The following is a 57,671-nucleotide window of genomic DNA, read 5'->3' as shown; positions in this document are numbered from 1 at the left end:
TTCTATATACATAGACGAACCCTAGCAAAAAAGGTTATAACATAATTAGAATATTTTATCGAGGGGGTACCAATGAATAACTTATTTTCTCAAGTGTGGCAGATACTATCCCATAGGGCTTTTCTGTGGCTACTATTAACTGTCAATATTTTAGGAACAATTGGCGGATATATCTGGTATGGTGGACAATTATCTATAACAAGACCTCTTTTTTATATATTTGTTCCAGATAGTCCAACCGCTACTTTATTTTTTTCGATAGCTGTAATTGGATGGCTTTTAGGAAAAAATTGGCGCGTTATAGAAGCACTTGCACTTATTACTTTAGTGAAATATGGATTATGGGCTGTCGTTATGAACTTATTAGCAATCATAGAAATAGGTTCTATTGGTTTTCTTGGTTGGATGCTTGTTGTTTCTCATTTGGCAATGGCTATACAAGGAATTTTATATATACCTATGTACGATATTAAACTAACTCAAGTTAGTATTGCAGCAATCTGGACACTACATAATGATGTTATAGATTATGTTTTTGGCCAAATGCCAATCTATAGTATGCTTTCTGCCTATATGTCTGAAATTGGCTATTTTACATTTTGGTTGTCTATTGCTTGCATAGCATTAGCTTATTATGTTTCACGAAAAAGGATATCATTTGCGGCTAAAAAAGTTTCCCTTTAAAATGAGAGTAAGTAAGTAATAGGAGGATGGTTTAATTGTCAATAGCGATGTATATCGTGTATTTTGCTGTACTATTGTTATTACCGCTTTATGCTCAACGAAAGGTAATGAAAACCTATAAGCGGTATGCAGAGGTAAGATCTACTTCTGGTATGACAGGGGCGGAGGTAGCTAGAACAATTTTAGATAGTAATGGGTTAAGTAATGTAAGAGTTGTAGAAACTCCTGGTGTATTATCTGATCATTATGATCCTAGGAGTAAAACAGTTGCCTTATCATCTCAAAACTATCACAATGCTTCAGTTGCTGGTACTTCTGTAGCAGCTCATGAATGCGGACACGCTATTCAACATAAAGAAGCTTATGCATTCTTAACGCTTCGTTCAAAATTAGTGCCTGCAGCGAATATTTCTTCTAATTTATCTTGGATTTTCATCATGATTGGTATGCTTAGTTCATCAATGCGCTCATTAATGCTTATAGGTATAATCCTATTAGCAATCGGTGTGTTGTTCCAAATAGTGACTTTACCAGTCGAATTTGATGCATCTAAACGTGCTCTCAATCAGGTTGTTAGCCTAGGGATTATTAGAAACGAAGAAGAATCACATGCCAGAAAAGTATTAAGTGCAGCTGCATTAACATATGTTGCAGCAGCGGCAACAGCTGTTATGGAATTAGCACGTTTGTTGTTAATATACACCGGCTTGAATAATAATGAAGATTAGTAGTTAATTTAAAAAGCAGCGTGATTGGATAACCAATCACGCTGCTTTTTCTAATAATCTGATAAAAATATTATTTTATTCAATGGGTCTTTTTTGATCGTCTAAAGTAAACCCTTCACCACTGACATCATGAACTTCAGAAACAGATATGAATGCATGTGGGTCTATTGATAGTACAATACTTTTTAATCTAAACATCTCATTTTTTGCAACGACACAATAAATGACTTCTCGATCTTCTTTTGTATAATATCCATAGCCTTTTAAAAAAGTAACACCACGATCCATTTGCTTCGCTATTCGCTCTGCAATTTCGTGATTATGATTAGAGATGATAATTGCTCCTTTTGCGGCATAAGCCCCTTCTTGTACAAAGTCAATTACTTTGGCTGTTACAAAAACACAAACTAATGTATACATAACAGAACGAGCATCTAAATAAGTTGCCCAAGATAAAATAATGACAACTGCATCGAAGATAAACATCGTTTTTCCCATTGGCCAACCGAAGAATTTATTTACAAGTCGAGCGATAATATCTACTCCACCCGTTGTTCCACCAACGCGAAAGATAATTCCAAGTCCAACTCCAAGGAAGATACCCGCAAATAATGAAACAAGGAACATGTCGTCATGCAAATCGATAGGAAATTGATAAATTTGAAAAACTTTTAAGAAGACAGATACAGAAACGGTTCCGATAATTGTATAAGCAAAAGTTTTTTTTCCGAGTATTCGCCATCCAATGATAAACATTGGTATATTTAATACTAAGTTCATAATAGCAGGGTCTAGTTTGAATACATTGTATAGGATTAATGTAATACCGTTGAATCCACCTTCACCAAGATGATTTTGTATATTAAAATGTACAAAACCAAAACTGAAAATAGCTGCCCCTAGTATAATGAATAAAGTATTTTTTATTTTAATATTTGGCATTTAGTTTCACCTCAATTTTTAGTTGTAGAGTATAATAACGTTAATGTGTAGAAAAATATTCTAGTTTGAAGTTATCAATAATTTTTGTGCTAATTGGGAATGTTTCGTGTTTAGTTAGATATGTTCCGTTTAAATAGCTTCACAAGACTATATTATCATGCATTTTTGGTATTTTGACAACAACGTTGATAGTTATTTAGGATAGGAATAGGAGTAAACAGTAATTTAAACTTAAAAATAGGTTAATTTAATGACTAAAAACTATTCATTTAAACGTAACGTTTAATCAGACATTGTTCAATATGAAAGGATGAGATATAATGACGATTCGAGTTGTAATTGCTGGACCAAGAGGGAAAATGGGACAAGAAGCGGTACATACGGTTATGAATGATGATAATATGGAATTAGTAGCAGTACTAGACCATAAAGAATTAGCCCCGAACTTAGCACAATATGAAATGTTTCCAGATGAATACGATGTACCGGTATACACAGAGTTACATACGTTGTTTGATGTTATCCAAGCAGATGTTTTTGTCGATTTAACAACCCCTAAAGTAGGGTATGAACATACAAAAACAGCGCTATTTGCTGGGGTACGACCTGTAATTGGAACAACTGGTTTTTCAGATGCTCAATTAGAAGAACTTGTGTCTCTATCTAAAACTTCTGAGGTTGGTTGTATAATTGCTCCTAATTTTGCGATTGGTGCTGTTTTAATGATGAAGTTTGCTCAAATGGCGGCAAATTATTTTTCAGATGTTGAAATTATTGAAATGCACCATAATCGAAAATTAGATGCACCATCTGGTACCGGGGTGAAAACAGCCCAATTAATTGCCCAAAGTCGTGTGAAACATAAACAAGGCCATCCAGAAGAACACGAAAATATTGCAGGTGCGAGAGGCGCTGATATAGAAGGAATGCGTATTCACAGTGTTCGATTACCAGGTCTTGTAGCACATCAACAAGTTCTCTTCGGAGGAACAGGGGAGTTATTAACTATCCGTCATGATTCATTTGATCGTAAATCTTTTATGACAGGTGTGAAATTATCGATTGAAAAAGTTATGGGATTAAAAGAATTAGTCTATGGACTTGAAAATATTTTATAGTAGAGGGGCAGAATGCTATGAAGATTGCTTTAATTGCACATGATAAGAAAAAAAGTGATATGGTGCAATTTGTAACTGCATATCGCGATATCTTGGCACAACATGAATTATATGCAACAGGAACAACAGGGCAAAGAGTTATAGATGCTACAGGGTTAAGTGTACATCGCTTCCGCTCTGGTCCATTAGGTGGAGATCAACAAATAGGCGCAATGATTGCAAATAACGACATGGATATGGTAGTTTTCTTCCGTGATCCATTAACAGCACAACCACATGAACCAGATGTGTCAGCATTAATCCGTTTAAGTGATGTATACCAAATTCCATTGGCAACAAATATGGGAACTGCAGAAGTTTTGCTAAAAGGATTAGAAAAAGGTTTTATCGATTGGCGATTAATACAAGAAAGAAGAAAATAGAAAGGTAGTGGTCGGATGAAAAAACTTAAAATCGGTATCACATGCTATCCGACCGTTGGAGGCTCTGGTGTAATGGCTACAGAGCTTGGTAAAATGATGGCAGAAAGAGGGCATGAAGTACACTTTATTACCTCTAGTATGCCATTTAGACTAAATAAAATTTATCCAACAATTTTTTATCATGAAGTCCAAGTAAACAATTATTCCGTTTTTCAATATCCGCCATATGATATTGCTTTAGCAAGTAAAATGGCAGATGTTATTCAAAGTGAAGATTTAGATTTACTGCATGTCCATTATGCTATTCCACATGCTGTTTGTGCAGCATTAGCACGTGATATGTCAGGCAAGGATGTAGGTATAGTAACTACCCTACATGGTACAGATATAACGGTTTTAGGATATGATTCATCTTTAACAAGTGCTATTCGATATGGCATTGAGAAATCAGATATTGTAACTGCTGTGTCAAACTCTTTAAAACAGCAAACTTATGATTTGATTGAAACCGATAAACCAATTGAAACCATTTATAATTTTGTGGATGAACGCGAGTATTATCCAAAAGATGGAACTTTGTTGAAGGAAGAATTCGGTATACAAGAATATGAAAAAGTTTTAATACATGTTTCGAATTTTAGAAAAGTAAAACATGTACCGGATGTCATTCGAACATTTATAAAAGTAAGAGAAAAAATACCGGCTAAATTATTGTTGGTCGGTGATGGACCTGAGAAAAACCAAATTATGCAAGAAGTAAAAAAATGTCCATTTGCATCAGATATTTTATTTTTAGGAAAACAAGAAAATTTATCTGAGCTATATGCAATGAGTGATTTGAAGTTATTGATGTCTGAAAAAGAAGCGTTTGGTCTAGTGTTATTGGAAGCAATGGCATGTGGGGTACCAGGGATTGGAACGAATATTGGAGGAATACCTGAAGTTATACAGCATGGGGAAAATGGCTATATTGTAGAACTTGGTGATTGTGAAAAGGCAGCAGAATATGCAATAGGTCTATTATTGGATGAAGAAAAGCTTCGACAATTTAGAGAGACTGCAATTTTTACAGCGAATAATCAATTCCATTCTTCTAATATTGTGGAACAGTATGAAGCGCTCTATGAAAAGGTGGCACGAAAACATGATTGAACAAACCGCTTGGAAAGCAGCTTTTGACGTAATTGCATCACTTGAAGAGCATGGCTATGAGGCAGTTATTGTAGGTGGTGCAGTACGTGATTCTTTAAGAGGTCATCAGGCAAACGATGTAGATGTTGCGACGAATGCCGTTCCTGAAGAAGTGAAAACTGTTTTTAAGCGTACTGCTGATGTAGGAATCGCCCATGGAACAGTTCTAGTTATCCATCCACTTAGTCCTGTAGAAGTGACCACATATCGTACAGAAGGTACCTATCAAGACCATCGTCGACCAGATCAAGTCAACTTTGTGTCTTCTTTAGCGGAAGATTTAAAAAGACGTGATTTCACGATTAATGCAATGGCAATGACCGGACATCAAGAAATTATCGACTTATTTGGTGGTAAAGAGGATATTCAAAATGGTGTTATAAGAGCTGTTGGTGAACCAGTGGAACGGTTTAAAGAAGACGCATTAAGAATGCTTCGTGCCATTCGTTTTAGTTCTCAATTAGGATTTAAAATCGAGAAAGCAACATTCCAAGCAATATCAAAGCAAGCTCAGGATATCCATTTTATCGCAATTGAAAGGATAAAAGCAGAATTTGATAAAATCTTTACAAGTGAACATCCAGAAAAGGCCATCCAAAATATTCAACAATCTGGTTTAGCTAAATTTTTGCCTGGCGATTTTGATCAACAATCAGCTATATGGGAAAAGTTTAGAGCAAGTAAAGAGTCTTGGAAAGGATGGGCACTTTTTTGTCTTCTACAGCCCTCACAGGATATAGAAGTTTTGCGAGCATATAAATGCTCCAACTATGAAAAAAAACAGGTGGAAAATATTCTTATAGCTTATCAATTGTTAACTTCAACGGGATGGACAAAAAAAGATTACTTTACATTTGATATAGAAGTATTAACAATTGCTTATGAATTTTCAAGGGTTTTAGGAAAAATAGTTTTTGAACCAAAATCTAAATTAGAAATCGAACATATAAAATCAAATCTAGCAATACAGCATAAATCGGATTTAGTCATCACAGGACATGATTTGCTTAAATGGAGTAGTAAAAAAAGTGGACCATGGTTAAAGGAAACACTTGACCAAATCCTTATAGAAATTTTAGAAAATCGTTTACTGAATGAGAGACAACAGATAAAGGAATGGTATCTAAATGAGCTTACCCATTAAATATGAGCTTATCAAACGTTTAAGTGCTGCAAATGGTGATCCAATTTCAGGACAACAATTAGCAGATGACCTAAACATCTCAAGAACAGCAATCTGGAAGCATATGAAACAATTAGAGGAAGAAGGCTATAAATTTGAGTCTATCCGAAAAAAAGGATATATGATGCTATCGGCACCTGATACATTAGATCCGGCTAAAATTACAGCAGCACTTGAGACAGAACAATTCGGAAAGAAAATTATCTATGAAAAAACCCTATCTTCCACTCAAACTACAGCCCATCAACAGGCTCAAGATGGAGCACCTAATGGAACAGTGGTCATTTGTGAGGAACAAACAGAAGGCAGAGGTCGTTTAACGCGTCCTTGGAAATCACAAAGTGGTAAAGGAATTGCAATGAGTATTATTTTGCGTCCGAATGTTCCACCGTATGAAGCTCCACAATTTACATTAGTTGGTGCAGTTGCAGTCACATGTGCTATTCGGGATGTAGCTGGAATTCGTCCGGATATTAAGTGGCCTAACGATTTATTGATTAATGGTTTGAAATGTACGGGGATTTTAACAGAAATGCAAGCCGATCCAGATAGAGTTAATGCAATAATTATGGGGATTGGTATTAATGTAAACCACGATTCTCAAGATTTTGATGTAGATATTGCAAATATTGCAACGTCATTAAAAATAACTATTGGTAAGCAGATTGATCGTGCGGAACTTGTTGCGAAGATACTTTATTATTTAGAAAAATTTAGCAACCAGTATATTGCAGAAGGATTTACAAATATTAAAGCATTGTGGGAAGAATATTCCTGCACAATCGGTAGTCGCATCAAAGCAACAACTTTACGTGATGTTTTTGTTGGAAAAGCCATTGGTATAACCAATGAAGGTATTCTAAAGTTGCAACTTGATGATGGAACAATAAAAGAAATTTATTCAGCAGATATCGAACTTGAAAAATAAATATTGGCAATCGTTTTAATAATTGTTATAGTGGAATCACAGGACAGTATCTTTATAGAACTGTACCTTAGATTTGAGTTTCACTATAACAAAAAAATCTGCCTTGATCTTTGAAGACAGGGACGGAAGAAAACGATTCAATGTGATTACACTACCCTTCTGTCCATTTTTAGACAGAGGGGTTTTTGTTTTCTTCCCCAAAAAGGAGGAGAGAGTGTATGAAAAGTACAACTGAATTTCTAAAGATGAAAGAACGAAAAGAGAAAATCGTCATGTTAACTGCTTATGATTACCCTTCAGCTATGCTCGCTGAAAGCGCTGACATTGACATGATTTTAGTTGGAGATTCACTAGGAATGGTCGTTCTAGGCTATGATTCAACAGTAAATGTAACTTTAGATGATATGATTCATCATGGTAAAGCAACAAGAAGAGGCGCAAAAGATACGTTTATCGTAGTAGATATGCCATTTGGCAGTTATCATGGCGATGTAGGCGATACATTAAAAAATGCAGTCAAGCTATTTCAACAAACAGGCGCAAATGCTTTGAAATTAGAAGGTGCTGGCAATCTAGTGAATTCTATTAAGACACTAATATCAGCCGGTATTCCAATAGTTGGACATCTAGGGTTGCAGCCACAATCAGCTGCTGTGTTAGGGGGATATAAAGTACAAGGGAAAACAACTGAAGCAGCAGAAAAACTGATTCAAGATGCGCTTGAACTTCAAGAAGCAGGTGTCTGTGCTATCGTACTAGAATGTGTACCACACCAATTAGCAGGAATTGTAACTGAAAGATTAGACATTCCTGTTATTGGTATTGGAGCAGGTAAAGAGGTTGATGGACAGGTATTAGTATTCCATGACACATTATCATATGGTGGTCATCACGTTCCAAAATTTGTGAAAAAATTCGCAGATGTAGGTTTCGAAATAAGACATGGTGTCACTGCTTATAAAGATGCTGTTAAAAAAGGGGAATTTCCAGCACCTGAACATCAATTTTCAATGTCAGCAGAAGCTCTAGGTCATCTATATGGAGGAATTAAAAGATGAAAGTTGTCACAACCATCCTTGAATTACAACAAGAATTAGAAAAGCATAGAGAAACAAAGAAAAAAATTGCATTAGTTCCAACTATGGGCTTTTTACATGATGGTCATTTAACTTTAGCGAAAGCAGCAAGAGAAGAAAATGATCTAGTTGTAATGAGTGATTTTGTCAATCCTACACAATTTGGACCAAATGAAGACTATGATAGTTATCCAAGAGATTTAGAGCATGATATGAAATTGGCTACAGAAGCTGGTGTAGATTATTTGTTTGCTCCGACAGTAGAAGAAATGTATCCAACAGATGGAGGAATTCGATTTGAAGCAGGTCCTGCATCTAAAATTCTTTGTGGGGCAACAAGACCCATCCATTTTAATGGGGTTTTACAAGTTGTTTCAAAACTATTCCATATTGTTCAACCAACAAATGCTTATTTTGGGCAAAAGGATGCTCAACAATTAGCACTTATTAAAATGATGGTGAGAGATTATAATTTTCCAGTTACGATTTGCAGTGTGCCAATTGTTCGGGAAGAAGATGGCCTTGCGAAAAGCTCAAGAAATGTTTTTTTAACAGAGGAAGAAAGAGAACAGGCACCGAATATACAAAAAGCTTTGCAACAGGCAAAAGCAGAATTTGTAAAATCACACGATAAAGAAAAAGCAATACAAATAGCTGAAAAGATGATTGAAAGTGAAACATCAGGGAAAATTGACTATTTAGAATTACGTAGTTATCCGGATTTACAAGAAGTACATCCTGATACATGTCACTTTTTACTTGCGACAGCAGTTAATTTTTCAAACGTTAGATTAATAGACAATATTCTTTTTTCGATTGAGGAGACTAAATAATGTTAAAAATGATGATGACTTCGAAAATTCACCGTGCAACAGTTACTCAAGCCGATTTAAACTATGTGGGTAGTATTACAATAGATGCTGATTTACTTGATACGGTTGGAATTCTCCCAAACGAAAAAGTTCAAATTGTAAACAATAATAACGGAGCTCGCTTTGAAACTTATACAATTGCTGGTGAACGAGGTTCTGGAGTGATTTGTTTAAATGGCGCAGCGGCTAGGTTAGTTCAGCCAGGAGATATTGTTATAATCATAGGCTACAGTTATTTGACGCTGGAAGAGGCACAAAAAAATGAACCTAAAGTTGCCATACTAGATGAAAATAATAAAGTAAAACAATTAATTCACTATGAACCAGAAGCAACCGTTATGAATTAATTGTATAACTAGCTAGCAAGGGCTGTTTAATTAGTGTGAAAATCACTAACTAAACAGCCTTTTTGATGTTCATATCCTTAAAGATTATATTTTTGTAAAATAAAGAAAAATCATATTATTTACATTAATTGAAAATCCTTCAGAATATATTTTCCATTTATAATATTTTTCAATATAGATATTGCCGGTTCCTAAAATAAATAAAAACACATGGTATCAATTCAGCTATTCTCTTTGAAATATGATAAAATCATCAATATAACATGAACGGAAAGTTGTGAAGAATACATGGAAAGTCAAACTTATGCCATTGTCGATTTAGAAACAACTGGTCATTCCTCACAACAAGGAGACCGAATCATTCAAATCGCTATTGTATTAATGAAGGATTGGAAAGTTGTATCAACTTATTCATCGTTTGTAAATCCAGGTAAGGATATTCCTTTTTTTATACAAGATCTAACACATATATCAGATCAAGATGTTGAAAAAGCACCCACTTTTGAAGAACAAGCTGAAGAGATTTTTGAAATTTTGCAAGACACCATTTTTGTTGCACACAATACAGATTTTGACTTGCCATTCTTACAAGCGGAGTTTAAAAGAGCAGGCTTACCAAAATGGCTAGGAAAACATATGGATACTGTAGAATTATCAAAAATTCTTTTTCCAACAGCGTATAGCTTTAAGTTACAAGATATTACGATGGAGTTAGGAATTAGTTTAATACATGCTCACCGTGCTGATGATGATGCATTGGCTACCGCCTATTTACTAAAGAGTTGTTGGGAAAGGTTATTAACGTTGCCGCTAATAACTATTGAACAACTTCATTTGAGATCTTTTCGACTAAAATCGGATTTATCTCAACTTTTTTTAGATGCTATCCATAGGAAAAGAAGATTAACTCATGATTCAGATAAGCATAATTATTACCGTGATGTTGCGATAAAACAGCCTGTGGAAATTGTTAAATCTTATGATAAACAGCTGTATTATCCATCTTCTTTTAAGGAAAAGGAAAAACTTTTTGAGGAAGCATTTGATTCTTTTGAGGTACGTCCTGACCAATTTAAAATGATGGACATCGTTTGGCAAGCGCTTGTTACAAAACGAGAAATATTGACTGAAGCTTCAACAGGAATAGGTAAGACTCTTGCATACCTTATTCCAGCAATTATTTATGCTAAAAGGAATGCCTGTACGGTCGGTATTAGTTCATATACATCGCATCTGTTGGATCAACTCTTGCTAGAAGAATTACCTAAGGCGGAAACAATTTTAAATACTACTGTTTCTACAGCAATTGTTAAAGGAATGGAGCATTATATCGATATTGATCGTTTTTGTGATCTCTTACGAGTAGAAGATGACTCATATGATGAGAATTTCACGAAGATGCAAATTCTTGTCTGGTTACAAGGTACCGAAACAGGCGATTTAGGAGAAATCACCTTGTCTGGTGGAGGAAAATACCTTATAGACAAAATACGTCGAACTCATTCAACTGCTGAAACACATCAAAAGGGCGCCTATGACTTTTATATCCAAGCACTTTCAAATTGTAAAAAAGCTGATTTAGTCATTACAAACCATTCGATGATATTAGCAGATTTAGCAAGAGAAGAACCTGTTCTAAAAGATTTAGAAGGAATCATATTGGATGAGGGACATCAATTTTTGCAAGCAGCTACATTAAGAGATGAAAAAATTTTCTCCTATACACAGTGGAAGTATGACTTTGGTCAGCTTGGATCAACTGAAACAAAATCGTTGGAACATCCTTTTTACTTAGAGTTGTTACAAGAAGATAAAATACCACGTCGAAAATTGCAAAAGTTAGAATTCTTATTTAGTGAGATTGTTACGCTTTTTGATCAAGAAATCCATCGTCTAATACGAAAACTACCATTGCAAAAGACAAAAAATCGCCAGCATAAAAATAGTTACTTGTTATCAAGTATTCAATTAGAGCAACCTTTTGGAGAGCAATTTAGTCGTAAACTTATGGAATGGATTCATCTCGCTGAAACCATAACATCTATCTATTTACGTTACCCTGACGATTTATCGATAAAACAACAGGCAAATATTGCAGATTGGGAGTTTCAACTGAAAGAACTAAAAGTAAGAGCTGCAGAATGGGATGCTGTTTTTTTAAGTCATCTAGAAGAAGATACTGCTTGGATTGAAATTGATACAAGAAGTCTACCAGGAAGTCTGTATCTATTTAAAAGACCAATAAGAGTTGAAGATGAGATTACAAACGTATTGCAACGATTCCGTGGTCACTCTGGAATTGTTTGGACGTCTGGGACATTGACAGTTCCAAATGATGAACGGTTTATCGCACAACAATTGGGCCTTTCAGACGATATTCCTTTATATCAATTGCAGGCACCAAAATCTTATTATGATGGGGCAAGTGTCTACATTGTTGAAGATATGCCTGATATAAAAACAGTAACTCAATCAGCCTATATCGAAGCAGTAGCAGATGCAATTGTGCAAACAGTATTAGCTACACATGGAAGATGTTTTGTTTTATTTACTGCTCAAGATATGCTTAGAAAAACAGTGGAGCTAATCCAAGAGACGGGCATTCTTGATGACTATATGTTATTTGCACAAGGAATGTCTTCTGGAAGTCGGATGAGACTTTTAAAAATGTTCCAGCGTTTTGAACACTCTGTCCTTTTTGGAACGAATAGTTTCTGGGAAGGTGTTGACGTTCCAGGGGATGCACTTTCTGCAGTTATTGTAGTGCGTCTACCATTCTCTTCTCCAGAAGAACCATTTTTTAAGGCAAAAGCTGAGAAATTGTCAAGTAAAGGCTTGAATTCGTTCTATAGATTATCTTTACCAGAAGCGATACTAAGATTTAAACAAGGATTCGGAAGGCTTATTCGTTCATCACATGACAAGGGTGTGTTCATCGTCCTTGATCGACGTATTGAAACGAAATCATACGGAGAAGAATTTATTAAATCATTACCAGATATTCCAATCAAAAAAGTGTCGCTAGAACATATGGTCTATGAATTAGAAGATTGGTATAATAATTAAGGTAAAGTCAGTACGTTAATGAGCTGTCATTAAATAAGGAATAAATGAAACATAAGGTGATGTCATGAAAAACTGGATTAAGTTCTTCTCAATTTTTTTACTAATTCTAGCGTTATCGCTAGTTATCATAGTTGGATGGAAATCAAATGCTCCTTTTCATAGTGTAGAAAAAACTGCTAAAGCGGCAGTTTTACATAACCAACAACTAACTACAGTCACTGATACCTATGTCTACCATGGTAAAAAATCATATGTGACTGTAATAGGAAAAGATGATAAAGGAAAGAAAAAGGCTATTTTTGTTTCTCAAAATAATAGTAAAGAAAAGCCAATAGAAGTCTATCTAAAAGATGGAATTTCAAAAAAAGAAGCTATATCGGAAGCGACTAAAAAAGGTGATGTAAAAGAGATTCTACACACAAAATTAGGTGTGGAAAAACCAGGAATCGTATGGGAAATAACTTATCTAAACAAACAAGATAAGCTTAACTATGTATATATCATGTTCGAAAATGGACAATGGTGGAAGAGAATATTGAATTTATAATAATAACAATACTACCAGATCCTTAAATCTAACATGAAAAAGATCATTTCAAAAGAAATTTACGTGAAACTCGTATATAATAAAGATAAGTAATTCTGCATTGTATTTACATAATATTTATGCTGATACTTTTGAAGAATTAAATGGATCTATATCAAGACCCATAGCACAATGGAAAGACAAGTAAGTAATATAAATTACCTCGTGTCAATTCTAAAAAATAAGTATAGAATTTCATTGTCAAAACAACTTGAATACGCAGATATTAGGCATAAATAATTATTAGCTTAATGAATGCTTGAAATGCGGAGGTTAATATGGAAAAAATCACAATTCAAGACATGCCAAAACATGTTGGTGAAACAGTAAAAATTGGAGCTTGGTTAGCAAACAAAAGATCTAGCGGTAAAATTGCATTTTTACAATTACGCGATGGTTCAGGATTTGTTCAAGGAGTAGTTGTAAAAGCAAACGTATCAGAAGAAACATTTGCTACAGCGAAATCTATTCACCAAGAAACTTCACTTTATATCACTGGGGAAGTAACAGAGGATACTCGTTCATCATTTGGTTACGAACTTCAAGTGAAAGAAATCGAAGTAATTGCTGAATCTCATGATTATCCAATTACACCAAAAGAACATGGTGTTGAATTCTTAATGGATCATAGACACCTATGGTTACGTTCTAAAAAACAACATGCAAATATGAAAGTTCGTAATGAAATTATTCGTGCAACCTATGAATTTTTCAACAATAATGGATTTGCAAAAGTTGATCCTCCAATTCTAACTGGATCAGCTCCAGAAGGTACTTCTGAGCTTTTCCATACAAAATATTTTGATCAAGATGCATATCTTTCTCAATCTGGACAACTTTATATGGAAGCTGCAGCAATGGCACTTGGAAAGGTATTTTCTTTTGGTCCAACATTCCGAGCAGAAAAATCTAAAACCCGTCGCCATTTAATCGAGTTCTGGATGATTGAACCAGAGATGGCATTTGTAGAACATGATGAATCTCTTGAAATTCAAGAACAATATGTTTCATATATTGTCCAATCTGTACTAAAAAATTGTAAACTAGAATTAGAAATTCTAGGCCGTGATACATCTAAACTTGAAAAAGTACAAGCTCCATTCCCACGCATTTCATATGATGATGCGATCGATTTATTACACGAAAAAGGCTTTGATGATATTCAATGGGGAGACGACTTCGGTGCACCGCACGAAACTGCAATCGCTGAACATTTCGACAAACCTGTATTCATCACATGTTATCCAGTTGGTATTAAACCATTCTATATGCAACCACATCCTGATCGTGATGATGTTGTGCTTTGTGCAGATTTAATCGCTCCAGAAGGTTATGGTGAAATTATCGGTGGTTCAGAACGTATCTGGGATTATGATTTGATGAAAAAACGTATTGCAGATTATGGCTTAGACGAAGAAGCTTATGCATGGTATTTAGACTTACGTAAATATGGTTCAGTACCTCATTCAGGATTTGGTTTAGGTTTGGAACGTACAGTTGCATGGATTACAGGTGCAGAACATGTTCGTGAAACTATTCCATTCCCTCGTTTATTAAACCGTATTTATCCATAAGTAGTAGGTTAGCTTATATTATTATGTTGTAAATCACAAGAAGAACCGCTTAGGCGATTCTTCTTGTTCAATTTTAAAATAAAGGAGAGTTCGATGATATGAAAGAAGCAGAGCGTCTCCAAACTTGGATAGAGCGGGGAAGTGTTAATATTTCTCAGCTTTTTTTTCAGTTTTATAAGGAATTGCAAATCTCAGATGTAGAAGCGATGCTAATTATGCATTTGTATGCATTTCATGAAGAAGGAAATGAATTCCCTACACCTGCTAATATAGCTCAACGTATGAATATGACTGAAGATATGATCTCTACAAGTATGCAAAGACTTATGCAAAAGGGTTTCATGGAAATTCATCAAAAGTTAGATGACAATGGTGTACTTTATGAAGTGATTACCCTAATGCCTTTATGGAGTAGACTTCTGGATATTGTTCTTGTAAAAAGAGATACTGATCAAAATGAAGTAACAAAGTTAAAAGAAGGACAGTTATTTCAATTATTTGAACAAGAATTCGGAAGGTTCCTATCTCCTATGGAAACTGAAATGATTTCCATGTGGCTTGATCAAGATGGTCATTCTCCTGAAATTATTCGTCATGCATTAAAAGAAGCCGTTTTGTCTCAGAAGCTAAGTTTAAGGTATATCGACCGTATTCTTTTTGAATGGAAGAAGAATAATGTAAAAACTTTAGAAGATGTTGAAAAACAAAGCAAGAATTTCCGAAAAAATATTATTCCTAAAACTGTTGAACAGAAGTCCGCAAAAAAAGAGACAGAACAAAAGCCACCAGCAAGTAATGTCCCTTTTTATAACTGGCTAGATCGTCATAAGTGAGAGGTGGATTTAAATGTTAACAATTAAGCAGTGGGAATATTGTCTAGAAAAAATGGAAGAAATGTTTCCGGATGCTCATTGTGAATTAGTCCATGAAAATCCGTTCGAATTAACAATTGCGACTTTGCTGTCGGCACAGTGTACCGATGTACTTGTCAATAAAGTTACCGCTACATTGTTTAAAAAATATAAAACGCCTGAAGATTATTTAGCTGTCTCTTTAGAAGAACTCGAACAAGATATTCGCTCAATTGGTTTATATCGTAGTAAAGCGAAAAATATACAAAAACTTTGCCAACGTTTATTAGACGAATATAACGGTATTATTCCAGATTCACGTGAGGAATTAGTAACTTTACCTGGTGTAGGCCGTAAAACAGCTAATGTCGTTTTATCTGTTGCATTTGGACATCCTGCATTAGCAGTTGATACACATGTAGAACGTGTTACGAAACGATTAGGGCTTTGCAAATGGAAAGATAGTGTATTAGAAGTTGAAAATACTGTGATGAGAAAAACGCCAAAAGAAAAGTGGTCTAAAACTCACCACCAATTAATTTTCTTTGGTCGTTATCATTGTAAAGCACAAAATCCAAACTGTAGTGAATGTCCTTTATTTGAAATATGTAGGGAAGGACAAAAGAGAGCGAAGAAAGGTCTTGTGAAATAGATGATTGAGTGCAAAAAAGAAGCCATATTAAAAGAGCTCGTTGATGAGTGGATTATTAAATGGGAATCATTAAAACAAGAGATTCATCATTCACATACAGCTCGAGATGGTAAAGCTGGAGATATGATGAATAAAGGAATACAACTTTATGAATCTTTTATTATAAAAGCATCTAATGGACAAGATTATTTAGTAGAAAATGAGGATTACGAAATCTTACCGATCAATGCAATAGAAAGATTATCGTTTATCAAGTCCCGTCCGAGTCAATATGCATGTTATAGACAGTTGGATGAATTATTTATAGAAACGAAAAAAAGATGTGCAAGATTGCGTTTAAAACATTAACCAATATGATATATGTTAAGGCAGAATCATTTCCTCATGATTCTGCCTTTTTTTCATCATATGATGTAATTGCAATAATTAAAAAGGCTGTCAACAAGTTTTACCTATACTTGTTGACAGCCTAATATTATCTTAAGAAGCTATTGTTGACTTTCTAGTTCTTCGGGAGAGGAATTTCTTTTTATGCTATTTAGATTTGCTTTATTTTTTCCATTCCCATTCCCGTTATTCGATTGATTATTTTGTTGATTTGAATTTTCTGTTGTTTGATCATTTTGATCTGTATTCGTATTATCTTGGTCATTACCTTCAGAAGGTGTAGTTGGCGTTTCTGATTGATCTGGTGTAGTTGGTGTCTCCGTTTGATCAGGTTCTGTTACGTCAGGTTCAGGTTCAGGCTCAGATGCTTGGATCTGAATCGACGTTGTTGCCGCGCTACTTGTCTTACCACCAGCAATTGCTACAACGGAGAATACATATGTCTTTCCGCTTTCGGCACCACTATACGTGTAAGAATTTGAAGATGTTTCAGTTAAAGCTTGTGAACCTCCACCATCAACTGAGACTGAAATTTTAAAATTAGCTTTTTCGTCGTTAGTCGCTTCATGTGACCAAGTTAGATTAATGGCATTTGAATTAGCATCATATGTTGCCTTTAATCCAGATGGAGCATTTACTTTTTGTTCTTCATCTGTTGTTTCTTCTGGTTTTGTTGTAACCGGTTGTTGACCTTTTACATACAATTCACTTCCAACTCTTACAACTGAGTTTGGTTGAGTGAAATCAGGTGTTTCTGTATTTGCTGAAATTTGGGACATAACGGTTCTGAATAGTTGTTGTGGTAGAACACGTTCGGCACTTGTTGTAATTGGATTTTTATAATTAGTGTATCCACTCCATACAGCGATTGAATATTTAGATGTGTATCCTGCAAACCAAGAATCTGGTACAGATGACTCAGGGAGACCCCACTTACTAAAATCATCTGAACTATAGTTGGTTGTACCGGTTTTACCAGCAACATCTAATCCAGCGATACCTGCCGCAGTACCAGAAGCCCCGAATTTAGAGCTTACTACATCTCGCAACATATCTGTTACCATATATGCTGTGTAATCACTCATTGCAGGTACTGGATCTGGTGTATACGATTTAGCTGTTTTACCATCACGATAGACAATTTTCTTAATCGCATGAGGTTTAGTATAAATACCATTATTACCAAATGCAGCATAAGCACCAGCCATTTCAATAGGAGAAAGGTTGATTTTACCTCCACCAATTGCATCAGATTCAGTGACGTTACTTGCGTTAATACCAAGGTTCTTAACAAAAGATTTAGCTTTATCAGCACCAACTTCTTTAAATGTTTTAACAGCAGGAATATTACGTGAGTTATATAATGCTTGTCGAATTGTAATTGTTCCTTTGTATTGATGGTCAAAGTTATTAATTTGTTGGTTTGTTCCTGTGTAAGTCATTGGCTCATCAACGATTGTTTGGCCTGTAGACCATTTTAGATTTTCAATTGCAGGACCATAATCCATTAACGGTTTCATCGTAGAACCTGGTTGACGATTTGTTAACGCTTCTGCATAGTTAAATCCACGTTCAGGGCCGTAATCACGTCCGCCACCGACAGCTACAATAGCGCCTGTTTCTGTATCAATAACAGATAAGCCTGCTTGAATATCTTTTGTAGGGAAATTAGCATCATTATTCATCGTTTTTTCAACAATTTTTTGTGCTGATGTATCTAATGTTGTATATACATTCACACCATCCGCTAATGCTTTTTCATCCCCATTTTCTTCTAATTCTTTTAAGACAACGTCGATAAATGCATCGTACTTAGAAGAAGAGGCAGTTTTTCTTTTGTTTTCAGGAAGTAGACCTTCTGCTACATCAACTTTTTTAGCAGCTTCCATTTGCTCTTTTGTAATTTTTTTATGTTGATACATTAAACCTAAAACGATATTACGACGTTTTTCTGCACGATCTGGATTTTTAAATGGATTATAAGCATTAGGTGCTTGTGGCATCCCTGCTAAAAGTGCTTGTTGAGCTAAAGTTAAGTCTTTTAAATTTTTACCATAAAAGAATTTAGCAGCTGTTCCAAAACCATAGATACGACCGGACATTAATACTTTGTTAAAGTACATTTCGAAAATCTCTTCTTTTGAATATTCTCGTTCTAGTTGTACGGCTAAATATGCTTCTTGAGCCTTACGTTTTAATGTTTTCCCATTATTTAAAAATGAGTTTTTAATAACTTGTTGTGTTAAAGTACTACCACCTTGTGAGCCAAATCCAAAACGGAAATTAGCTAACACTGCACCACCTAAACGGACAAAGTCGATACCATGATGTTGGAAAAAACGTGAATCTTCAGTTGCGATAATTGCATCACGCATACTAGTTGGTATATCTTCGTATGCTACATGTTCACGTTCTTGATCGCCCATTGTATAAAATACTTTGCCATTATTATCAAAGAATTTTGATGATACTGGGTCTTTTAATAATTCTTCATCTAATTTAGGTGCTTGCGCTGCATAGAATGCAAACACTCCACCACCTATTGCAAACATTGCTATACCAATTGCTAAGATAGCAATGATAATTTTCTTAATCCATGAACGATTAGGTCCTTTGGGGCCTTTTGGTCCTTTCTTCTTTGTATGTCGCTTTCTCTGTTGTTCTTCTAGTTGCTTTCGTTGCCTACGAGAATTTATTTGTTGATCCACAACATTCTCCTCACTTTCTCATAACTACGATCAAGTTATGGTAGCAATTGTGTGATTGCTTTTAAATAATCTAATTTTGGAACAAGTCCTAGTTTTATTTCTATAGCTTGTTCCTCGAATTCACTCAAAGGAATTGATTTTCTACCACCTTCAAGCATTCGATTCCATGCTTTTAATAGCATTTCCAAAGGTACTACAAAATAGCGCTCTAAGGAAGAAAAACGTACTAATAAGAAGCATATTCCCTTCTGCTTTGCAGAAGACTCCATATGAGAGACTTGATGGGGATGGACATTTTTTAAAGGAAAAGATGTTTTATTTTCTGTTTCCTTTGCATCAAAGTCAATGTAGTAGCCATTATAAACACCATTGTAGTCGGTAGTGGATGGTGTTCGAAAATATGCTTCACGAATGACAGCGGCGCTTCTCGATGGGTACTCTACTTTGACGATTTGAATAGGAACAGGTTTCTTATGAATTACAGCAATATTCCTTTGTCGATAGAAATCATTGGTTTCATCTATTTCTTCTTCAAGAGTTCTCCCACGATTACTATAAGATAAATCCTTCTTTTTCGGAAGTTTTACCTCTAGTTTTTGGGTTGGCGAATATTTCTTCCCATTTGGATAACGAATAGTCATAAAAACACCTCATCTGCATTCTATAATACCATAAACCTTATAGGTTATATGATGAGAATTCCATTAGAAAATGTTAAAAAAAATTACTATTATCGTCGAATCTCCACTTGTTTTGTCCACTATAAAGGATTTGTTTTTTATATCTTGAAAGTTAACAGCAGGGAGGCGATGAAGATGCAAAGAATAGATAAGCTTATTACTTTAATTGATATGGTGGATAAACTATTAGAAAACAGAGTAAACCATGAGGAAGAAATGTATAATAAAACACTTGAAAGAAATATGAGATACGTTGCAAACCGCCTTGAATTGATTGAAGAACAAAAAGAATATTTGTTCGCTTTAAAGTAGTGAAATAACAACTTTTTTGATACACTTAAAATAGTAGAGGAAAATATATTTTGGAGGTGTGTATAATGTTACAAACATTAACAGACGAGTTATTAGATGAATGTAAAGAATGTTGGCAACGATTTTTGAAAATGAGAGAAACTGACACATCTCCAGATTTTTTTATAGATGTAAAGCCACATGCAGATTTGTATCATCAAAAATTGATCACCTGGCAAAAGGAAATAGAAACTTGGATTGATCAAGAAAAGCCAAAGTATATGCATAAAACACAAATTCGAAATGCTGTCGATGCAATGGATCAGTTTGTTGTGCAATCTTTTTATCAGAAAACAAGTAAAAAAAGATTATATCAATCGATTCAATCAGTTACATATACATTAGAAAGTTTGCAACGTATTTTACAAAAGGATGATTTAGATGATTAGTAAAAAGAAAACCATCGAAGAACTTTTACAAGAATGGCAAGCCAATCCCGAAATGCAAGATAGAGTTGAATATGTTCATACTATACCACCTAAACCAGCTAAATTAGTTGACTTTCCTAGTAAATTACATCCTTCATTAGTAAAAGCATTGCATAAGAGAGGGATAGATCAATTATATTCCCATCAGAGAGAAGCTTTTGAATATGCTATTAATGGCCAATCTTTTACTGCTGTAACACCTACTGCGTCAGGAAAATCACTTTGTTATCATTTACCGGTACTTCAAGCCATTTTGGAAAATAAAGCATCGAGAGCTTTATATTTATTTCCAACGAAAGCGCTTGCTCAAGATCAAAAAAGCGATTTAAATAATTTAATCGAAGATAGTGGTGAAGAAATTTTAAGTTATACATATGATGGAGATACTGCACCTGGAATTCGACAAAAGGTCCGCAAAGCAGGTCATATTGTGATGACTAATCCAGATATGTTGCATTCAGGCATATTACCGCATCATACAAAATGGGTCTCACTATTTGAAAATTTACAGTATATTGTGATAGATGAATTGCATACGTATAAGGGAGTATTTGGTTCACATGTAGCACATGTACTTAGACGTCTTCTTCGAATTTGTCATTTTTATGGGAGTCATCCAATTTTTATTTGTACATCTGCTACGATTAAAAACCCTAAGGAATTAGCAGAGACCTTGACCAATGCGCAGCATCAATTGATTTCACAAAATGGAGCACCAACTGGCAAGAAAACATTTTTGTTTTATAATCCTCCGATTATCCATCCAACTTTTGGCGTTCGTAGAAGTGCCATTTTAGAAGTGCGGGATTTAGCGAGAGATTTGTATAACTCTAATATCCAAACGATTATTTTCGCGAAAAGTCGGGTTCGTGTTGAAATGCTAGTTACTTATATGAAATCTTTGACTGCAAAGAAAATTCAAGATGAGACAATCCGAGGGTATCGAGGAGGATATCTACCATCTGAGAGACGGAAAATTGAAAAAGGATTAAGAGATGGTACTATACAATGTGTTGTTTCGACCAATGCGCTAGAATTGGGGGTAGACATTGGTCAATTGCAAGCATGTATTATGACAGGGTATCCTGGTAATATTGCAAGTGCATGGCAGCAAGCGGGACGCGCGGGAAGAAGACAAGATGACGCATTAATCATTTATGTTGCCCAATCTACGGCTTTGGACCAATATATTATTAAACATCCATATTATTTATTTGAAAGTACCCCTGAAGAAGCAAGGGTATATCCAGACAATATGTTAATACTGATGGATCATTTAAAATGTGCTGCTTTTGAATTACCGTTTTCTGTAAATGACACTTATGGAGAATTTGAAGTGCAAGATTTGTTAGAATATCTACAAGAAGAGGGTATTCTTATAAAGACTTCAGAAAAGTGGCATTGGATGAGTGATAGTTTTCCAGCACACGATATAAGCCTTAGATCAGCTTCGCAAGAAAACGTTGTGATTATTGATCAATCTATCCCTGCACAAACGAAAGTTATTGGTGAAATGGATCGTTACAGTGCATTGACATTGCTCCATGAAGAAGCTATCTATTTACATCAAGGAACGCAATTTCAGGTAGAAAAATTAGACTGGGATGAAAAAAAAGCATATGTACGTGAAGTGGATGTGGACTATTTTACAGATGCCAATTTAGCTGTAGAGTTGAAAGTAATCAGTGAAGATAAGAGTAGACAAATTGGGCATGCTGAAGTTGCGTTTGGAGATTTAATGACACTAGCTACTGCCACTATTTTCAAAAAAATACGTTTTGGAACGCATGATAATATCGGAAGTGGACCTATACATTTACCTCCTGAAGAACTACATACAAGTGGTACATGGTTATCTTTTGACCAGCCTGAAAATTGGAAAGAAGATGATTTGACAGGAGCTATGACAGGGGTAGCATATGCTATGAATAGCTTTATTCCACTATTATTACAAAGTGATCGTAGTGATGTTCATGTAGTTCCTCAAGTAAAAGCAACACATTCTGAAAAACCTACTTTTTTTGTTTATGATCGTTATCCAGGCGGAATAGGATTGAGCGAACGCATTTATGATCTATGGGATGAGCTTTTACACCATGTTTATGAACATGTTAAAAGTTGTCCATGTCAAAATGGATGTCCTTCTTGTATTGGAGCTCAAGATATTAGTGCTGAAGGAAAAAAACAGGTTTTAACTTTCTTAAAGACAATATTATTAGCAGAGTTGGATGATTAAATGTCATATGAAAATAAAATTCTTCAAATGAAGAAAATGCGAAAAAAAAAGCCAGAATCAGAACAAAATGCTGAAAAAGTATTCAAAAAACCTGATGTACCGACATATGCGAAACAATGGGAAGATGCAGGGTTAAAAAGAATTGATAATAAATTTGGAATTGTATTTTTGCTTGAAAAGCATTATTCAACTAATTATAAGCATGGTGATTTTTATTTAGGTGAACTATATAATGCATTTCAATTATGGAATAATACAGAGCAAAAACATCCGTTAGCACTAGAGAATGATAACAACTTAGTTTTTTACGATACGGAAACGACGGGATTAAAAGGTGTAGGCACACAGATTTTTTTGAATGGTATATTAGAAGCAGAGCCAGGTGGTTTTGTATTAAAACAATATGTTCTAGCAGATCCCAGCCATGAAGTAGCTTTCTTATGGGAGTCAAAATTATGGCAAGCCAATAAGACAATTGTTACATACAATGGCAAAAGCTTTGATTGGCCACAATTACAAACTCGTTTTACTTTGCATAGAAAAGATTTGCCTAAATTGCCTGAACAAAAGCAAATCGACCTACTACATGGTTCTAAGCGGATATGGAAAGATGATCTATCTCGTATGAAACTTTCTCAAGTAGAGGAAGAAAAATTAGGCTTTCATAGAATAGGTGATATACCGGGTTATCTTGCGCCTATTATCTATTTAGATGCTGTTAAGAATGGAAATCCTTCTACATTATTAAAGGTACTTGAACATAATGAATACGATTTGTTGTCATTAATAACACTTTATATACAAACTACAAAACTATTGTGTGAAGATATTAAAAAAGAATCCGCTACCACTTATACGAATATTGGAAAATGGTATGGGGATTTAGCTGAAACTGAAAAAAGTAGTGAATTATTAAAAAATGTTACAAAGCTATATAAGAGTGATGAAGCAGGATATGCATATTACCATCTTGCATTTCAACAAAAAAAGCAACAGCTTTTTGAACAAGCCTATTTATCATTTAAAAGCGCTATTCCATTCATTAAAGAAAGACAAAAAATTATTGCTTTGATTGAACTAGCTAAAATTGATGAGCATCGAAATAAAAATTATGAACAGGCAATTTATTATAGCCAACATGCTTATAAACTTGTGGAAAATAGCATAATATGGAACGATGAAATAAAATTCAAGAAGTTACGTGAGATAGAAAAAAGAATAGTTAGAAACGAAAGAAAAATATCATCACCTGGGAAATGAATAACTTTGCTAACAATGGAAGTAACAGAGATAGACTAGAGCGAAATGTGCTATAATTTTAAGACCTATATATATATGGAAGGAAGATGGAAATGGACATTAAATTATCTGCAAAGACGATATTAGATAAAGATTTTAAAACAGGAATTAGAGGTTATAGTCAGGATGAAGTAGATCAATTTCTAGATATTATTATCCAAGATTATGAATCTTTTGAGAAAGCATTAGCGAAAAAACAACAAGAGGTTGATGCATTGAAAAATGAATTGAAACAAGTTCAACTACAAGCAACAACGACTGAACCAAGACGCCAATCAACATCTTCAGCGTATACAAATAATACAAACTTTGATATTCTAAAACGAATTGCCAATTTAGAGAAGCATGTATTTGGCGACAAACTTTACGATTAATAGTAAATAGAAGCAAAGTTTTGAAGTGATTTGTTACGTATGTCAAGAAATTTTTTATTAAAATTCATTTAATAACTATTAACCCCTTGAAATTAATGAATAATAGGCATATAATAATCAAGTCATCATAAAAGAACAAGTAATCGCTGCAACGCTTGACGTTGTTGAGGAAAGTCCATGCTCGCACGGTTCTGAGATGACCGTAGTGTTCGTGCTTAGTGAATAAATAAGCTAAGGCAGTCTAATGGCTGACGGCGAGAGGAAAACCTAAGTCTCATTTGGGATATGGTTGAAACTCTATGAAAGTGCCACAGTGACGAAGTTATTACGGAAACGTAATAAGTGGAACGAGGTAAACCCCGCGAGTGAGCAACCCAAATTATGGTAGGGGCGTTCTCCTGAAGGAAATGAATGGATGGAGAGACAAAAGTGTTTTAACGCTTTTGTAGATAGATGATTACTACCCAGTAGTACGAGGCGAGAGCCGTTATAGTACTAGGGCACAAAACATGGCTTACGTTCTTTTAATGATGTTAAACTCGAATAGACAGGCTCTCCATTTTTTTGGAGAGCTTTTCTTTTAGGATATGGTGATAAATCTATGAATATTAGTAAAGATTTTCAAGAAACTCGTAAGATGTCAAGTACAATTAACAATTGCGAATACATAACACCAAAAATTCTCGAGGCTATTTCCGAAGGCGTAATGATTACAGATATAAATAGCAAAATTATCGATGTGAATCCTGCTTTTGAATTTGTAACGGGTTACAAAAAGGAAGAGGTTGTTGGTAAAAAACCAGATGTATTAAGATCAGGTGTTCAAGAAATAGAATTTTATAAGAATATGTGGAGTGAAATAACTCATAATGGTGAATGGCAAGGGGAAATTTGGAACCGAAGAAAAACAGGTGATATTTATCCTGAATGGCTAAAAATTATGAGCATTCACGATGAAACTGATAGAATAATAGGTTATTGTGGTGTATTTTCAGATCTATCAGATGAAAAAGAGATAGAAAGTGAACTGAAAAAACGTGCAATGACAGATTCTCTGACTGGTGTTTCAAATCGTTTTGCCTATAGTGAACGTATGAATGTTTTATTGAATTCTTCTAAAAACCATAATTATCAACATGCAGTCTTTTTCATTGATTTAGATAGATTTAAACAAGTGAATGATACATTAGGCCATGTAATTGGTGATCAGTTATTAATAGAAGTGACGAAGCGAATCCAAACATTACTTAAAAATAAAGATATTTTAGCTCGGTATGGTGGAGACGAATTCGTTATTACATTTACAGATATACATGATTCTCGTGAAGCTGTTTATTATGGGAAAAAGCTAGTTGAATTATTAGAAAAGCCTTTTTTAATTGAAGGTCAAAAAATATATATTTCTGCAAGTATAGGTATTAGTATTTATCCACATGATGGATTGGAAACGGAGATCTTAGTAAATAAAGCTGATAAAGCAATGTATTATGCTAAAGATAATGGTAAAAATCAATTTGTATTTTATTTTGATGAGTTAAAGACAGATGTAAAACGTGCTTTATTGTTAGACCAAGAGTTAAGAATGGCTATTAAAGATAATTGTTTTGAGCTCTACTATCAGCCTAAAATAGATATAAGGGAGCATCGTATTATCGGAGTTGAAGCTCTTGTAAGATGGAAGAATGAAAGACTTGGCAATGTACCTCCATCAGAATTCATTTCTTATGCTGAAGAGACAGGGCTAATAATCCCAATCAGTGAGTGTATTTTAGAATGTGCTTGTACTGATGCTCATACGCTTGAAAGAAAAGGTTTCAGGAATTTACCAATAGCAATTAATATTTCAAGTATTCATTTTCATCAACAGAATTTTATTCATTCAATAGAAAAAATCTTAGAGAAAAATAACCTACCAGCTAGAAAGTTTGAGCTAGAACTAACAGAGCGAACTATTATGGAAAATGAAAGAGAAACGATTCTAAAGCTGATAACATTAAAGCAAATGGGATTTAAACTATCGGTAGATGATTTTGGCACTGGCTATTCATCACTTAGTTATTTAGTACAATTCCCGTTGGACTATTTGAAAATCGATAGAAGCTTTATTCAGCAAATTTGTTCATTAAACGATAAACAAGCAGTTGTAGATGCGATTATTCAAATGGCTCATCGTCTAAAAATGAAAGTAATTGCAGAAGGTGTAGAACAACGCGAGCAAGTAAAATTGCTCGGGAAATTAGATTGTGATATGATTCAAGGATATTATTATTCAAGACCTCTTCCATTGAAAGAGTTTATGGAGTTTCTTGAATTTTGGGAATTAGAGTTAGAAGGGAAATAAGTATGACAAAATATCAATTAGTAGCGACAGCAGCAATGGGCTTAGAATCTATTGTAGCGGATGAGTTAAAATCTTTAGGCTATACAACACATACTGAAAATGGCAAAGTCTATTTCGAAGGTGATGAAAAAGATATTGCTAAAACAAATTTATGGTTACGAGTAGCAGACCGTGTAAAAATTGTTGCAGGCAAATTTCCCGCCAAAACATTTGAACAGCTATTTGAAGGTGTTCGAGCAATCGAATGGGAAAAGTATTTACCAGTAGACGCTGAATTTCCCGTTACAGGTAAATCAGTTAAGTCAAAATTATTTAGCGTACCAGACTGTCAAGCAATAACCAAAAAGGCAATTGTGGAACGTATGAAATATTACTATAAACGACTTGGGTTCTTAGAAGAAACAGGTCCAAAATATAAAATTGAAGTATCTATTTTAAAAGATGTAGCAACTTTAACAATTGATACGAGTGGAGCCGGCCTTCATAAACGTGGTTATCGTTTGAACCAAGGTGAGGCACCATTAAAAGAAACGTTGGCTGCTGCCCTCGTACTCATCTCAAAATGGCATCCTAACCGTCCATTTGTGGATCCATTCTGTGGTTCAGGTACAATTGCATTAGAAGCTGCTATGATTGGGCAAAATATGGCACCAGGCTATAATCGTGATTTTATAAGTGAAGACTGGCCATGGATGAAACAAAAAATTTGGGACGAAGTACGTATGGAAGTAGAAGATTTAGCAAATTACGATCAGCCTCTTCAAATTTTCGGTTCAGACATTGATCATCGAATGGTTGAAATTGCAAAAGAAAATGCGCGTGAAGCAGGATTTGCTGATTTGATATCATGGAAGCAAATGCAGGTGACGGATTTTACCACTAATCTTAGTGATGGTGTTATGGTAGGTAACCCACCTTATGGTGAACGTATTGGTGATAAAGAAGTACTAGAGAAAATGATTCGTGATATGGGCATGATGATGAGCAAATATCCTTCTTGGTCCGTATATATGCTATCATCAATGGAAAATTTTGAAGCTTTATATGGTAAAAAAGCTACGAAAAAACGTAAGCTCTTTAATGGATTTATCAAAACTGATTATTATCAATTTTGGGGAAAACGTACTCCAAAACACGATTAATCAAAAAATATAAAATATATTACTATTTAGTACTTAAAAAACATATTTTATATTGACATAAACTTGTCTATAATATTATAGAATCATTTTTGAATATGTATTAGACGGGAGGGGGGAACCCCTTCCGTTTCGTTGTCTGTATGAGAGGGGAATTTGAATGAGACAATCAATACCATTTGCCTTATCCAAAGATAAGTCTTTCTTTGATTCACTAGGAGACTGGATTGGCGATATTTTGTACGATGAACTACCTGAAAAAGGTTTAGAATGTCGTGATGAGCAAATTTTCATGGCATTTCAAATTGAAAAAGTATTAAAAGAAAAATCTGTACTGTTTGCTGAAGCAGGCGTAGGGACTGGAAAGACAATTGCATATCTCTTACCGGCAATAGCATATGCGCGTTATACAGGGAAACCAGCGTTAGTTGCCTGTGCAGATGAAACATTAATCGACCAGCTCGTAAAAGAGGGCGGCGATATAAATAAATTGCAAGAATTATTAGATTTAAATATTGACGTTCGATTAGCAAAATCTAGAGATCAATATTTATGTTTAAAACGTTATGAAGAAGCTGAAAAATTTTCTGATGGTGAATATTTAGATGATATTGCAGAAACAATTCCAGATGGTGTATTTGGACAAGGTACTTTAGGGTTGTATGGTCAACATAGTGATTATCCTAATATTAGTGATGAAGAATGGAACCTAGTAAATTATAATGCGATTCAACAATGTTCTGTCTGCGATCTTCGAAATCGTTGTGGACAAACTCTTCACCGAGCGCATTATCGTAAATCTACAGACTTAATCATTTGTTCTCAAGACTTCTTAATGGAACACATTGCAACAAAAGAGTCACGTGAGCGTGAAGGTCAATTAGCATTACTTCCAGAAGTATCTATGATTGTTTTAGATGAAGGACACTTATTGGAATATGCTGCGCAAAAAGCTATGACTTATAAAGTACAAGACTACACAATTGTACAATTACTTGATCACTTAATGGTGGATGGTTTACGTGAAAAGACCCTCATTACAATGGAACAATTACAAGATGGACACGAATTGTTCTTTGATCAGTTACGAGATGATGTGATTGAATCAGATGAAGATAGAAAACGTATAAAAAAATCACCAATGCTTATTAAATTAGGCAAAAAGATAATTGAAACAGTTGAAACTTTACTAGAAGAATTTGTGTTTGAATCCGAATTATACGTAATTCCAGAATACGAATTACGTATGGCCGAAGAATTTTTAGAACAATATGAAGCTGCTTTACGAATTTTTGTAGCACAAGGTGACGCTATTGATTGGTTAGAAGAAACGGATGGAGAAGAAACTTTAGTAATTATGCCACGCCTTATTACAGAAGTATTAGAGGAAAAAGTATTTTCTAAAAAAATTCCATATATATTCTCATCAGCAACTTTATCAATCAATAAAGATTTCAGTTATATCGCAGGCAGCTTAGGAATTAAAGAATATCAATCCTTCTCTGTTTCATCTCCATTTGATTATGAAGAAGCCATGCAGATATTCTTACATTATTTAAAACAATCGGAAAAGATACAAAGAGTTGAGAAATTGCTAGAAGAAGAAAAGCAAACCTTAATCTTATTTAAATCAAAACAAGCCATGCTAAGCTTTAAAGAGCATGTCCATGAATCCTTTAAATCTAAAATGGGCTTTGAAGGAGATCGAGAATTATCATCGATTGTCCGAGATTTCCAAGAAGGTAAATTACAAGTGCTTTGTTCCTACCATTTATGGGAAGGTTTAGATTTGCCAGAAGAAGCGCTAACTCGTGTGATTATTTTTGATTTGCCATTCCCACCAAATGATCCATTATTTGATGCTAAACGCGCATTTGCAGAAGATTCTTTCCGAGATGTAGATCTTCCGTTTATGTTATTACGAATACAGCAAGGTATGGGAAGACTTATTCGTACATCAAATGATTTTGGCGATATTCACATATTATTAAATGAAAACGAAGCACAATATAAAGATCAAATAGAGCCTATATTTGCTGTCCCAGCACAAGAATATAAATAACTATAATAATTATAAAAAGATCCGCATTCTCATTTGAGAAGCGGATCTTTTTTGGGGGAATTTTTAAATTACCAAAGCTTATAACCTTTAGAACCTAAAGGAGAATTTTGAATTATATCGTAGATTGGGAAAGTATAAGCGATTAAGATTAATGCTACTAAAATAACAATCCAAATTTTAAAGTTTTCTAAAATCGCTGGTGTTTTTTCAGCATTTTCTGCTACTGTTCCGATAGGGAATTCTTCTTCACCTTTAGGTGCAAACCAGCAAAGTTTTACAAAGATGAATAAGAAGATGATAATCCCGATGAATAATAATGTACCACCAACAGCTTGTGCCACTTGATAGGAAGCCCAAGTTTTAGCAATTTCAGCACCGCCGTAATCAGAGAATGCTGAACGACGAGGTGCGCCTAGTAAACCTTCAATATGCATAGAACTAGACATTATTGTCATACCTAAAGCCCAAATAATGGCTTGAATAATACCAAGTTGATTTAATTGTTTTGTTAATGTACGTCCTGTTAGGTGAGGGACTAACCAATAAGTTGCGCCAAAGAAAGTTAAAACTACTGCAGTTGCAACTGTTAAATGGAAATGCCCTGTTACCCAGATTGTGTTATGAATCAGTTGGTTCATTTGGTGAGAAGCATTAACAATACCACCAGCACCACCAGGGATGAAGATTAACATACCCATAAACGGTGCGAAGAATCGAGCATCGCCCCAAGGTAATTTTTTAAACCAACTAAATAAACCTTTACCGCCAAGTTCACGACCTCTTAATTCAAAAGAGGCAAATAAAGAGAATGCAGTTAAAAGTGATGGTATAACAACCATCATTGTTAAAACAACTTGTAAGAACTTCCATGATCCGTCAACACCTGGTTCAGTTAATTGGTGATGTAGACCAACTGGAATTGAGAAAATAACAAACATGATAAATGATAAACGAGCTAATGCATCGGAGAAGATTTTACCACCGATAACTTTAGGAACGACAACATACCAAACCATGTATGCAGGTAACAACCAGAAGTATACTAATGCATGACCAAATGACCAGAATAGTGTACGTGATAACAATATATCAATACGTTCAACTAGGCCGAGTGACCAAGGTAATAATTGGAATAAAACTTCAACGGCAACGCCAATTGTAGCTACAAACCACATTAAATTATTACAAACAACCATAAATGATAGAAGTGGAGATGTTTGGTTTGGATTTTCTTTACGCCATTGCATCCATCGAAGCGCTTGACCTAGACCACCAATCCAAGACCCTACTACAACAAGTGCTAAACCTAAATAGAAAATCCAGTGTGCTTGAAGTGGAGCATAAAATGTATAAAGAACAGATGCTTCATTTAAAAGGACCATAGTAGCTGACATTGCAGTACCAATTGTCATTGTCCAGAAGCCTATCCAACATATTAATCTTTGTTTTGGCGTTAATGTACCAGAAGTACGACTAACTCCTGCAATTTGGAAACCATAGATAAAGAATGTCGTTAAGATCAACCCTAGTAAAACACCATGAACGGTTAATACTTGATAATAACCAATGCCCCAAGGTAATTCGAAATGGCCTGAACGTACTAAAACTTGTAAGAGACCAGCTGTACCACCTAATAACAGAGCGATAAAAGCTACAAAAATATGAGCCATTGAAAGTTTAGCATCTTTAGGATCTACTTTTAAAATTTCCGCAGTTTTATTTGCCATTTTTCTTGAAACTGTTACATTTTCTTTAATTACTTTAGATTGATCGATTGTTGTTTGACTCATTTTTTATCCACCACCTTAAGCATAGAGTGCATTTGAGCATGACCAACACCACAATACTCATTACATACGATTAAGTACTCACCAGTTTTATCTACTGTTGTGGTGTATTCTGAAATGTAACCAGGTTCTAGCATCATGTTAACGTTTGTTCCTGAAATCTCAAAACCGTGAACAACGTCTTTAGAGGTAGCAATAAACTTTACTTTGGATCCTACAGGTACTTCTAATTCAGGTGGATTGTAATAGAAAGCAGAGGCCACAACTACTACTTCGTAATCCCAATCCTTTCCAGATACTTTATGTACACCTGGTTTGTTGAATGGTGCGATTTCATCAACCTTTTCGTGATTAATCGTATTCTTTGCACTCGGTGGATGGCTCCCATTATGAAATGCCATAATACCAGTAATCAATAAAAAAACGATTAGGGATCCAACACCGAATGTTAACCAATATTTTTCATACTTATGAAGATGCATAGTTTTCCCTTCTTTCTTTCAGTTTAAAAGCGATCAAGAAATAGACCAAAGCATGCAGCCCAAATGGCAACGATTATTATACCTACACCAGTGACTAGGTAAAGAGTGCCTTTTAAGTTTTCTTCTGGTTCGTGTTTGTTAGCCATAATATCCTCTCCTTTATTTAAGGCTTTCTTTTATTGCTCGAATTCATGATATAAAATATAAAGCGCTTTCGATGTGATAAAAGTCACACCTTAAAGCTGCATTTGTGAATGAAGTGTGAAAAAGAAATGATGAATTAGTGAAGAGATGTGGTAAGTTGTTTTTTAACCAGTTGTCATGCCCTTTTCAGTACAAAATAATTAGGTTTGAAAATAATTTCTAATTATTGGTTGAAATTACAGTTGTCTTAGTGTACTATCTAAATAGTACACTATAACGGAAGAGGCTAGAGTATGAGAAGATTTTGGGGATTATTCATTCGGGAGTGGCAAACATATTATAAGTGGTTATTATCCACATGTATTATTTGTATAGGAGTAACTGTAGGCATTCCTGTTTTAATAAAAAAATATATAGATGCATCTATAAATCAAGACAGTACCATTTTTATAATGGCGATAATAGTATGCATTCTTTCTTTTCTTATCGTATGTTTCCAATTTTTCACAAATCTCAAACATGAACTTCAACGTGTTGATATTTGGTTACATACCCCAGCACCATTTTATGAGTTAATAGGGGCAAAGGGTTTCTTTAGTCTTTTAACAAGTATAATTTTGACACTGATTATGTCTATTGAGGCAGTTATTGTTGCTTCTACCGAAAGTGATTTCTCGTTACTAGCGCAATTGGAATTTATTATTGGAATGATTTTCTTTTCTATAAGTTTCTTATTCAGTCTCTTACCTTTAACGCTATTAATGTTTTCGTGTTATGTAAAGATGAAAAAATGGATAGGGAAACTTTCCATTTTTACAGTGTTGATAATACTTTTTGGGATTGTTTATGGCTTGGTCAAAATAACAAGTTCAGCATTATATAGCAAATTATTTTTAACTGGTAAGAAATCAGGAGGATATATTGACAACTTTATTGATCCCATTGTTCAGGTATACGATGCTACTTTATTGGTTGATGACTTATATTGGCGTGAGGATCTATTAAATATATTCATATCTGTTTTAATGATTATTGTCAGCGTTAAATGGTGTAAAAAGGTGGTTACAGAATGACAGTGGATTTTTCAAGAGACAAACCTATTTACACACAACTTGTAGAAAAAATTTGTGGAGATATAATACGTGGAAATAGGAGATTAGGAGATAAAATGCCATCTGTACGTGAGTATGCGTTAGAAGTTGGTGTGAATGTTAATACAGTTCAAAGAGTATACAAGGAGCTGGAACAAATGGAATTAACTGAAACTAAACGAGGGCAAGGAACGTATATAACTAATGACAGGAACAAGGTGGATCATTTAAGAGAGCAGATGAAAGAAAAAATAGTTGAGCAATTTTTTCATAGTATTGAGGAATTTGGATTTACGAAAAAAGAAATAATGGAACAACTTCAAAAACAAGGAGAGGAAAATAAATGATTTCTGTCCAACAAGTGAAGTATCAATATGGCAAAAAAGTTGTACTTGAAGATGTTACGTTTACGTTGCCCGAAGGTAAGATTATTGGCCTAATCGGTGAAAATGGGTGTGGTAAATCTACTTTACTACGTTTGTTAGCAGGTGTTAAAAACCCTACTAAAGGAAAAATAGAGTTAGGTGGACAGGTAATAACACATCAAAGTGCTAAAGAAATAGCCTATTTGCCAGATATCGATGAATTCTATCCTCATTTAACTGGTGATGATATTTTTTCTTTCTATCAATCCCAATTTAATGACTTTTCAAAACAAAAAGCTGAGGAAATTGCGTTATTCTTACAGGTTGAAATCGACAAGAAAATGAAGAAGATGTCTAAAGGGCAAAGAGGACGCATTAAAATGGCAGCTACACTAGGCCGAAATGTTTCCGTTTATTTGATGGATGAACCTTTTTCTGGACTTGATCCGATGGTAAGGGAAGTTTTAATAAAGGGATTGATAAAGTTTTTAGATGGTAACAATCAAACCATTCTTCTGTCAACACATGAACTACATGAAGTGGAACCAATTCTAGATGGATTACTTCTATTAAAAGATGGCAAAGTTGCTTCTTTTGAAAACTTAGAAGTACTTCGAGAGGATTGGCAGCAAGATGCTACACAATGGATGAAAAAACAATATAGTAAAGGGTGATATGATGAAACCAATCGTAGAGTTAAAACATTTATCGAAAAATATTAAAGGTAAAGAAATTGTTAAAGATTTAAACATTGAGCTTTTCCCTGGTCAGATAACGGGTTTTTTAGGTCCTAATGGAGCTGGTAAAACAACAACTATTCGATTAATGACTGGACTAATGAAACCAACAGGTGGAGAGGTATTAATCGATGGTATTTCATTAGCTAAAGATTTTGAAAAGGCGATAAGTAAAGTAGGAGTAATTGTTGAAAATCCAGAGATGTATAAGTTTATGTCTGGCTACAAGAATTTACTTCACTTTGCTAGAATGCATGATAATGTAACGAAAGAAAGAATAGGAGAAGTAGTTAGTCTCGTTGGTCTTGAAAACCGAATACATGAGAAAGTATCAACATATTCGCTTGGAATGCGCCAAAGATTAGGACTAGCCCAGGCATTGTTACACCATCCAAAATTTTTAATATTAGATGAACCAACCAATGGATTAGATCCAGCTGGTATTCGTGAATTTAGAGAGCATCTTAGAACCATTGCCCAAAAGGAACAAGTATCTATTTTTGTCTCTAGTCATTTACTAGCTGAAATTGAATTGATATGTGACCGAATTGCTGTCATAAAAAGTGGTCAATTAATTGAAATTCGTGAAATGACTACAGAACAACAACCAATTTACTATCTTGAAGCAGGACCAGATAGTGAACAACTTTTAACAACACAAAATTATGTGTTTGAAAAGTTCGGAAATGGTTATTTAGTTTCAATTGATAGAGATGCAGTTCCAAAATTGATATCAAAATTATCAAGTGAGGGAATAGATATCTTCGCAATACAACCTCACCATCAATCATTAGAAGATCAATTCTTAGAAATCACTGGAGGTGGCCAAATTGTTAAAGCTTCTGCAAAATGAGTGGATGAAATTATGGCATAAAAAAGGTACATGGGTAATGTTGATCCTATTAATATTAGGAGTATTTGCATTTGCTGGTCTTTATAAATGGACAGGTAATTTAGAAAAAGAGAATTGGAAAGCGGCGGAAGAACAATCAATTAAAGAACAACAGTCAATGATTAGTGCTGGAGATTTATCAAAAGATGAACTACAAGAAGCAAAAGATTCTATCAAAATTTCTGAATATCGATTAAAGAATAATGTACCTCCAGTAGAAACAAAAAGTACAGAATCGTATATGGAAGAAGGTACAATTTTATTATCTTTTATTAGTTTATTTGGAACAATTATTGCAGCGGGCATAGTATCAAGCGAATTTTCAACCGGTACGATAAAAATGCTACTAACTCGTCCAATTAGTAGAGCAAAAATATTAACTTCTAAGCTTTTAACAGTTTTCATTTTTGTAATTACTTTGGCAGCCTTATCTTTGGTTTTAACTTTCATCTGTGGTTCCATCTTGTTTGGATCTTCAGACGGAACTGATTTAGTAATTGAAGGTAATAAAATAGTAGAAGCATCATCAATTGGTCATACCTTATATATGTATGTATTAAATTTTGGGGATATTTTTATGTCTGTAATTTTTGCATTTATGATTGGTAGTATTTTCCGTTCTAGCTCTTTAGCAATTGGACTTACACTGTTTATCAATTTTATGGGCGCAAGTCTGGTCATGCTCTTAAGTAAATATGAATTTGTTAAATATTTGTGGATCACAAATACTGACTTAACGCAATTTGAACCAGGCGGATTCTCTATTGTTGATGGATTAACAATGCCATTCTCTTTAACAATATTAGTGATTTATGCAATTATTTTCTTAGTAGCAAGTTTTATCACTTTTATAAAACGAGATGTAACAGCCTAAGATTAGGAATAAAAGCTGAGTACATTTTAGTTGTATAAATGAAATTCAATGGAAAAAAGGAGAACTCTGTATTATTTAAACAGTGGTTTTCTTTTTTTCTCTATTTTCCACTCAGGAGTTTTAGTATTCGGATTTACTATTTTGAATCAGTAAATTCTATAAAATGAAATAGAGGCACTTTCAGTTTTAAGATAAACTGAGGGTGCCTCTTCTTAGATTTAGTGATTTATATGCCTATAATTATTTATTAAATTGAAAAATCATCAGGAATAAACACCTTCAATTGTTTTGGACGTATATAAACTTGCTCGCCACGTTGTAACTTCAAAGAGTGAAATAGTTCTTTTGAAATCTCGGCTTCTAAGTATTCGTCTATATCTTGACGATGTAACTCGATTTGCACAATTGGACCGATGGCATGGATAAAAATAATTTTAGCAGGCACCATACCCTCTAAATTAGCTGTGCGTTCAATTTGAATATCATGAGGACGAACGTAACCGATTGCTTCTGTATCATGCTTTGCCAAAGTTTCATCAATTGGACCTGTATAACTACCGTGAACAAGCTGACCGTTTTTTAAACGTCCTTTAAAAAGGTTAACGTTTCCTAGAAAGTCATAAACAAATGGACTGTTTGGATGATCATATACATCTTCTGGTGTACCAACCTGTTCAATTTTCCCTTTGTTCATAACAACGATTCTGTCAGCTACATCTAAAGCTTCCTCCTGATCATGTGTAACAAAAATACTTGTAACATGAAACTCATTATGCATTTTACGGAGCCAACGTCTTAAATCCTTACGTACTTTTGCATCAAGAGCTCCGAAAGGCTCATCTAAAAGAAGAACTTTCGGTTCGACAGCAAGAGCCCGTGCAAGAGCAACGCGCTGTCTTTGGCCACCTGATAGTTGACTGGGATAGCGGTCAGCAAAATGTTCAAGCTTTACAAGTGATAAAAGTGTATGGACCTTATCGGCAATTTCTTTTTTTGATGGGCGGGTTTTTCGTGGCCGAACCTTTAGCCCGTATGCGACATTTTCGAATACTGTCATATGTTTAAAGAGCGCATAATGTTGAAAAACAAATCCAATATTACGTTCCTTTGCATTAATTTCTGTTATATTTTCACCATCAAATAAAATAGCACCTTCATCTAAATTTTCAAGGCCGGCAATGATGCGTAGTAAAGAGGTTTTCCCAGACCCAGATGGGCCAAGCAAAGCTATAAGTTCACCAGTTTCAATGTTTAAGGAGATATCATCCAATGCTTGAAAGTTTCCAAATTTCTTTTTTATATTTTGAATAGTAATACTCATTTTCAACCCTCCTATTGCTTTGTTCTCCATTCAATTATGTTCTTAATAATGATCGTAAATAGTGCTAATAAAGACATCAATGAAGCGACCGCGAATGCTGCCGAAAATTGATATTCATTGTATAAGACTTCTATATGTAGAGGCATAGTATTTGTTAATCCCCGAATATGGCCTGAAACGACTGAAACAGCACCAAATTCGCCCATTACGCGTGCATTACATAAAATAACTCCATATAATAGTCCCCATTTTATATTGGGAAGAGTAACCTTTAAGAAAGTTGTTAATGCACCAGCGCCCAAACTAATTGAGGCCTCTTCTTCCTGAGTTCCCTGTGTTTGCATAAGTGGAATAAGCTCTCGAGCAACAAACGGAACAGTGACAAAAAGTGAGGCTAAAATAATACCTGGAAGTGAAAAAATAATTTGAACATTATAATTCGATAAAAGGTCCCCAAATAGCCCTTCCGCACCGAAAAGTAAAATAAATACTAAACCTGCAATAACGGGAGATACAGCAAATGGGAGATCGATTAATGTCGTTAATAAATTTTTTCCACGAAAATTGAATTTAGTAATTGCCCAAGCAGCAGCTATACCAAATAGCGTGTTAATAGGTACAGCAATAACTGCTACTAGTAATGTTAATTTTATTGCGGAAAGTGCATCTGGTTCAGTAATAGACGCTATATACACATCTAGTCCTTTTTTAAAAGCAGTAATGAAAATTGTTACTAGAGGTAGTACTAAGAAAATTAAAAGAAATAAAAGTGAAATAGTCGTGAGTATCAAGCGTATAAGCCAGGGCTCTTTTAAAGTTGTATTTCCTATCTTTTGCTTAGAGGTAACCACAGTTTGTTCAATCGTCAATTTTTCCATGTTTCCTCCTCCTATACGCTATATTTCCGATTGGCAAGCCATTGAATAATATTCATAATCAGTAAGATCATGAACGAAGATATAAGTAGAACGATAGCTATTGCTGTTGCACCTGGATAATCATATTGTTCTAATTTCGTCATTATCAGTAAGGGTGTTATTTCTGTTTTCATCGGCATATTACCAGCGATAAAAACAACTGATCCATATTCACCAAGAGCTCGGGAAAAAGCAAGAGTAAAACCAGTTAGAATGGCAGGAATTAGTTCTGGAAAAATAACTTTTATGAAAGTTTTCCAACGATTCGCGCCAAGACTCGCAGATGCTTCTTCTGATTCAGTTGAAAAGTTTTGTAATACCGGTTGTACTGTTCGAACAACAAATGGTAACCCAATAAATGTTAGGGCAATAATAATTCCGATTGGAGTAAATGCGATTTTAAAAGGAAACAGGTTTCCAATCCAGCCGTTTGGTGCATAGAGGGCTGTTAGCGCAATACCTGCGACAGCAGTTGGAAGAGCAAATGGAAGGTCTACAAGACCATCCATAAGCTTTTTGCCAACAAAATCATAGCGAACAAGTACCCAAGCAATTATAGTACCAAAAAATACATTAATAATTGCCGCTAAAAAGGACGTTCCAAATGTTAATTTATATGATGCAACAACACGAGAATCACTTATAATTTTAATAAAATCATGCCAACTAAGTTGCATGGTATTCCAAAAAAGCATTGAAAGTGGCAATAGTATTAAAATACTTAAGTATAGTAAAGTAAAACCAATAGAAAGTTTAAAACCTGGAAGAACGGTCAATCTCTTTTTATGAAAAAAAGTAGTCGTCATCAAATCCCTCCTTACTAATTCTTAGGTGTATAAATGGAATCAAAAGTACCACCATCGCTGAAATGTTCTTTTTGTGCCTTTTGCCAGCCTCCAAAATCATCAATTTTAATTAGGTCGAGATTTGGAAAATGATCTTTATATTTTTCAAGGATTTTCTCATTACGTGGTCGATAATAATTTTTGGCAGCAATTTCTTGTCCTTCATCTGTATACAAATATTCTAAATAAGCTTTCGCTACTTTTTCAGTGCCTTTTGCTTTTGCATTTTTATCAACAACTGCTACAGGTGGTTCTGCTAGAATACTTAATGATGGAGTAATAATTTCAAATTTATCTTCACCTAGTTCTTTAAGAGATAGATAGGCCTCATTTTCCCATGCGATTAATACATCTCCAATTTGTCGCTCGGTAAATGTTGTAGTTGAACCACGCGCACCTGAGTCAAGTACCTCAACGTTGTTATAAAGCTTTTTCATGAAGTCTTTTATTTTCGCCTGATCACCTTGATATTTACGATCAGCATAGCCCCATGCAGCTAAATAATTCCAACGAGCTCCACCAGATGTTTTTGGATTTGGTGTAATAACTGATACACCTTTCTTTACAAGATCATTCCAGTCATGAATACTTTTGGGATTTCCTTTCCGAACAAGAAATACAATCGTTGATGTGTAAGGAGAGGAATGATCCGGTAATTCTTCTTGCCAGTCCTTGTTGATCAGATTTCGATTTGCTGCAATTTCATCGATATCGTAAGCAAGTGCTAGTGTTACAACATCTGCTTTTAATCCATCTATTACAGCTCTTCCTTGTTTTCCTGAACCACCATGTGATTGCTGAATTTTCACTGTCTGTCCAGTTTCATCTTTCCACTCTTTAATAAAGGATTTGTTGAACTCTTCATATAATTCTCTTGTTGGATCATATGAAACATTAAGTAGATTTATAGATTTGTTTGTTGTACTACCTGAACTGTTTTGTTCCGAACTAGAGCATCCACTAATCACCATTGCTAATGAACTTGCAGCTAAAAATGCAGCTAATTTTTTTGTTTTCTTCATAATTTTTTCACTCCTTTAAGATTTAATGTTTTTACAGCATCAGATTTTGATGAGCAGCTGAAAAAATAAAAAGGCTACATTCAATGATTTTTACCTTGTCATTGAATGTAGCCTTCAGTTTGTCTGATCAGCTCACTTTGCTTTATCCCGCATTAACGGGCAGTAAGTCCCCCCACCTCAAGATTGAGAGATAAATGAGAAAGATAGGTGGGGGATAACTGCCCGTAAAAGCCCGATTGGTTCAACTAACCATCAGTGAGGGATGAAGCACCTCTCACTGATGGAAGTTTCACTTTATGTAATATTAAAACACGTATTTCCAATTAGTCAACTATGAATTAAAAAATAATTATTATTTTCTGCATTCTTAGAATACTAGTTGACAGGTTGGTTATATATGATTTATACTTCGAACCAATTCACTTATTTGTGAATTAACTACATATGAAGCTGACCAGACAACTGGAGGCGCTTTTAATGGTTTTAGCCATTAGAGCGTCTTTTTTTATGGAAGGAGGACAATAAATGCTTACTTTTGAAACATTTGAAGAATCAAAGATTCCATCAATAGAACTAGATCCACAATATAAAGGAGCACTTGAAGTGTTAAAATGGAGCTTTGACACTTATAATGACAAACTTGTATATGGATGTAGCTTTGGGATTGAGGGGATTGTACTTATTGATCTCATTACAAAAGTAAAACCCGATGCACGTATTGTTTTTTTAGATACGAATCTTCATTTTCAGGAAACATACGACACGATTAAAAAGGTGAAAGAAAAACATCCAAATCTTCGAATTGAACTGAAGCAGCCAAGTCTTTCACTCGAAGAACAAGCTTCTCAATTTGGCGAAAAACTTTGGGAAACCAATCCAAATGAGTGCTGCAGAATTCGAAAGATTGATCCATTATTCGAGGAATTATCGCATGCAACAGCTTGGATATCTGGACTACGAAGAGAACAAAGTCCAACACGAGCAAATACTGAGTATTTTAATAAAGATTCAAAATTTAAGGCAGTTAAAATTTGCCCACTTATTTATTGGACATGGAAAGATGTTTGGAGATATGTGGCTAAACATAATTTACCATACAACGTTTTACATGATCAGGGTTATCCAAGTATAGGGTGTGAAAAATGTACGAAGCCCGCTTGGACAGCTGAAGATTTACGGTCAGGTCGTTGGCAAAATACAGGAAAAACAGAATGTGGCCTACACAGCTAACTGGAGGAGGAACTAAATATGACAAATGCACCACATGGAGGTACTTTGATATCACGTTACAATCCATCATTAAAAACTTCTTCGATTAGTAAATCGATTACACTTGATGCAATTGCTTTGAGTGATTTGGAGCTTATAGGTATTGGGGGATATAGTCCAATTACGGGGTTCTTTAATGAGGAGGATTATACTTCTGTTGTTGAACGTTTACGACTTGCTGATGGAACGGTTTGGAGTATACCCATTACTTTACCTGTTATAGATAAAGAACTGGTTAATATAGAAATAGGCGATAAGGTAAAACTAGAAAAAGATGGAGTTACTTATGGAGTCATTAAGGTATCTTCTATTTATATACCAGATAAACAATTAGAAGCAAAGAATGTCTATGGTACAAATGATGCAGCGCATCCAGGTGTCGCAAAACTTTACTCACGACCAAATACTTATGTTGGAGGAGAAGTTACTTTAGTTCATAGACAAAAACCTGAGTTTGAAGAATATACATTTACACCCGCTGAAACAAGGGCTATTTTTGATGAAAAAGGTTGGAATACAATCGTTGGTTTCCAAACTAGAAATCCTGTTCATCGTGCACATGAATATATCCAAAAGGCTGCGTTAGAAACCATTGATGGTCTATTTTTAAATCCATTAGTAGGGGAAACAAAATCTGACGATATCTCTGCAGAAGTGCGGATGGAAAGTTATCAAGTATTACTTGAAAATTATTATCCTCAAAATCGTGTTCATTTAGGTATTTTCCCAGCAGCTATGCGATATGCAGGGCCAAGGGAGGCAATATTCCATGCTCTTGTTCGTAAAAACTATGGATGCACACATTTCATCGTTGGCCGCGATCATGCAGGTGTAGGTGATTATTATGGAACTTATGATGCGCAAAAAATCTTTGATCAATTTACAACAGAGGAGTTAGGCATTCAGCCTCTTAAATTTGAACATAGTTTCTATTGCACAGCATGTGAAGGAATGGCCACAACTAAGACATGTCCTCATGATCATGCACATCATATTATTCTATCTGGCACTAAAGTCCGTGAAATGCTTCGAAATGGAGAGGTACCACCAGCAACCTTTAGTCGTAAAGAAGTTGTCGAAGTGCTTATTAAAGGTATGAAAGAAAAGGCGAAAGCATAGGGGGAGTGCTAGATGACAAAAAATATTGTGTGGCATGAGGCATCAGTTACAAAAGAAGAACGTCAGAAGAAGAGTGGCCAAAAAAGTGTGATTCTATGGTTTACAGGTCTTTCGGCATCGGGCAAATCAACCATTGCTAATGCTTTTGCTCGTCAGGTCTTCAATCGTGGTAAAGAGATTTATGTACTCGATGGTGATAATATTAGGCATGGTTTAAATAAGGATCTAGGATTTGATGAAGAAAGTCGTAAGGAAAATATTCGTAGAATTGGAGAGGTTGCAAAATTATTTATAGATGCAGGACAAATCGTCTGTACAGCCTTTATTTCTCCTTATCGACAAGACAGAGAAGTCGTTCGACAATTAGTAGAAGATGGCGAATTTATCGAGGTATATGTAAAGGCATCGGTAGAGGAATGTGAAAAGCGTGATCCAAAGGGCTTGTATAAAAAAGCTAAAGCAGGAGAAATACAAAACTTTACAGGTATTTCAGCACCTTATGAAGCACCTATTGATCCAGAAATTATACTAGATACAGAAAAATACTCTTTAGAGGAATGTGTACAGCAGTTATTAAAAGAACTAAACATCAACTAGTGGATTAGTCGAACATCTGAGCCACCTAGCTATAAGCTAGGTGGCTTTACTTTCAAAATTGAAAAAATTTTGTAAAAAACATTGACAATGAATAATTACAAGATTAATATAAAATTCATAAAACCTATTAGTTTACTAAGTATTTGGGCGAGGGGGAAGCAAATGCCATTAACTAAGCAGGAAAAGTTAAAAGCCATTGAGAAAGCTATTGAAGGTATTCAATTCGGAGAAGTACAAATTACGATTCAAGATGGTGTGATTGTACAGATCAATCGAGTTGAAAAACAACGATTTCATAAGAATACAAAACATAAAATAAGAGACTAGGATAGCCGACTAGACAACTAGAGGCATTCAGCTATATGAATCTTTCACAGAATTGCTGTGGAGGTTTTTATAGCTGGGTGCCTTTTTTTAAAACTAAAATTCTACATCATAGAGGTGATGACATGGGGAAAGTATACATTGTTGGCGCAGGGCCAGGCGATATCGAGCTTATCACGGTGAAAGGCCTTCGCTGCATAAAAGAGGCAGACGTTATTCTATATGATCGATTAGTAAATCAGGAGTTATTAAATTATGCAAAATCTGGAGCAGAGCTTATATTTTGCGGTAAGCTTCCGAACCGTCATGCAATGATTCAGGAAAGTATAAATGAGTCTCTAGTACGATTTGCAATGGAAGGGAAGACAGTTACTCGCTTAAAGGGTGGTGATCCTTTCGTTTTCGGAAGAGGTGCAGAGGAAGCTGAAGTACTTGCCAATAAGGAAATTCCATTTGAAATTGTACCTGGTATTACATCAGGTATTGCTGCACCAGCCTATGCAGGTATTCCAGTAACGCATCGTGAACTAAGTTCAAGTTTTGCTATTGTAACCGGTCATCGGCAAAAAGATAAGGATGACAATTTAAAATGGGAAGCGCTCGTTCATATCGAAACACTTGCTATTTATATGGGGGTGAAAAATTTGCCATATATCGTATCACAACTTCTAAAGTTTGGACGTGCAAAAGAGACTCCTGTTGCACTAATACATTGGGGTACCTATGACAAACAGCAAACAGTAACGGGAACTCTAGAATCCATTGAAACTATAGTACAAGAATCCAATATTGCGAACCCTTCAATGATTGTTGTAGGTGACGTTGTCAAACTACATGAAAAAATACAATGGATTCAGGAACAAAAGGACAATAGTAAAAATTTCTCTGAATCAATAGCTCTCTAGGAGGGAACTATATGCAGGCAGTTATTTATATTGCACATGGTACTCGTGTTCAGGAAGGCATTGAAGAGGCTAAGGCTTTTGTTGAACGGGCTAAAAAACATATTGCAATACCATTACAAGAAATTTGTTTTTTAGAATTAGTAAAACCATCGATTGAGCAAACAATCGAGTACTGTATTAACAAAGGTGCAACTCAAATTGCGCTTATTCCTATTTTGTTACTTACTGCAAATCATGCAAAAAAGGATATTCCAGAAATAGTTAAACCATTACAAATAAAATATCCACATATTGTTTTTTCTTATGGTAAACCTTTCGGAATCCATCAAAAATTAATTGCCCAAATTTATGAGCGTATAGAAGAACAAACAACTGAAATAACTTCTGATGCAGAGATACTGCTCATTGGTAGGGGTAGCAGTGATCCATCAGTTGTTCGAGATTTTTTGGAAATTGCTACACGCTTTAAACTAAGATATGGTTTTCGTCATGTCAACATTGCTTTTTTATATGGAAATGGACCTTCATTTAGTAATGTTGTAGAAAAAATGACCAATTCACCAGATAAACCGTTGTTTATCGTCCCATATCTATTATTCCAGGGACTCCTTAGAAAGCATATAGAAAAAGAATTAGAGGGAATAGAGGTTGTGACGGTATGTAATAGTCTTGGTTATGGTGATTTAGTACTTGATGTTTTAGTAGAACGTACAAGAGAGGCTATAAAAGGATTACATACATCCTGTGCAAGTTAATATAGAAGAGGTGAAGAAATGACATTACAAGTGATTAATAGTCCATTTACAGAAAAGCAAGTTCAATTATTAAATGAATTGTTACCAAATTTAACGGAAAAGCAGAAGATTTGGCTAAATGGCTATTTAAGTGCGGCACAACAAGTTGAGGTAAATATTAAAGAAGAGTTAGAGATTCCAGTTTCACAGCAAACAGTAACAGCAACAATTTTATATGGTTCGCAAACAGGGAATTGCCAAAAACTAGCTGAGAAACTCGGTGCTTTACTAGAAGAACAGTCTGTTGAAGTTGAAGTTTCTTCGATGCTTGATTTTAAAGTGAGAAATTTAAAGAAACTGGATAATTTATTGATCATTACGAGCACTCATGGTGAGGGAGATGCACCAGATAATGCAATAGCCTTTTATGAATTTTTACATAGTAAACGGGCTCCGAAGCTTCCAGATTTGCATTACGCTGTTCTTGCACTTGGAGATAGTTCTTATGAATGGTTCTGTAAAACAGGTGCAGACTTCGATCTGAGACTTAAGGAACTTGGCGCACAGCAAATTATAGAGCGCGTAGATTGTGATTTAGATTATGAAGAATCAGCTGAGCAGTGGTTTAAATCATTGTCACAGAAGCTTGTACCTGTAAGAGACATAACTCCATCAGCTACACAAAATACGAATGAATCTAATTATTCAAAAAAACATCCTTATCAGGCAGAAATAATAGAAAAAATCAACTTAAACATGGATGGTTCCAACAAAGAAACGTATCATCTAGAGCTCTCATTAGAAGAGTCAGATATCAAATGGCAACCGGGTGATAGCATAGGAATTTTCCCACATAATCATCAGTCAGTTGTCGATGAGTTGATCGAAACAGCAGGTTTGAGTGGCGATGAATTTGTTCAATACAAAAAAGAAACATTGCCAATTAAAGAAGTGTTAAAAAATTCCGTTGAAATTACAGTTCTTACAAAACCATTGATTGAAAAGCTTGCACCTTATACGAACGGTGCGGAGGATCTTTTAAATGGGAAATGGAAGGAGTACAAGGAAGGGCGCTACTTAGCTGACTTATTCAAAGATTATAATTTTACAGGATCACCACAGGATCTTGTTGATATACTACGTCCAATTCCAGCTAGACTTTATAGTATTGCATCTAGTTATACAGCAAATCCAGATGAAGTTTCATTGTTAATAGGTAAAGTTTCTTATACTGCACATGATCACAAGCGAATTGGAGTTGCCTCAGGTGAGATTGCAGATCAACTAGAAATTGGAGATACAGTTTCAATTTTTGTCCAAGAAAATCCAAACTTTAAGCTTCCAGATGCCAAAACACCGATTATCATGATTGGAGCAGGTACAGGTGTTGCGCCTTTCCGATCATTTATTGAAGAAAGAGCAGAGCAGGATGCGGGAGATTCGTGGTTGTTCTTTGGTGAACAGCACTTCCTTACAGATTTTCTTTATCAAGTTGAATGGCTTCGCTATTTAGAAGAGGGAACATTGACGAAAATGGATGTAGCTTTTTCTCGAGATCATGAAGAAAAAATATATGTTCAGCACCGTTTACTTGAGAATGCAGAAGAAGTTTACGCATGGATAGAAAATGGAGCAGTTATTTATATATGTGGCGATGAAAAATCGATGGCTAAAGATGTACACAACACACTTATTCAAATTATTCAGCAACAAGGAAAGGTGTCCCTTGAAGAAGCTGAAAAGAAGCTAACTGAATTACAAAAAGAAAAAAGATACCAACGTGATGTTTACTAAAGGGGGCAGATTCATGACTGGAAAAATTGAAGCATCAAAGGGCACACCAAGTGTAAATGAAAAATATAAAGAAGATAGTAATTACTTAAGAGGTACAATAGCCCAATCTTTCAAAGAGCCTTTATCGGGGAAGATTCCAGAATCTGATCAGCAGCTTATAAAGTTCCATGGTAGCTATATGCAAGATAACCGTGATGAACGGTTAATACGTCAGCGTAAAAAGCTTGAGCCATCTTATCAATTTATGGTTCGAGTTCGAGTACCTGGAGGAGTTGCTACACCCGAACAATGGTTAATGATGGATGAAATGGCCAATACTTATGGTAATAATACGTTAAAAGTGACAACTCGCCAGACATTTCAAATTCATGGCATTTTGAAATGGAATGTTAAAGCCTATATGCAAAAAATGAATTCTGTTTTACTAGATTCTCTAGCTGCATGTGGAGACGTAAATAGAAATGTAATGAGTAATGTGAATCCACATCAATCTGCTTTTCATCAAGAAGTATATGAATGGTCAGTGAAACTTAGTGAACATTTACTTCCACACACGAAGGCATATCATGAAATTTGGTTAGATGGTGAAAAAGTTCTCGATACACCTCAAACGGAGGATGTAGAGCCAATCTATGGAGAGCATTATTTACCTCGTAAATTTAAAATAGGCTTAGCAATTCCACCAAGTAATGATGTAGATGTTTTTTCACAAGATATTGGAATTATTGCAATTGAAGAAAATGGACATTTAGTTGGGTTTAACATTGCAGTAGGCGGCGGTATGGGGATGACACATGGTGAGGAATCCACGTATCCACAACTTGGACGTTTAATCGGATTTGTTCCTAAGGAAAAGTTATTAATAACAGCAGAAAAAATTGTCACAATTCAACGTGATTATGGGAACCGCTCAAACCGAAAAAACGCGCGCTTCAAATATACAATCGATCGTGTAGGAATTGATTGGTTTAAAGAAGAGTTAACACGTCGAACCGGCTTTGAATTAGAAGAAACGAGAGAATTCCATTTCACTAGAACTGGTGATGAATATGGCTGGATAAAAGGAAATGATGGAAAATGGCATTATACGTTGTTTATCCAAAATGGTCGTATTAAGGATACAGAAGATTATCCACTTATGACAGGCCTTAGAGAAATTGCTAAAGTGCATAAAGGTGAATTTCGTATGACGCCAAACCAAAATGTAATGATTTCCAATATTTCGCCTCAAAGTAAGCGAAAAATTCAATCACTGATCGAACGCTATCATTTAACGGATGGTAAGCATTATTCAGCACTTCGCAGAAATTCTATAGCATGTACTTCGCTTCCTACATGTGGACTTGCAATGGCTGAAGCGGAACGCTATTTACCATCGCTTATAACCAAAATCGAAGAAATTATTGATGCAGCAGGGTTACATGATGAGGAAATTGTTATTCGTATGTCAGGCTGTCCTAATGGTTGCTCACGTGCAGCGCTTGCTGAAATTGGTTTTATCGGCAAGGGACCGGGGAAATATAATATGTATTTGGGAGCATCCTTCACAGGTGATCGCTTAAGTAAAATGTATCGTGAGAATATAGGTGAGGCAGAAATTTTAACGGAGTTAAAACCATTATTAAATCAATTTGCAAAAGAACGGGAAGACGGAGAACATTTCGGAGATTTTGTAGTACGCAAGGGTATTATTAAAGCTACAACGGATGGCACTAATTTTCATGCGTAAAATAATTTGAAAATTTTTTATTAAAAGCACAATAGTAGAATGTTTTAGAACAAAATACCTATAACAAGCCACCGGAATTTTACGTAATGAAATTTCCATGGCTTGTTTTTTTCTAAATTGTAGCTATCATTTTCTGTTATTGTGCGATTGTATTTTCAAGTTTCAATATAAAAAAATGGAAAACTGCATCGTGAAAGCAATTTCCCATTTTCAATAGATTTAAATTTCGTATATTTCAACTTTCTTTTGAAATATATATAGATCATGTTATGAATAATTTTGGACTGCATATGCTATTCAATAGGATCGACTGTCAATAAAACAGTTAAATCGCCTATACCATCAGCATTTACAGGAAGTTTAAAAGCGTGTTTAAAGCCGACAAGTTTTGTATTGCCCACCATTACTGTAGGCGGTGTAATATCTAGTTCTAAATTTTGTTCAGCAACATATGTACAAAGATTTCCGGCAACCATATTTCCAAATTCACCAGTAAATGATTCTAACATTTCTCCATCAAGTTGCATGCCAAACATCGCTTCGCCAATTGCACTAAATGTAGTTGTTGTAGAGTCAATGATAATGCGTCCCTTAATATCTCCAACCATTCCTATTAATACACCGATTTCGGATTGTTGATAAGGGTCAGAAGTAATGGCGGGAGATGAAACATGAACTTCTTTAGGTAGTACAGCTTTTAGTGAAAGAATTGTACTATTCAAAATAGCTTTTATTTGCTCCGATGTGCTCATTGTTATCTCCTTTTTAATGTGACCTTTTAATTATATTATCATGCTAACAAAAAATTTAATAGCAAACCTTGACGAATTTTAAAATATTTATTATGATTAAATCAATCAATTGAGAATGATTTTCATATTCAACAATGAATTTAAAATAAGAATAATTATAAAAAGGAGCGGTGAAAGTGGTTTATGCATTTATTGGTGCTACATTATTGATCTATGGGGCTATTGGAAAACATGTTTTTAATCAAACAACCGCACATTTAAAATAATTTCTCTAATCCTTCTATTAAATAGGGGGATTTTTTTTGCATTTGCATGGTAGAATGAATTTATCACTTATTAAAGGGGTAAATGAACGTTATGAAAGATTTCGAACAGCAATTACAAAAACTTTTAAAACAGACAGCAGTTCAATACTTAATTTATCAAAAAAATGAAGATCAAGAGCGATTACTAAAGACAAAATTATTTGCTGAGAAGCTTTTAAATAAGGAATATATGATTGCATTTGCTGGACATTTTTCTGCTGGTAAATCAAGTATGATTAATGCATTAACAGGAGAAGAACTTTTACCATCAAGTCCAATCCCTACAAGCGCCAATGTTGTAAAAGTACATAAATCTGATAAAGATTATGCCATTGCGTATTTAACGGACCAAGATCCTGTATTGTTCGATGAAAATTATGATATTCGGACAGTAAAGGAATTTGCGAAAAATGGAGCACTTGTTTCTCAAATAGAGATTGGACACGAAGATTCAGTTTTACCTGAAGGAATTACTGTAATGGACACACCTGGAGTCGATTCAACTGATGATGCACACAGGATGTCAACTGAATCAGCTTTACACTTGGCTGATATTGTCTTTTATGTAATGGATTACAATCATGTGCAATCTGAGTTGAATTTCCAATTCACAAAAAATCTAATGAAATATAATCCAAATGTTTTCCTAATCGTAAACCAAATCGATAAACACAAAGAAAATGAGCTATCCTTTGATGACTTTTCACAATCTGTTTACACTTCTTTTGCAAATTGGGGCGTAAATCCAAAAGGTATCTTCTTTACTTCACTGCGAGATCCATCAAATATTCATAATGATTTCAAACAAGTAAAAGAAATTGTGATGAATAGTATGAATGGTTGGCAAGAAAATTTGTTGAACGTAGCTGGAAAAACGTTGCAACAGCTCCACATAGAGCATGAAAGTTATTTGAAAACAAACAAACAAGAATTATTAGAAAACAATATAGATAAGCTTTCAAATGAAGAATGGAAAAATCATAAAGAAATCAGAGAAGAATACGACACTGTTTTGAATCAGTTAAAACTTTATTCATCTACAAATTGGCAACATAGTTTTGATCTAAAACGTGATGAACTTTTAGATAATGCTGAAGCTGCAATCGTACCATTCGAGTTACGTGAAAAACTAGAATTATATTTAGAGAGTATTCAACCTAACTTCAAAGTAGGTACTTTTTTTGCAGGAAAGAAAACACAAGCAGAAAAATTAGCGCGTAAAGAAAGCCTTTACGAATTATATTGTTCTATTACTGCTTCTCAAATTTCAGGCCATTTGCGAGCATTGATGAAGAACTCCTTGAAAGTTGTGAATGCGTTATCCGATGAAACTTCTCTAGAAATTGATGAACTAGCATTGACACCACCAATGAGTTTAATAGAGGAGCAAGTAAGGTTAGACTCTGGTATTAAAGGTGATGCATTATTAAACTTTGCAAAACGAGTAGCTGATGCAACTAAAAGATGGTACAAGCAAAATACAGACGATTGGAAATTTGAAAAAGCAGAGTATATTAAAGAATTATCAATGGCAACTGTAGAACCATTAAAGAAAAAATGTGCATTATTAAAAGAAAAAGTAGAGATTATCGTAGCTGCAGAAGCAATTGAACAACAACAAAGATATTTTGAAATCCAAAAAACAGTATCATTCGAGACTGTAAATCCAGAAGCAGATCGATTTGTTTCTAATTGGTCAAAAGAACATGAAGAGGCCTACGATAACATGCGTAAATTTGATCCATCTATGTTAGTAAAAGAAGAAGAATCAGATTTAGAAGGTATAGATGAAGAACAAAGTGAAAAAGGCGTGTCAGTTCATACAGCGACCGCTCTTCAAAATGCTGTAAGAACAGCTAATGCCGTATCTCCAATACATGGATTTTCAGAAGTAGCTAATTATTTAAAAAATAAAGTGCAGCGATTAGAGAAAAAAGATTTTACAATTGCATTATTTGGCGCTTTTAGTGCAGGGAAATCTTCTTTCTCAAATGCTTTGATGGGCCAAAAGGTATTGCCTGTATCACCAAATCCAACAACTGCTGCGATCAATAAAATTCGTCCTGTTACACCTGAACATCCGCATGAAACAGCTGATGTACACTTGAAAACAGCTGAACAATTACAAGAAGATATCATTGCAAGCTATGAAGCAATTGGTATTCAAGTTTCATCACTAGAGATTGCTTACGATAAAGCTGATGAGGCATTAATGAAGAAATTAGAAGACGAACGATTACATGTCCATAAATCATTTATCCGTGCATTTAAAGAAGGATATCCTGGATTTAAGGAACAATTAGGCAATACCATTCGTACAAACCGTGAAGAGTTTGAAAAATTCGTTGCTCAGGAAAATAGAAGCTGTTTCGTTGATACAATCGATTTCTATTTTGATTGTGAACTTACACGTATGGGAGTTACTTTAGTAGATACCCCAGGAGCAGACTCCATCAATGCACGCCATACAGGGGTAGCATTTGAATATATTCGTAATGCAGATGCCATATTGTTTATCACATATTACAACCATGCATTTGCAAAAGCTGACCGTGAATTTTTAATTCAGTTAGGCCGTGTAAAAGATGCCTTTGAACTTGATAAGATGTTCTTCGTTGTCAATGCGATTGATCTTGCTGCAACTGAAGAGGAAGCAGAAGATGTTAAAACTTATGTTAAACAAGAATTACAACGATTTGGTATACGTAAACCAAGATTATTTGGTGTTTCAAGTTTACTAGCATTGCAAGAAAAAGTAGAAAAAAACAATTTGAGTTCAGGAATGCCTCTATTTGAAGAAAACTTCCATCAGTTTTTATCTGAAGAATTGACAGCACTTGCTGTACAAGCTTTAGTCGAAGAAACGGAAAAAGCCCAAGAGCGGTTACGATTGTTGATCCAGCAAACAGAAGAAAATTTAAAACGTAAAGATGAACGATTAGTAGAATTAGCAAAATTAGAGCAATATATTCATACTCGTTTTACAAATTCAGCAGCACAAACAATTGGAAAAGATACATTGCAAGAGTTAAGTGAGCTAGTGTACTTTGTTTTACAACGTGTTTATTATCGTTATCCTGATTTCTTTAAAGAAGGTTATAATCCTACAACATTTGCTTCTAAAGCATCGTCTATCGCATTAGGACTAGCCTTGAAAGAAGTATTAGCAAGTTTAAGCTTTGACTTTGAACAAGAAATGCGTGTTACAAATTTCCGCTTAGCTAAATTTATTTTGAAAAAAATTCAAGAGCGCTATGTCTATGATACAAAGCAATTGAAAGATCTAAACGCAAGCTTCTCATTTATGCCATTTGAAGTAGAGGAACCTCAAATATTAGAATTTACAGGTCCGTTTACATCTACGAAACCATATGAATCTGTAAAATCATATTACAAGAATAACAAGGCCTTCTTTGAAAAAGGTGATAATATGAAATTACGAGAAGCTCTTGAAGAGTTAACAAAACCAGCTGCAAAATCATATCTTGATGAACAATCTGAACGAATGAAAAAATGGTCAGAAGATGTCATTACAAAAGAAGCTGAAGAATTACGTTTATACATTAGTAAACAAGCTATAGAACAAATCGAAATTGAAAAATCTTTACTTCATGAAAGTAGCAAACTAGATGAATGGAAAGCAATATATGAATCATTAATGGATGGAGTGGAAAATTGATGGGGAATGTATTTATTTCAGTAAAAGATATTGAACTAGCTAAACAACATGAGTATAAATGGATTGATGCACGCTTCAACTTACAAGATACGTCTGAAGGACAAACTTTGTATAAAGAGAGTCATATTGAAAATGCTGTATATTGGGATTTGGTTGAAGATTTATCTGATATGACAAAGGATGCAGGAAGACACCCAATGCCGGGTAAAGAACAACTTAAAAAATTATTTGAGCAAAGTGGTCTACAACAAGATCAAGATATTTTAGTATACGATCAAGGTGGCGCTCCATTTGCTACAAGAGCATGGTGGATGTTGCAATATGGTGGATTTACGAATGTTAAAGTTGTTCAAGAAGGCTATGATGTATTAGTCAAAGCTGGATTTAATACTACAAACGAAAGCAAAGTAATTGAGCCAACACATCTAAAAATTGATTGGCAAGAGCAACTTTATATAGACCGAAATGGGGTAAAAGAAATTGTAGATGGAAAAGTGAAACGTACTTTACTAGATGCAAGATCGAATATCCGCTATAGAGGAGAAGAAGAGCCAATCGATAAAGTAGCTGGTCACATTCCAGGGGCATTAAATTATGATTGGGAACAACTAAAGCAACACGGTTATCTCGCTCCTAATGATACTATTTTAAACGTAGTATCGAAAAATGATCCTATTACGGTGTATTGCGGTAGTGGAGTAACTGCATCTCCACTTTTTGCGATGTTAAAAGAAATGGACTATAAAAATGTCCAACTATACACAGGTAGTTTTAGTGACTGGATTACAAAATATGAAGTTGAAAAAGGAAATAGATAGATTTAAATAGAACTATATCTAATAAATTAAATGATAGAAGTGGAATCAATGGCACTCTTTTCTTTATACAAAAGAGATTTCAAAATGAGATTTAGAAAGAAGTTGATTCCACTTCTTTTATTAAATAATAGAGTTTTAAATAGAAAGTTGGTTTACAGTGTTTAATATCACAACTAGAAAATACAAAAGAGTACTTACCGTTGTCGCATTGAGTACAACGCTAATGGCAACGACCTTTGTCACAGATTTTATAAAACCTATATCTGCACAAGCAGCTTCAGTTGAAGAGTCTGTATCAAGCCAATATATGTTAAAGGCAAATGGTAATGTACGCAATGGGATTGGAACAAATCATAAAATATTAAAAACACTTAAGAAAGGGACAACCATAAAACCAATTGTTCGTAAGCAAAATTCTCAAAATACATATTGGTATAAGATAAAGATTGGTTCTTCATATGGTTGGATTTCAGGTACTCTATTGACGAAAAAAATCATCTATAAAACAAGCGGAGATAGTAAAGCCATTTCATTAAAGGTTCCCTATATCAATCAGTTAAAACCGATTTATGCCCCGTTTGGATGCGAAGGAGCAAGTTTGCTACAAGCCTTGCAATTTAAAGGATATGCTAAAAAAACTAGTTATAAAAAATTTTTAAACAACATGCCGAAAACAAAGCGTAATCCTTATAAAGGATTTGCAGGATCTCCTTATTATTCGATTAATGGCGTATTTCAATCTATTTTCCCTAAGCCTTTAGCGAATTATGGTAAGAAGTATAGTAGTTCTGTTAAAAATATTACGGGGGCTTCTACAAAGAAATTACGCCAAGAATTATCTGCAGGAAATCCAATTGTAGTATATGTCACTTTAGATTTCTCAAAACCTATATGGACAAAATGGAATATGGGTGCTGCAGGGAAAAAAGTGAAAATGGTTGATAATCTTCACGTTATGACACTAGCAGGCTATAGTAGCAAGACAAAACGATATAAAGTAATAGATCCAAATAATAAAGGAGAATATTGGGTCAATAAATACGAATTTGAACGTGCCTATAACGCATTGAAATATGCAGTTGTAGTACGCTAATAACTTTCACAGCGCTGTTTAAAAAGAACAGCGCTGTTTTTATAATATGACTTCGAATAGTAACTTAAAATAGGTTAAATCTAAAAAATAAAAGGGAAAAACAATTATTATGTCGAATAAAGATTGTAACCATATTTTTGTATTACTCAATCATTTGTAATGAGGTGACTTGATGAAAACAAAAGAAACTTTATTCGAATCGTTGACATTTCAATTAAAACAAGGATTATGGGAGATGGATGATTTTTTTAAAGAAAGAATCAAAAACCTTGAACTAGAAACTGAACATAAGAAGCATCAAATGGAGGAAATGCAGAAGGAAAAAGAAGCTTTACTTGTAACGATTAAAACCCTGAAAAAAATAAATCTTGAGTTAAATAATGATCGAGAAATGCTGTTAAAGAAGCTCGATAAAAAATTAAGTAGGTCAAGCGTTACAGGAATCCTCACCATCTTACTATGCGAAGATGAACTGGAAAATGATAAACAGATCGAACTGTTAAAAGAATTGCTTAAGTTAGCAATGCATGAAGAAAAAATAACTAAGTATATAAGAGAATTTATTCATGTTATCTGTAATGCCTTTACTTTTATGGATTACTATCAAAAAAGGACTATTAAAAGAGAACTTAAAAAGAATTATGATGTTTTCAACCAATTATTCCTAAATGCTCAACTATCGGATATTAGGAAAATTTTAATTGTATATCATTCTGAAAAATTGATCGATCCAATTGATGATTTATTAGAAAAACTGATACATTCAGAATGCTTATATAATTATATTGATGAAGATGCATTGAACATTTTTCTATACATAATATATTACGATAAAATCGAACAATTTAAGAAGTATGATAGGTTTCAAAAATATTTTAATAGTGAACGAATTTATTATTCTAGAAAAATCTACAGTTTGTATAAACTATATTCGATAAAAAAGGATATTAGTATTCTACAATCTATTGTTGAAATTTTTCGTAATAAAGAAGCATGTATTGATTTATTTAAAACAGAGATGATTAAAAAAGTTTTGAACAAAATATTTAATATTAAAATTGAACATTTCAATAATCTTTATGTAAAAGAAACTTATATTAAGCCTGAAGATTATATTTATCGTCACCCAAATTATAGCGAGTTACGTAATTATGGATATCAAATAACAAATCGTACAGACGAACAAAGGTGGAAATCTTTACAAAAGTATTTGAATGAACATAGCTTACAAGAAACTGTAAATGAACTAAATAAAAGAATTAGGCTAAAGTTAGGAAGAGAAGAAGACAAAAAAAGATATGCAAATGCTATTGAAAAGTGGAGATTTGATTTAAATCGATTAAAAGAAGTGTATTATGAAAATGATTTCCCTTGGCCGGACATAGATGAAGAAGAATAATGATATATTTTTTCTGATTTAAAAAGATTGTTTCAAAATATCTATTACTATAATAAAAATAAATTAAAATATTTTTTCAAAAAAGTATTGCCTTCTTAAAAAATATAATATATAATAAATCTTGTCATTAAGCGGAAGTAGTTCAGTGGTAGAACATCACCTTGCCAAGGTGGGGGTCGCGGGTTCGAACCCCGTCTTCCGCTCCATAAGAGATGCCGGGGTGGCGGAACTGGCAGACGCACAGGACTTAAAATCCTGCGGTAGGTGACTACCGTACCGGTTCGATTCCGGTCCTCGGCACCATCTCTATAAATAGTTTATTATTATATTGAAATATTTAAAGTGTGATATAAAGCTTTTATACAATAATTTTTTGGGGCCTTAGCTCAGCTGGGAGAGCGCCTGCCTTGCACGCAGGAGGTCAGCGGTTCGATCCCGCTAGGCTCCACCAA

The 57,671-nt window shown here is 34.5% G+C and carries 52 protein-coding genes, 3 tRNA genes and 1 other RNA gene; 45 read left to right on the top strand and 11 right to left on the bottom strand.

All coding sequences use genetic code 11. From position 1 onward, the window contains the following. Positions 1–72 precede the first annotated feature (72 nt). Both CW357_RS08960 and CW357_RS08955 read left to right on the top strand, forming a co-directional pair. Positions 73–684 carry a lipoprotein heptaprenylglyceryl N-acetyltransferase LhaT gene (locus CW357_RS08960; RefSeq protein WP_119415388.1) on the top strand — a complete coding sequence of 204 codons (612 nt, stop codon included), beginning with the start codon at positions 73–75 and terminating at the stop codon, positions 682–684. Between the two features lie 35 nt (positions 685–719). Beyond that, positions 720–1,412 carry a zinc metallopeptidase gene (locus tag CW357_RS08955; RefSeq protein ID WP_367269414.1) on the top strand — a complete coding sequence of 231 codons (693 nt, stop codon included), beginning with the start codon at positions 720–722 and terminating at the stop codon, positions 1,410–1,412. A 75-nt stretch (positions 1,413–1,487) separates the two neighbouring features. Here CW357_RS08955 and CW357_RS08950 read toward each other — a convergent pair whose 3' ends face one another. Continuing rightward, entirely contained in the window at positions 1,488–2,354 is an 867-nt protein-coding gene (locus CW357_RS08950; protein WP_119415387.1) for a YitT family protein, read from the bottom strand. Between the two features lie 320 nt (positions 2,355–2,674). Here CW357_RS08950 and dapB point away from each other — a divergent pair, with 320 nt between their 5' ends. The 14 genes from dapB (at position 2,675) to CW357_RS08880 (ending at position 16,568) form a co-directional block, all read left to right on the top strand. Beyond that, on the top strand, positions 2,675–3,472 hold the full coding sequence (dapB, locus tag CW357_RS08945; RefSeq protein ID WP_119415386.1) for a 4-hydroxy-tetrahydrodipicolinate reductase: 798 nt from the start codon (positions 2,675–2,677) through the stop codon (positions 3,470–3,472). Positions 3,473–3,489: 17 nt separating this feature from the next. Then, positions 3,490–3,894: a methylglyoxal synthase gene (mgsA, locus tag CW357_RS08940; RefSeq protein ID WP_119415385.1), complete on the top strand. Its 405-nt coding sequence runs from the start codon at positions 3,490–3,492 to the stop codon at positions 3,892–3,894. A gap of 15 nt (positions 3,895–3,909) precedes the next feature. Further along, positions 3,910–5,046, top strand: a complete 1,137-nt coding sequence (gene bshA, locus CW357_RS08935) for an N-acetyl-alpha-D-glucosaminyl L-malate synthase BshA (protein WP_124217840.1) — start codon at positions 3,910–3,912, stop codon at positions 5,044–5,046. After that, positions 5,039–6,229 (top strand): CCA tRNA nucleotidyltransferase, encoded by a 1,191-nt coding sequence (locus tag CW357_RS08930; RefSeq protein ID WP_119415383.1) that lies wholly within the window; start codon positions 5,039–5,041, stop codon positions 6,227–6,229. Before bshA ends, CW357_RS08930 begins: the two co-directional genes overlap by 8 nt. Then, positions 6,213–7,196 carry a biotin--[acetyl-CoA-carboxylase] ligase gene (locus tag CW357_RS08925; protein WP_119415382.1) on the top strand — a complete coding sequence of 328 codons (984 nt, stop codon included), beginning with the start codon at positions 6,213–6,215 and terminating at the stop codon, positions 7,194–7,196. The genes CW357_RS08930 and CW357_RS08925 overlap by 17 nt, the downstream gene beginning before the upstream one ends. Positions 7,197–7,414: 218 nt before the next feature. Then, positions 7,415–8,254, top strand: coding sequence for a 3-methyl-2-oxobutanoate hydroxymethyltransferase (gene panB, locus CW357_RS08920; protein WP_124217839.1), 840 nt, complete (start codon positions 7,415–7,417; stop codon positions 8,252–8,254). After that, on the top strand, positions 8,251–9,105 hold the full coding sequence (gene panC / locus CW357_RS08915; RefSeq protein ID WP_124217838.1) for a pantoate--beta-alanine ligase: 855 nt from the start codon (positions 8,251–8,253) through the stop codon (positions 9,103–9,105). The genes panB and panC overlap by 4 nt, the downstream gene beginning before the upstream one ends. Then, positions 9,105–9,491 (top strand): aspartate 1-decarboxylase, encoded by a 387-nt coding sequence (gene panD, locus CW357_RS08910; protein WP_119415379.1) that lies wholly within the window; start codon positions 9,105–9,107, stop codon positions 9,489–9,491. Before panC ends, panD begins: the two co-directional genes overlap by 1 nt. A 288-nt stretch (positions 9,492–9,779) precedes the next feature. Further along, positions 9,780–12,557, top strand: coding sequence for an ATP-dependent DNA helicase DinG (gene dinG / locus CW357_RS08905; RefSeq protein WP_124217837.1), 2,778 nt, complete (start codon positions 9,780–9,782; stop codon positions 12,555–12,557). A gap of 64 nt (positions 12,558–12,621) precedes the next feature. Next, complete coding sequence (locus CW357_RS08900; protein ID WP_124217836.1) at positions 12,622–13,104, top strand: cell wall elongation regulator TseB-like domain-containing protein; 483 nt, start codon at positions 12,622–12,624, stop codon at positions 13,102–13,104. A gap of 317 nt (positions 13,105–13,421) precedes the next feature. Next, positions 13,422–14,717, top strand: a complete 1,296-nt coding sequence (gene asnS, locus CW357_RS08895; RefSeq protein WP_124217835.1) for an asparagine--tRNA ligase — start codon at positions 13,422–13,424, stop codon at positions 14,715–14,717. Between the two features lie 98 nt (positions 14,718–14,815). Then, on the top strand, positions 14,816–15,550 hold the full coding sequence (locus CW357_RS08890) for a DnaD domain-containing protein (protein WP_119415375.1): 735 nt from the start codon (positions 14,816–14,818) through the stop codon (positions 15,548–15,550). A 13-nt stretch (positions 15,551–15,563) separates the two neighbouring features. Beyond that, a complete protein-coding gene (gene nth, locus CW357_RS08885) occupies positions 15,564–16,220 on the top strand; it encodes an endonuclease III (RefSeq protein WP_119415374.1) in 657 nt (218 codons plus the stop codon). Beyond that, complete coding sequence (locus CW357_RS08880; protein ID WP_119415373.1) at positions 16,221–16,568, top strand: YpoC family protein; 348 nt, start codon at positions 16,221–16,223, stop codon at positions 16,566–16,568. A 140-nt stretch (positions 16,569–16,708) separates the two neighbouring features. Here CW357_RS08880 and CW357_RS08875 read toward each other — a convergent pair whose 3' ends face one another. Both CW357_RS08875 and recU read right to left on the bottom strand, forming a co-directional pair. Continuing rightward, positions 16,709–19,315, bottom strand: a complete 2,607-nt coding sequence (locus CW357_RS08875; protein WP_124217834.1) for a PBP1A family penicillin-binding protein — start codon at positions 19,313–19,315, stop codon at positions 16,709–16,711. A 35-nt stretch (positions 19,316–19,350) separates the two neighbouring features. Further along, on the bottom strand, positions 19,351–19,956 hold the full coding sequence (gene recU, locus CW357_RS08870; RefSeq protein ID WP_119415371.1) for a Holliday junction resolvase RecU: 606 nt from the start codon (positions 19,954–19,956) through the stop codon (positions 19,351–19,353). Between the two features lie 174 nt (positions 19,957–20,130). Between recU and CW357_RS18235 the strand changes: the two genes are divergently transcribed. The 9 genes from CW357_RS18235 to CW357_RS08830 all read left to right on the top strand — a co-directional run bounded on the left by CW357_RS18235 (position 20,131) and on the right by CW357_RS08830 (position 30,225). Then, positions 20,131–20,307 (top strand): hypothetical protein, encoded by a 177-nt coding sequence (locus CW357_RS18235; RefSeq protein WP_158582333.1) that lies wholly within the window; start codon positions 20,131–20,133, stop codon positions 20,305–20,307. Between the two features lie 65 nt (positions 20,308–20,372). After that, entirely contained in the window at positions 20,373–20,735 is a 363-nt protein-coding gene (locus tag CW357_RS08865) for a YppE family protein (RefSeq protein ID WP_367269415.1), read from the top strand. After that, the gene (locus CW357_RS08860; protein ID WP_124217833.1) at positions 20,728–23,010 is read left to right on the top strand and encodes a DEAD/DEAH box helicase; all 2,283 of its coding nucleotides are present in this window, start codon (positions 20,728–20,730) and stop codon (positions 23,008–23,010) included. Before CW357_RS08865 ends, CW357_RS08860 begins: the two co-directional genes overlap by 8 nt. Next, on the top strand, positions 23,011–24,270 hold the full coding sequence (locus CW357_RS08855; protein WP_119415369.1) for a ribonuclease H-like domain-containing protein: 1,260 nt from the start codon (positions 23,011–23,013) through the stop codon (positions 24,268–24,270). Positions 24,271–24,356: 86 nt separating this feature from the next. Then, positions 24,357–24,683, top strand: coding sequence for a cell division regulator GpsB (gpsB, locus tag CW357_RS08850; protein ID WP_233548046.1), 327 nt, complete (start codon positions 24,357–24,359; stop codon positions 24,681–24,683). A gap of 131 nt (positions 24,684–24,814) precedes the next feature. Then, positions 24,815–25,204: RNase P RNA component class B (gene rnpB / locus CW357_RS08845), an RNA gene on the top strand. Between the two features lie 80 nt (positions 25,205–25,284). Continuing rightward, positions 25,285–27,024: a putative bifunctional diguanylate cyclase/phosphodiesterase gene (locus CW357_RS08840; protein ID WP_124217832.1), complete on the top strand. Its 1,740-nt coding sequence runs from the start codon at positions 25,285–25,287 to the stop codon at positions 27,022–27,024. Positions 27,025–27,026: 2 nt separating this feature from the next. Beyond that, positions 27,027–28,166: a THUMP domain-containing class I SAM-dependent RNA methyltransferase gene (locus tag CW357_RS08835; protein WP_124217831.1), complete on the top strand. Its 1,140-nt coding sequence runs from the start codon at positions 27,027–27,029 to the stop codon at positions 28,164–28,166. A gap of 157 nt (positions 28,167–28,323) precedes the next feature. Further along, positions 28,324–30,225: an ATP-dependent DNA helicase gene (locus CW357_RS08830; protein ID WP_119415365.1), complete on the top strand. Its 1,902-nt coding sequence runs from the start codon at positions 28,324–28,326 to the stop codon at positions 30,223–30,225. A gap of 68 nt (positions 30,226–30,293) precedes the next feature. On the opposite strand, the gene CW357_RS08825 is transcribed toward CW357_RS08830, so the two are convergent. From CW357_RS08825 to CW357_RS18735, 3 genes are read right to left on the bottom strand one after another with little or no spacing between them, the layout of a single operon-like run. Continuing rightward, positions 30,294–31,952: a b(o/a)3-type cytochrome-c oxidase subunit 1 gene (locus CW357_RS08825; protein ID WP_119415400.1), complete on the bottom strand. Its 1,659-nt coding sequence runs from the start codon at positions 31,950–31,952 to the stop codon at positions 30,294–30,296. Positions 31,953–32,011: 59 nt separating this feature from the next. Next, on the bottom strand, positions 32,012–32,494 hold the full coding sequence (locus tag CW357_RS08820; RefSeq protein WP_119415364.1) for a cytochrome c oxidase subunit II: 483 nt from the start codon (positions 32,492–32,494) through the stop codon (positions 32,012–32,014). Positions 32,495–32,517: 23 nt separating this feature from the next. After that, the gene (locus CW357_RS18735; RefSeq protein ID WP_255416305.1) at positions 32,518–32,640 is read right to left on the bottom strand and encodes a hypothetical protein; all 123 of its coding nucleotides are present in this window, start codon (positions 32,638–32,640) and stop codon (positions 32,518–32,520) included. A 291-nt stretch (positions 32,641–32,931) separates the two neighbouring features. On the opposite strand from CW357_RS18735, the gene CW357_RS08815 reads away from it, so the two are divergent. The 5 genes from CW357_RS08815 to CW357_RS08795 are packed head-to-tail and all read left to right on the top strand — an operon-like array spanning position 32,932 to position 36,597. Continuing rightward, a complete protein-coding gene (locus CW357_RS08815; RefSeq protein ID WP_119415363.1) occupies positions 32,932–33,711 on the top strand; it encodes a hypothetical protein in 780 nt (259 codons plus the stop codon). Next, positions 33,708–34,076: a GntR family transcriptional regulator gene (locus tag CW357_RS08810; RefSeq protein WP_119415362.1), complete on the top strand. Its 369-nt coding sequence runs from the start codon at positions 33,708–33,710 to the stop codon at positions 34,074–34,076. The genes CW357_RS08815 and CW357_RS08810 overlap by 4 nt, the downstream gene beginning before the upstream one ends. Then, positions 34,073–34,768: an ATP-binding cassette domain-containing protein gene (locus CW357_RS08805; RefSeq protein WP_119415361.1), complete on the top strand. Its 696-nt coding sequence runs from the start codon at positions 34,073–34,075 to the stop codon at positions 34,766–34,768. The genes CW357_RS08810 and CW357_RS08805 overlap by 4 nt, the downstream gene beginning before the upstream one ends. A 1-nt stretch (position 34,769) precedes the next feature. Then, positions 34,770–35,684 (top strand): ABC transporter ATP-binding protein, encoded by a 915-nt coding sequence (locus CW357_RS08800; RefSeq protein ID WP_119415360.1) that lies wholly within the window; start codon positions 34,770–34,772, stop codon positions 35,682–35,684. Beyond that, on the top strand, positions 35,662–36,597 hold the full coding sequence (locus tag CW357_RS08795; RefSeq protein WP_119415359.1) for an ABC transporter permease: 936 nt from the start codon (positions 35,662–35,664) through the stop codon (positions 36,595–36,597). The genes CW357_RS08800 and CW357_RS08795 overlap by 23 nt, the downstream gene beginning before the upstream one ends. Before the next feature lie 247 nt (positions 36,598–36,844). Here CW357_RS08795 and CW357_RS08790 read toward each other — a convergent pair whose 3' ends face one another. The 4 genes from CW357_RS08790 to CW357_RS08775 are packed head-to-tail and all read right to left on the bottom strand — an operon-like array spanning position 36,845 to position 40,702. Beyond that, positions 36,845–37,918 carry a sulfate/molybdate ABC transporter ATP-binding protein gene (locus CW357_RS08790; protein WP_119415358.1) on the bottom strand — a complete coding sequence of 358 codons (1,074 nt, stop codon included), beginning with the start codon at positions 37,916–37,918 and terminating at the stop codon, positions 36,845–36,847. 11 nt (positions 37,919–37,929) lie between these two features. After that, a complete protein-coding gene (gene cysW / locus CW357_RS08785) occupies positions 37,930–38,796 on the bottom strand; it encodes a sulfate ABC transporter permease subunit CysW (protein WP_119415357.1) in 867 nt (288 codons plus the stop codon). Positions 38,797–38,807: 11 nt separating this feature from the next. Next, complete coding sequence (gene cysT / locus CW357_RS08780; protein WP_119415356.1) at positions 38,808–39,641, bottom strand: sulfate ABC transporter permease subunit CysT; 834 nt, start codon at positions 39,639–39,641, stop codon at positions 38,808–38,810. A gap of 14 nt (positions 39,642–39,655) precedes the next feature. Then, positions 39,656–40,702 carry a sulfate ABC transporter substrate-binding protein gene (locus tag CW357_RS08775; protein ID WP_119415355.1) on the bottom strand — a complete coding sequence of 349 codons (1,047 nt, stop codon included), beginning with the start codon at positions 40,700–40,702 and terminating at the stop codon, positions 39,656–39,658. Between the two features lie 525 nt (positions 40,703–41,227). Here CW357_RS08775 and CW357_RS08770 point away from each other — a divergent pair. The 8 genes from CW357_RS08770 to cysI all read left to right on the top strand — a co-directional run bounded on the left by CW357_RS08770 (position 41,228) and on the right by cysI (position 49,173). After that, positions 41,228–41,932 carry a phosphoadenylyl-sulfate reductase gene (locus CW357_RS08770; protein ID WP_124217830.1) on the top strand — a complete coding sequence of 235 codons (705 nt, stop codon included), beginning with the start codon at positions 41,228–41,230 and terminating at the stop codon, positions 41,930–41,932. Between the two features lie 18 nt (positions 41,933–41,950). Continuing rightward, positions 41,951–43,090, top strand: a complete 1,140-nt coding sequence (sat, locus tag CW357_RS08765) for a sulfate adenylyltransferase (protein ID WP_119415353.1) — start codon at positions 41,951–41,953, stop codon at positions 43,088–43,090. 12 nt (positions 43,091–43,102) lie between these two features. Then, positions 43,103–43,687, top strand: a complete 585-nt coding sequence (gene cysC / locus CW357_RS08760; protein ID WP_124217829.1) for an adenylyl-sulfate kinase — start codon at positions 43,103–43,105, stop codon at positions 43,685–43,687. Between the two features lie 162 nt (positions 43,688–43,849). Then, complete coding sequence (locus CW357_RS08755; RefSeq protein WP_119415351.1) at positions 43,850–44,014, top strand: YezD family protein; 165 nt, start codon at positions 43,850–43,852, stop codon at positions 44,012–44,014. A gap of 122 nt (positions 44,015–44,136) precedes the next feature. Further along, positions 44,137–44,916 carry a uroporphyrinogen-III C-methyltransferase gene (gene cobA / locus CW357_RS08750; protein WP_124217828.1) on the top strand — a complete coding sequence of 260 codons (780 nt, stop codon included), beginning with the start codon at positions 44,137–44,139 and terminating at the stop codon, positions 44,914–44,916. A gap of 11 nt (positions 44,917–44,927) precedes the next feature. Next, positions 44,928–45,671: a sirohydrochlorin chelatase gene (locus tag CW357_RS08745; RefSeq protein WP_124217827.1), complete on the top strand. Its 744-nt coding sequence runs from the start codon at positions 44,928–44,930 to the stop codon at positions 45,669–45,671. Between the two features lie 18 nt (positions 45,672–45,689). Beyond that, complete coding sequence (locus CW357_RS08740; RefSeq protein ID WP_124217826.1) at positions 45,690–47,444, top strand: assimilatory sulfite reductase (NADPH) flavoprotein subunit; 1,755 nt, start codon at positions 45,690–45,692, stop codon at positions 47,442–47,444. A 13-nt stretch (positions 47,445–47,457) separates the two neighbouring features. After that, positions 47,458–49,173, top strand: a complete 1,716-nt coding sequence (gene cysI / locus CW357_RS08735; RefSeq protein WP_119415347.1) for an assimilatory sulfite reductase (NADPH) hemoprotein subunit — start codon at positions 47,458–47,460, stop codon at positions 49,171–49,173. Positions 49,174–49,466: 293 nt separating this feature from the next. Here cysI and CW357_RS08730 read toward each other — a convergent pair whose 3' ends face one another. Then, on the bottom strand, positions 49,467–49,925 hold the full coding sequence (locus tag CW357_RS08730; RefSeq protein WP_119415346.1) for a chemotaxis protein CheX: 459 nt from the start codon (positions 49,923–49,925) through the stop codon (positions 49,467–49,469). A 357-nt stretch (positions 49,926–50,282) separates the two neighbouring features. Here CW357_RS08730 and CW357_RS08725 point away from each other — a divergent pair, with 357 nt between their 5' ends. From CW357_RS08725 to CW357_RS08695, 7 genes are all read left to right on the top strand, one after another. Continuing rightward, positions 50,283–53,909 carry a dynamin family protein gene (locus CW357_RS08725; RefSeq protein WP_124217844.1) on the top strand — a complete coding sequence of 1,209 codons (3,627 nt, stop codon included), beginning with the start codon at positions 50,283–50,285 and terminating at the stop codon, positions 53,907–53,909. Next, positions 53,909–54,727: a sulfurtransferase gene (locus CW357_RS08720; RefSeq protein ID WP_119415344.1), complete on the top strand. Its 819-nt coding sequence runs from the start codon at positions 53,909–53,911 to the stop codon at positions 54,725–54,727. The genes CW357_RS08725 and CW357_RS08720 overlap by 1 nt, the downstream gene beginning before the upstream one ends. A 157-nt stretch (positions 54,728–54,884) precedes the next feature. Continuing rightward, entirely contained in the window at positions 54,885–55,820 is a 936-nt protein-coding gene (locus CW357_RS08715) for a C39 family peptidase (protein WP_124217825.1), read from the top strand. Between the two features lie 172 nt (positions 55,821–55,992). Next, positions 55,993–57,219 carry a hypothetical protein gene (locus tag CW357_RS08710; protein WP_124217824.1) on the top strand — a complete coding sequence of 409 codons (1,227 nt, stop codon included), beginning with the start codon at positions 55,993–55,995 and terminating at the stop codon, positions 57,217–57,219. 131 nt (positions 57,220–57,350) lie between these two features. Beyond that, positions 57,351–57,425 (top strand) — tRNA-Gly (locus CW357_RS08705). 8 nt (positions 57,426–57,433) lie between these two features. Beyond that, positions 57,434–57,522: transfer RNA gene (locus CW357_RS08700), tRNA-Leu, on the top strand. Positions 57,523–57,594: 72 nt separating this feature from the next. Continuing rightward, positions 57,595–57,670: transfer RNA gene (locus CW357_RS08695), tRNA-Ala, on the top strand. Position 57,671 lies beyond the last annotated feature (1 nt).

The organism is Rummeliibacillus sp. TYF005 (assembly GCF_003844195.1).
Classification (GTDB): Bacteria; Bacillota; Bacilli; order Bacillales_A; family Planococcaceae; genus Rummeliibacillus.
The sequence above is the reverse complement of the archived record's forward strand: the minus strand, read 5'-3'. Positions and strand labels throughout refer to the sequence as shown.

Excerpts from the sequence above, each read along its gene's own strand:
- CW357_RS08740 (WP_124217826.1), top strand. The coding sequence starts at position 45,690 with ATGACATTACAAGTGATTAATAGTCCATTTACAGAAAAGCAAGTTCAA.
- CW357_RS08810 (WP_119415362.1), top strand. The coding sequence starts at position 33,708 with ATGACAGTGGATTTTTCAAGAGACAAACCTATTTACACACAACTTGTA.
- CW357_RS08770 (WP_124217830.1), top strand. The coding sequence starts at position 41,228 with ATGCTTACTTTTGAAACATTTGAAGAATCAAAGATTCCATCAATAGAA.
- CW357_RS08890 (WP_119415375.1), top strand. The coding sequence starts at position 14,816 with ATGAAAGAAGCAGAGCGTCTCCAAACTTGGATAGAGCGGGGAAGTGTT.
- CW357_RS08790 (WP_119415358.1), bottom strand. The coding sequence starts at position 37,918 with ATGAGTATTACTATTCAAAATATAAAAAAGAAATTTGGAAACTTTCAA.
- cobA (WP_124217828.1), top strand. The coding sequence starts at position 44,137 with ATGGGGAAAGTATACATTGTTGGCGCAGGGCCAGGCGATATCGAGCTT.
- CW357_RS08720 (WP_119415344.1), top strand. The coding sequence starts at position 53,909 with ATGGGGAATGTATTTATTTCAGTAAAAGATATTGAACTAGCTAAACAA.
- bshA (WP_124217840.1), top strand. The coding sequence starts at position 3,910 with ATGAAAAAACTTAAAATCGGTATCACATGCTATCCGACCGTTGGAGGC.
- CW357_RS08815 (WP_119415363.1), top strand. The coding sequence starts at position 32,932 with ATGAGAAGATTTTGGGGATTATTCATTCGGGAGTGGCAAACATATTAT.
- gpsB (WP_233548046.1), top strand. The coding sequence starts at position 24,357 with ATGGAAATGGACATTAAATTATCTGCAAAGACGATATTAGATAAAGAT.
- CW357_RS18235 (WP_158582333.1), top strand. The coding sequence starts at position 20,131 with ATGCAAAGAATAGATAAGCTTATTACTTTAATTGATATGGTGGATAAA.
- CW357_RS08710 (WP_124217824.1), top strand. The coding sequence starts at position 55,993 with ATGAAAACAAAAGAAACTTTATTCGAATCGTTGACATTTCAATTAAAA.
- panC (WP_124217838.1), top strand. The coding sequence starts at position 8,251 with ATGAAAGTTGTCACAACCATCCTTGAATTACAACAAGAATTAGAAAAG.
- dapB (WP_119415386.1), top strand. The coding sequence starts at position 2,675 with ATGACGATTCGAGTTGTAATTGCTGGACCAAGAGGGAAAATGGGACAA.
- sat (WP_119415353.1), top strand. The coding sequence starts at position 41,951 with ATGACAAATGCACCACATGGAGGTACTTTGATATCACGTTACAATCCA.
- cysI (WP_119415347.1), top strand. The coding sequence starts at position 47,458 with ATGACTGGAAAAATTGAAGCATCAAAGGGCACACCAAGTGTAAATGAA.
- CW357_RS08880 (WP_119415373.1), top strand. The coding sequence starts at position 16,221 with ATGATTGAGTGCAAAAAAGAAGCCATATTAAAAGAGCTCGTTGATGAG.
- CW357_RS08805 (WP_119415361.1), top strand. The coding sequence starts at position 34,073 with ATGATTTCTGTCCAACAAGTGAAGTATCAATATGGCAAAAAAGTTGTA.
- asnS (WP_124217835.1), top strand. The coding sequence starts at position 13,422 with ATGGAAAAAATCACAATTCAAGACATGCCAAAACATGTTGGTGAAACA.
- CW357_RS08825 (WP_119415400.1), bottom strand. The coding sequence starts at position 31,952 with ATGGCAAATAAAACTGCGGAAATTTTAAAAGTAGATCCTAAAGATGCT.
- CW357_RS08900 (WP_124217836.1), top strand. The coding sequence starts at position 12,622 with ATGAAAAACTGGATTAAGTTCTTCTCAATTTTTTTACTAATTCTAGCG.
- CW357_RS08800 (WP_119415360.1), top strand. The coding sequence starts at position 34,770 with ATGATGAAACCAATCGTAGAGTTAAAACATTTATCGAAAAATATTAAA.
- cysT (WP_119415356.1), bottom strand. The coding sequence starts at position 39,641 with ATGACGACTACTTTTTTTCATAAAAAGAGATTGACCGTTCTTCCAGGT.
- CW357_RS08835 (WP_124217831.1), top strand. The coding sequence starts at position 27,027 with ATGACAAAATATCAATTAGTAGCGACAGCAGCAATGGGCTTAGAATCT.
- CW357_RS08725 (WP_124217844.1), top strand. The coding sequence starts at position 50,283 with ATGAAAGATTTCGAACAGCAATTACAAAAACTTTTAAAACAGACAGCA.
- CW357_RS08775 (WP_119415355.1), bottom strand. The coding sequence starts at position 40,702 with ATGAAGAAAACAAAAAAATTAGCTGCATTTTTAGCTGCAAGTTCATTA.
- dinG (WP_124217837.1), top strand. The coding sequence starts at position 9,780 with ATGGAAAGTCAAACTTATGCCATTGTCGATTTAGAAACAACTGGTCAT.
- CW357_RS08855 (WP_119415369.1), top strand. The coding sequence starts at position 23,011 with ATGTCATATGAAAATAAAATTCTTCAAATGAAGAAAATGCGAAAAAAA.
- CW357_RS08925 (WP_119415382.1), top strand. The coding sequence starts at position 6,213 with ATGAGCTTACCCATTAAATATGAGCTTATCAAACGTTTAAGTGCTGCA.
- panD (WP_119415379.1), top strand. The coding sequence starts at position 9,105 with ATGTTAAAAATGATGATGACTTCGAAAATTCACCGTGCAACAGTTACT.
- CW357_RS08755 (WP_119415351.1), top strand. The coding sequence starts at position 43,850 with ATGCCATTAACTAAGCAGGAAAAGTTAAAAGCCATTGAGAAAGCTATT.
- CW357_RS08860 (WP_124217833.1), top strand. The coding sequence starts at position 20,728 with ATGATTAGTAAAAAGAAAACCATCGAAGAACTTTTACAAGAATGGCAA.
- CW357_RS08830 (WP_119415365.1), top strand. The coding sequence starts at position 28,324 with ATGAGACAATCAATACCATTTGCCTTATCCAAAGATAAGTCTTTCTTT.
- CW357_RS08745 (WP_124217827.1), top strand. The coding sequence starts at position 44,928 with ATGCAGGCAGTTATTTATATTGCACATGGTACTCGTGTTCAGGAAGGC.
- panB (WP_124217839.1), top strand. The coding sequence starts at position 7,415 with ATGAAAAGTACAACTGAATTTCTAAAGATGAAAGAACGAAAAGAGAAA.
- CW357_RS08840 (WP_124217832.1), top strand. The coding sequence starts at position 25,285 with ATGAATATTAGTAAAGATTTTCAAGAAACTCGTAAGATGTCAAGTACA.
- CW357_RS18735 (WP_255416305.1), bottom strand. The coding sequence starts at position 32,640 with ATGGCTAACAAACACGAACCAGAAGAAAACTTAAAAGGCACTCTTTAC.
- nth (WP_119415374.1), top strand. The coding sequence starts at position 15,564 with ATGTTAACAATTAAGCAGTGGGAATATTGTCTAGAAAAAATGGAAGAA.
- CW357_RS08820 (WP_119415364.1), bottom strand. The coding sequence starts at position 32,494 with ATGCATCTTCATAAGTATGAAAAATATTGGTTAACATTCGGTGTTGGA.
- CW357_RS08950 (WP_119415387.1), bottom strand. The coding sequence starts at position 2,354 with ATGCCAAATATTAAAATAAAAAATACTTTATTCATTATACTAGGGGCA.
- CW357_RS08730 (WP_119415346.1), bottom strand. The coding sequence starts at position 49,925 with ATGAGCACATCGGAGCAAATAAAAGCTATTTTGAATAGTACAATTCTT.
- CW357_RS08930 (WP_119415383.1), top strand. The coding sequence starts at position 5,039 with ATGATTGAACAAACCGCTTGGAAAGCAGCTTTTGACGTAATTGCATCA.
- recU (WP_119415371.1), bottom strand. The coding sequence starts at position 19,956 with ATGACTATTCGTTATCCAAATGGGAAGAAATATTCGCCAACCCAAAAA.
- mgsA (WP_119415385.1), top strand. The coding sequence starts at position 3,490 with ATGAAGATTGCTTTAATTGCACATGATAAGAAAAAAAGTGATATGGTG.
- CW357_RS08865 (WP_367269415.1), top strand. The coding sequence starts at position 20,373 with ATGTTACAAACATTAACAGACGAGTTATTAGATGAATGTAAAGAATGT.
- cysW (WP_119415357.1), bottom strand. The coding sequence starts at position 38,796 with ATGGAAAAATTGACGATTGAACAAACTGTGGTTACCTCTAAGCAAAAG.
- cysC (WP_124217829.1), top strand. The coding sequence starts at position 43,103 with ATGACAAAAAATATTGTGTGGCATGAGGCATCAGTTACAAAAGAAGAA.
- CW357_RS08960 (WP_119415388.1), top strand. The coding sequence starts at position 73 with ATGAATAACTTATTTTCTCAAGTGTGGCAGATACTATCCCATAGGGCT.